Below are 51,883 nucleotides of genomic sequence, written 5' to 3'. Positions count from 1 at the left end.
CGCGGACACACCGCGCTGAAGGGCCAACCACCTGCCAGCCGCGTTCCCAACCTCACAGGGCAATACATCTAGAGCAGGGCCGGGCGCATCGACATCAGGAGGTGCCGGTGCGTGGAGTCCGTGGTCAGGAGGGCGCGTTGGCCCGGGCCCTGGAGGTGGAGGCGGACCGTGGGGGCTGTGAAGGTGGTCAGCGCGTCCAGGAGGTACGCCGGGTTGAAGCCCACCGTCAGGGACTCGGCGCCCTCCAGGGTGGACGGGACGTGCTGGGAGGCCAGGTCATTCTCGTATCCGGCCTGGAGGCGGACCGTGCCGCCGGTGAAGGCGAGCTCCACCGGGCTGTCCCGTTCCGCGACCACCGCCACGCGCTTGACCGCCTCCGTGAGGGCCGCCCGGTCGACGGTCGCCGTCGCATGGGTGCCGTCCAGGGCGAAGAGCTTGTCGGGGCGGGGGAGGCGGCCCTCCAGGAGGCGGGTCGTGGTGTGGCGGGCGGCGGACGAGAGGCCGAGCGTGTGGCTGTCCAGGGCGAGGCTCACCTCTCCTGGGCGGGTGGACAGGGCGCGGGAGATCTCCGTGAGGTGGCGGGACGGGACCAGGGCCTCCGTGGGGGTGTCCGCGGGCGCCTGCGGCTGCCAGGGGATCGTGCGGAGCGCGTACCGGTAGCGGTCCGTGGCCGCGAGGGTCATCGTCTCGCCTGTCAGGGTGAGGTGAATGCCGGTCAGGGCCGGGAGCGTGTCGTCCCGGCCCGCCGCCGGGGACACCTGTCCCACCGCCGCCGCGAAGGTCTCCGCGTCCACCCGCCCCCGCGCCTCCGGCAGCGCGGGCGGCGCCGGGTACTCCTCCGGCGGCAGCAGCGACAGGCCGAACCGAGCCCCGCCGCCGTTCAGCGTCAGTCGCGCCGCGTCCTCGACCGCGCAGTCCACCGGGCCGTCCGGCAGCACCTTGCACACGTCCAGCAGCCTGCGGCCCATCACCAGGGCCCGGCCGGGCCGCCGGGTCCGCGCCTCCGCCTCGGCGCAGGCGGAGGCCTCGTAGTCCTGGCCCGAGAGCCGCAGCCTGTCTCCCTCGGCCTCCAGCAGCAGACCGCCGAGGAGGGGGACCGGGGACCTCGCGGGCAGTGCCCGCGCCGCCCATGTCACGGCTTCCAGCAATTCCCGGCGTTCGATGCGGAGTTCCATGGGCCGGACGGTAGCCCCCGGCACTGACAGTGCCCCGCCGGGCGGCTACCAGCCGTGCCAGCCCTCAGGCCAGTCGTACCACTGGGCGAAGGTGGGGATGCGGCCGTCGGGACCGCGCAGCGGCACGATGTCGTCGCTGGTGACGCGGCGGTCGAACCACATCGTGTCCCGGTACGGGCCCGTGACCACGTACAGGGTGCGGAAGTTGTGGCCGTGCTCCACCAGGTGGACCGCGCCCGCCGTCTTGTGGTCCTCCAGCTCGCCGCACTCGTCGTCCCACGCCTGCCAGGCCACCTGGAAGGCGGCCGGGTCCGGGAAGTCCGACTCCTCCGGTTCGCGGTCGGTGAGCGCCTCGTCCTGCGCGCGGTACGAGTCCGGATGTGGGAACGGAGTGGCGAGCAGGGCCAGGTTCGTGTCCGTGTCGCCCTGCCAGCACCAGCCTGCGGGGCCGTGGTGGAGCGGCTTCATGGTGCCGCCCCCGCGCCGGCCATGGCCGCCCGCACTGACGTGGAGGAGGTGCTCGCGGTAGGCCGACGGGAAGGTGACACCCAGCGCGGCCTCCGCCGCCTGGAGTTCGCGCGGGGACAGGGGCGGGCGGGGGCCTGGAGCTGAGGCGTTCACATGTCGATCGTATGTACGGAATGAACGCGCAGGGTGGGGAGTTGGGATCTTCGACCGACCGAAGTCGATGATCGTCCTGCAAATGGGGAGTGTGCGGCATGACTGCTGCTGCGGAGCGGACCTTTCTCTTCGTCCTGGGGAGCACGCGTACGGACGGCAACACCGAACAGCTCGCACGGCGGGCGGCCGAGCAGTTGCCCGAGGGGTCGAGGCGGGAGTGGGTGCGGCTCACCGATTTGCCGCTGCCCGACTTCGAGGACCTGCGGCACACGGGTGACGGCCGCTTCCCCGAGCCCGCGGGCAACGCGCGGCGGCTGCTGGACGCCACCCTGGGTGCGACGGACGTCGTGATCGCCTCGCCGCTGTACTGGTACAGCCTCTCCACCCCCGCGAAGCTGTACCTCGACCACTGGTCGGCGTGGCTGGAGGCGCCCGAGCTCGCGTTCAAGGACCGCATGGGCGGCAAGACCCTGTGGGGTGTCACGGCGCTGGCCGAGGAGGACCGGACCGTGGCCGACCCGCTGGCCGGTGCGCTGCGCCACACCGCCGCGTACATGGACATGCGGTGGGGCGGGCTGCTGCTCGGCAACGGCAGCGCGCCCGGCCAGGTCCAGTCGGACCACCAGGCGCTGGCCGAGGCGAAGAGCTTCTTCGCCTGACGCGGCGCCCGGCGGGGCCATGCGGGCCGCTATCCGCGGGCCCCGCCTTCGTGGCGGGCGCGCCAGTCCCGTACGACCTCGTCCGCGTCGAACGGCTTCAGGTTCAGCGGCGGGCCCGGCGGTGGGCGGCGCAGGGTCGCGGCGATCTTCTCGTTGATCTCCGCGACGAGGCGGCGGACCTGGGGCTCGGAGGCTGCCCGGGCGATCCGGGCCAGCGTGTCCTCCGCCTCCTTGCGCAGGGCCAGCGCGGGCGGGAGGGAGGACAGGCCCTCGCGGTGCATCTTGTCCTTGATCCACCACAGTTCGTCGTACGGCGCCGAGTCGTCGGGCAGTGGGCGGCCGAAACCCGCGAGGCCCTTGAACTCGCCGCGTTCCGTGGCCTCGCGGATCTGCTTGTCGACCCATGACTCGAAGGTGATACCGGGAGGTTTCCGCTCGGTCATGGATCCAGCGTACGGCTTGCCGCGTGAGGTCCGGCACATCCCCGGTGGGTCGTGATCATCACGGTTTATCGTCGCGACACGTGTCCGTAGGGGAACACAGAGGAACACAGGGAGCGTGTGTGGTGGGGGAGACCGAGCGCCTGAGCGTCGCCGTGCTGGGACCCGGAGGGGTCGGCGGGCTGCTGGCGGGACTGCTGGCGCGGGCCGGGCACCGGGTCGTGTGTCTGGCGGGCGAGGACACCGCGCGTGCCCTGCGTGAGCAGGGGATACGTGTGCGGAGCGGGCAGCACGGGGACTTCCGGGTCGCCGTCGAGGCCGGTACGCGGCTGGAGGAGAGCGTCGACCTGGTGATCGTCGCCGTGAAGGAGACCTCCCTCGCGGAGGCGGTGCGCCGGGTACCGGGGGACGTGCTCGGCGGCGGCAGCCTCGTCGTGCCCCTGCTGAACGGGGTCGAGCACCTGGAGTTCCTGCGGGAGCGGTACGGCTCCCGGCGGGTCGCCGCCGGGGCCATCCGGGTCGAGGCGACCCGGGTCGCACCCGGGGTGATCGAGCACGGCACGGCGTTCACCGATGTCGAACTGGCCGGGCCCGACGCGTTGCGGGGGCGGCTCGAGCGGCTGGCCGGAGTGCTGGACGCGGCCGGGGTGACGGCGCGGGTCACCGGCGACGAGGGCGCCGCGCTCTGGTCCAAGCTCGCGCTGCTGGCGCCGTTCGCGCTGCTGACCACGCGGTACGGGCTCACCATCGGTGAGGTGCGGAGTCTGCGGCGGGACGAGCTGCGGGCCGCGGTGCGCGAGGTCGCGGCCGTCGGTGCCGCTGCGGGGGTGCCCACCGACGTGGAGGCGATCATGGGCCGGTACGAGGCGTTTCCGGCCGCCGCCAAGTCGTCCATGCAGCGGGACGCCGAGGCCGGGCGGCCGCTGGAGCTGGACGCGATCGGCGGGGCCGTGGTGCGGGCGGCCGGGCGGCACGGGGTGGCGGTGCCGGTGGTCGCGGGGCTGGTGGAGGCGCTGCGGTAGCTGTGCCCCGGGGCGTCCCGGCTGTGCCCGATGGCCGCAGCGTGGCGCGCCCCCTTTCCCGGGGCCGGGGGCTGTGCTGCCGGACGGGCCGGGACAAGGCAGGAGCCCCGTTTCCGCATGCGCGGGAACGGGGCTCCTTGGTACTGCTCAAGTCAAGGCGATCGTCGCCCGTCGAACGTCAGAAAGACGTCAGGCGGGGGTGACGTTCTCCGCCTGCGGGCCCTTCGGGCCCTGCGTGACGTCGAAGTTCACGACCTGGTTCTCCTCCAGGGAGCGGAAGCCAGACGCGTTGATCGCGGAGTAGTGGACGAAGACATCCGGGCCGCCGCCGTCCTGGGCGATGAAGCCGAAGCCCTTTTCAGCGTTGAACCACTTGACGGTTCCGGTAGCCATAAAGCCCTCCTTGGGCCAAAGGGTCGCCCTGCTCCAGAACCTGCACACAAGTCTGAAAACTACAAAAGCCTGCGGTCACATGCTCCGCAGGCTCTGTACTGCAAGGGAAACCAAACTGCAACTTGCGTTGAGCCTAGCACGCAGCGTACGGACTGCGGTAGAGGGAAAGATCACCCCTTCAGGACGTCACCCGGATGTTTGAACGGAGGGAGGGGTGAGTAAGGGAACGCGCGGGGGCGGCCACCCTGTGGGACGGGGACATCCCGGCCGGTCTAGCCTCCCAGTGTGGACACAGTGCACAGCTCTCGGCGGACCCGGCCCCGCGTCGGTCACATTCAGTTCCTGAACTGCCTGCCCCTCTACTGGGGGCTCGCCCGTACCGGGACCCTGCTGGATCTCGACCTCAGCAAGGACACGCCCGAGCGGCTCAGCGAGCAGCTCGTCGGCGGGGGGCTCGACATCGGGCCGATCACGCTGGTCGAGTACCTCCGGCACGCCGGTGAGCTGGTCGCCTTCCCCGACCTCGCCGTCGGCTGCGACGGGCCTGTCATGTCCTGCGTGATCGTCTCCCAGCGGCCCCTGGCCGAGCTGGACGGCGCCCGCGTCGCGCTCGGCTCCACCTCCCGCACGTCCGTACGGCTCGCGCGGCTGCTGCTCGCGGAGCGGTACGGAGTCGCACCCGACTACTACACCTGCCCGCCCGACCTGGGGGTGATGATGCAGGAGGCGGACGCGGCGGTGCTCATCGGGGACGCCGCGCTGCGGGCCTCGCTGCACGACGCGCCCCGCCTCGGGCTCCAGGTCCACGACCTGGGCTCGATGTGGAAGGAGTGGACCGGGCTGCCGTTCGTGTTCGCCGTGTGGGCGGTGCGGAGGGACTATCTGGCCGCCGCCCCCGGAGTCGTGCGGGACGTGCACCGGGCGTTTCTGGAGTCCCGGGACGTGTCGCTGGAGGAGGTCGGCAAGGTCGCCGAGCAGGCCGCGCGCTGGGAGACCTTCGACGCGGGCCTGCTGGAGCGCTACTTCACCACCCTCGACTTCCGGTTCGGGGCCGAACAGCTCGCGGGTGTGCGGGAGTTCGCCCGCCGGATCGGGCCCACGACCGGGTTTCCCGCGGATGTGCGGGTCGAGCTGCTCGGAGGCCGGGGGGCCTGAGGGCGCGGCTCACGACGACGGGACCGGGGCCTGCATGTGCTCGCTGATCCACTGGATCGAGCCGTCCTCCATGCCCTTCACATACGTCCTGGCGTTGTGGTCGCCGTCCCGGATGACCTCCAGCCGGGTCTTCACCGGTCCCTTGCCGTACTTCTTCATGAAGGAGCGGAGGTTGCCGAGGCCGGACTCGTTCGTACCGATCTGGAACGCGAGGTAGACGTCCCTGGCCGGACCGGCCGGCTGCTTCGACAGGGCCTCGGCCAGCTTTTCCGGGTTGTTCGCCTGCCTTTCCGCCTCGTGGCCCGACCACAGCGGGGAGTCCGGCACCGTGTCCGGGCCGGACGCGATGACCGCCTTGAACCGGTCCGGGTGCTGGAGAACGGACTTCAGCCCGACGAAGGCGCCCGACGACGACCCCATGAACGCCCAGCCGTCGCGGGACGCGAACGTACGGAAATTCGCCCTGACGAAATCGGGAACGTCCTCTGTCATCCAGGTGCCCATCTTCTGCTGCCCCGGGATGTCGCTGCCGTCGTAGTAGTACTTGTCGTCCGGGTTGAGGACCGGCATCACGACGATGAACGGAAGGCTCTTGCCCTCCCTGGACCACTTGCTGATGCTGCTCTGCAGCTTCAGGTCGGTGCCCATCCAGTAATTCTTCGGATAGCCGTTGCCGCCGGGCAGCGCGATCAGCACCGGGAAGCCGCTGTTCGCGTACTGCGGGTCGAAATACTGCTGCGGCGCCCACACCCACACCTTGCCCGTGAAGCCGGACTTCCTGCCCTTGAGCGTGGCCACGGCGATCTTCGTGCCGTCGTCGACCGTGTTGGCGGCGGTGAACTCCGCCTTGGGGCCGGTGGGCATGAGGGTCCTGGCCCCGCCCGCGGCCTCCCGCGGCCGGGCACCGGCCGCCGCCTTCCCCTCGTCCCCGGCCGGGCCGGCCGACTGGTTCTGCGCGCGCGGGGTGTCGAAGGAGACGGGTTCGCCCGAACAGCCCGTGGCCAGCGCGAGCGAACCGAGAGCGGCGGCGGCCACGAGTGCCTTCAGCGGTCGTTTCATGGGAGTACTCCGGGGCTTGGAGGGAGACCTGGGGCGGGGGCGTGGTCGATTACGGCCAGATAGATGACGGAATGCCCGGTCGGGTTGGCCGCCGGGACGGGGGGAATCGACGGGGGCGCGCTTCTGGCGGCCCTTACGCTGCTGTCGGTATCTGCGGTGGTACGCGCACGGATTCGGGGGAGCAGTGGCCATGCAGCCGTTGGACGCGGACGAACCACGGGCGATCGGCTCCTACCGGCTGCTCGGCAGGCTGGGCGCGGGAGGCATGGGCCGGGTCTACCTCGCCCGCAGCGCGGGCGGGCGGACCGTCGCCGTCAAGGTCGTCCATCCGCACTTCGCGCTCGACGAGGAGTTCCGGGAGCGGTTCCGGCGCGAGGTGGCGTCGGCCCGGCGGGTCGGCGCCGAGTGGACCGCGCCCGTGCTGGACGCCGACCCCGAGGCGCCCGTCCCGTGGGTCGCGACCGGGTACGTGGCCGGGCCCCCGCTGTCCCGGGCCGTCGCCGCGCACGGGCCCCTGCCGGAGCGGTCGGTACGGGTCCTCGGCGCGGGTCTGGCGGAGGCACTGGCCGCCGTGCACGGCCTCGGGCTCGTCCACCGGGACGTCAAGCCGTCCAACGTGCTGCTCGCGCTGGACGGGCCGCGGCTCATCGACTTCGGCATCGCGCGGGCCACGGACGGCACCGCGTCGCTCACCTCCACGGGGGTGTCGGTCGGCTCACCCGGCTACATGTCGCCCGAGCAGATCCTCGGCAAGGCGGGCGGGGCCGGGATCGGCGGGGCGACCGACGTCTTCTCGCTGGGCGCGGTCCTGGCCTTCGCGGCGACCGGCCGGGAACCCTTCTCAGGGGACTCGTCGGCGGCGCTGCTGTACAAGGTCGTCCACGAAGAGCCCGACCTGGCGCCGGAGCTGGCCGGGGAGCTGCGGGAGCTGGTGGCCGCGTGCCTGGCCAAGGACCCGGAGGCCAGGCCCGCCCCCGGGGAACTGGCGCGGGCGCTCGCGCCGGGCGGGGCGGCGGCGTCGGCGGCGGGCGGGTGGCTGCCGCCGGGCGTCGTCGAGGACGTCAGCCGGGCGGTGGTCCGGCTGCTGGACCTGGAGGCGGCGAGTCCGGTTGCGGGGGATGAGCCTGCGGCCTCGCCCGCGCCCGGCCCGGGGCCCGCGTCCGGTCCCGTGCCCTTCAGCAGCCCGGCCGTCGCACCCGGGGCGGAACGGAGCCCGACCGCCTCCGGCGGCTTCGGCCCGCCCGTCGCGCAGCTGCCGACCATGGACGCGGTGCCGCCGCCCCGCGCCCCGGTGTCCGTCTCCGTCTCCGCCGCCAGCGAGCCCGCCGGCCCCAGGGGCGGCCGTCGGGTCAGCTGCACGCTCGCCCTCGCGGTGGCGGGCGCGGTGGCCGCCGCCACGGTGGGCGCGGCCGTGCTCTTCGACCTGCTGCCGGGCAGCGGGGAGCACCGGGACGTGGCGGGGGAGGCGCCCGGCACCACGGCGAGCACCAGCGCCTCCGCCCCGGTGGCGGACGGCACCACCGCATCCGCGGTGCCGCAGGCGTTCGTCGGCACGTGGAAGGGTGCGGTCACGGTCGAGCACCCGGTCCTCGGCGAGTTCTCCGGCGGCACCTTCGAGGTCGTCGTCAAGGACGGGAAGCTCAAGGAGCGCATCGGCACGGTCGACCAGTGGGACCAACTGGGCCGCCACATCTGTCAGGACGTCCTCGCCCTGCGCAGCGCCACCGACGACACCCTCGTGACCGAGAGCTCCCCCGGCGAGAAGAGCGGCGGCCCCTGCACCGGGGGCACCCACACCGTCACCCTGCGCCTCAAGGACGGCAAGCTTCACTACACCTCCGACGACAAGGCGGCGGGCAGCCCCCGCGCCGTCCTGGACCGCCGGGACCAGGACTGAAACGACGAGAACGGCGGTGCTCCCGAGGACCGGCCGCGCGGCCGGCGGTACACCCGTCGTCGGCGCAACGTGACGGGAGGCGGGGCCGCGCGGGAGGCGCCCGCCCCCGCCGCGTCAGCCCGCGCGGGTCCAGCCCGGACCGGTGACCGCCGGGGCGCAGCCGTCCCGGTGGTCCTCGCCGGTGGGCGCTCGTCGCGTGGTGAGCCGGAGAAGGCACCCCACGGTCAGGAGCCGCCGCAGCCCCTGGCGTAGGCTGGGCCGTCCCTGTACAGACCCGCCGAAAGGTACGCACCCGGTGACCGAGAAGGCCGATCTCCAGTCCGTTCTCGACCGCGCCGCCGACGGTGGGCGGATCACGCCCGAGGAAGCGCTCGACCTGTACCGGTCCGCGCCCCTGCACGCGCTCGGCGCCGCCGCCGACGCGGTGCGGCGCCGCCGCTACGCCGGTACCGAGCACATCGCGACGTACATCATCGAGCGCAACATCAACTACACCAACGTGTGCGTCACCGCGTGCCGGTTCTGCGCCTTCTACGCCGCGCCCAAGGACACCGCGAAGGGCTGGACGCGGGACCTGGACGACATCCTGCGGCGCTGCGCCGAGACCGTCGAACTCGGCGGCACGCAGATCATGTTCCAGGGCGGCCACCACCCCGACTACGGCGTGGAGTACTACGAGAAGCACTTCTCCGCCATCAAGAAGGAGTTCCCGCAGCTCGTCATCCACTCCCTCGGCGCCAGCGAGGTCGAGCACATGGCGCGGATCTCGGGGGTCTCCGTCGAGGAGGCGATCACCCGCATCCACGCCGCCGGGCTCGACTCCTTCGCCGGAGCCGGTGCCGAACTGCTGCCCGAGCGGCCCCGCAAGGCCATCGCGCCGCTCAAGGAGTCCGGGGAGCGATGGCTGGAGATCATGGAGATCGCCCACGGGCTGGGTGTCGAGTCCACCTCCACCATGCTCATGGGCACCGGTGAGACCAACGCCGAGCGGATCGAGCACCTCCGCATGATCCGCGACGTGCAGGACCGGACGGGCGGCTTCCGCGCCTTCATCCCGTACACGTACCAGCCCGAGAACAACCACCTGAAGGGCCGCACCCAGGCGACCCTCTTCGAGTACCTGCGCATGATCGCCATCGCGCGGCTGTTCCTCGACAACGTCGCCCACATCCAGGGCTCCTGGCTCACCACGGGCAAGGAGGTCGGCCAGCTCTCCCTGCACTACGGCGCCGACGACCTGGGCTCCGTCATGCTGGAGGAGAACGTCGTCTCGTCCGCCGGGGCCAGGCACCGCTCCAACCGGCTGGAGCTGATCGACCTCATCCGCAAGGCCGGCCGGGTGCCCGCACAGCGCGCCACGACGTACGAGCACCTCGTCGTCCATGACGACCCGGCCGACGACCCGGCCGACGATCGTGTGGTGTCGCACATGTCGTCCACCGCCGTCGAGGGCGGAGGGGTGGCGCGTAGCGCCTCGGACAAGGGCGATGGCGGGCGACAGGGCGGCACCGCGCACCCCGAGCTGAAGCTGCTCGACGCGAACTGACGCGCGCGGATGCTGACCCTTCACCGGCCGCTGCGTGGCGTGCGGCTCACCTCCGGCGAGGACGCCCCGACCGAGGCCGGGTACGCCGTCGTCGTCGGCGGCGGGCGGATCGCGGCCCTCGGGCCGTACGAGGAGCTGCTCCGCTCGTACGTGACGGGAGTCCCCGCCGCGCGAGCCGCCCGGGTCCGGGAGTGGGACGGGGTGCTGACGCCCGGGCGCTGCGAGCCGGATGCCGCCGCCCTGCTGGAGGGCGCGTACTGGCCCGACCCGCGCGAGGCCGAAGAGCTCGGCACCGAGCCGCTGCGCGGTGACGCGCTGGCCGCGCTCTCCATGGGCGACACGCGCTGGGGGGCGAGCGCCCGGCGCGGTGTGCAGCGGCTGCTGGCACGCGGCACGACGGCGCTGACCGGGACGCTCACCCGCCCGGCGGTGCGGGCAGCCGTCGTACGCTCCGGTGTCCGGTACACCGAGCGGGGGGCGCCGCGCCGGGCGCTCGTGCCCTCCGGTGCCGCCGACTTCGCCGTCTTCGCCGAGGACGGCACGTGTGTCGCGACCGTGCTCGGCGGGCGGCTGGTGCACCGGCGGGCCTGACCGCGCGGGGGCGGGCCACGGCCGTGCGCGGTCAGGCCCGGCCGCCCTGCTTGAATGGGGCGCGTGACCCGAGCAAAGCTGGACAAGCAGCCGCACGAAGTCGCCTCGATGTTCGACGACGTCGCGGCGAACTACGACCTCACCAACGACGTGCTCTCCCTCTTCCAGGACCGCCGCTGGCGCAAGGAGACGGCGCGGGCCGTCGACGCCGGGCCGGGGCAGCGGGTGCTGGACCTGGCCGCCGGGACCGGGACGTCCTCGATGGCGTTCGTGGCGAGCGGCGCGTACGTCGTGCCGTGCGACTTCTCCCTCGGGATGCTGACGGAGGGCAAGAAGCGGCACCCGTGGCTGCCGCTCACCGCGGGCGACGCCATGCGACTGCCCTTCCAGGACGGGGTGTTCGACGCCGTCACCATCTCGTTCGGGCTGCGCAACGTCCAGGACACGGACGCGGCGCTGCGCGAGCTGTACCGGGTGACCAAGCCCGGCGGGCGGGTCGTGATCTGCGAGTTCTCGCACGCGACCTGGGGGCCTTTCCGCAAGGTGTACGAGGAGTACCTGATGCGCGCGCTGCCGTCGGTCGCGCGGACCGTCTCCTCCAACCCGGAGGCGTACGTGTATCTCGCGGAGTCCATCCAGAGCTGGCCGGAGCAGCGCGAGCTGGCCGGGATGCTTCAGAAGGCCGGCTGGTCGAAGGTGGCGTGGCGGAACCTGTCGGGCGGGATCGTCGCGCTGCACCGGGGTGTCAAGGAGACCGAGCCGGAAGGTGCTTGAGGCGAAGCGGCGCTGAGCGGAAGGAGTTTGACGCCGCGCGGCCGGTGGGGAGGATGGAGGGCCCGTTCCTCGCGGAACGTTCTTCGTCCCCTACTGCCGGGAGCAGCCCATGGCGTCGCCGCCGCCCCTTCCGCCCTGCCCGCACTGTGGAGCCCGGACACCGGGAGGACCGGCCCACTGCGTGAACTGCGGGCGGCCCGCGGCGATGCAGGGGATGCCTGCGGTGCCTCCGCCGGCCGCACCTCCTGTCATGCCTCCCGCGAGGATGCCCGCCGGGCCGCCTCCGCCGGGGGCCCCGCCCGTGGGCCCGCCCCCGCCGCCCGGGTTCGCGCCCGCCGCCGCGCCCTCCCCCGTGGGGGTGTTCTTCGGGCGGGCGTTCCGGGGCGACTGGGCGTCCGCCGCGAAGGCCGCCGCCTGGCCGGTCGGACTGCTGCTCGCGCTCGCGCTGGCCCTGTCGATCCCCTCGTACGGGCAGGACTCGGACGATGTGTTGGTCGGCTGGAGCGACCGGCTGCGGATCGCGCTCGCGGCGCTGCTCCAGGCCTTCGGCGGGGGCTTCGGGATGAGGGCGGCGGAGAACACGGACCCGTACGGAACCGGGTCGCCCTACGGCTCCGGCTCGTACGGCGGATTCGGCGGCGGCTCCGCGTACGCGCAGGCCGGCGCGGACCTGTCGCTGGTGCCGCTGACGGTGACGCTGCTGTGGATCGGCGCACTGTACCTGGGCGCGCGGGGACTGCGGCGGCGCGGGGCCGGGGTCGACGCGGCGGTGCGGGTCGCGCTGCCGGCGGGCGGTGCGGTGCTGCTGTTCGGGCTGTTCGCTCAGCCCGAGATCGCGGGCGTCGCCGTGGAGACCTCGCCGGTGGTGGCGGCGCTGGTGGCCCTGGTGCTGGCGGTGGCCGTCACGGTGGGCGTGCTCCAGCGCGACGACCTCGCACAGTGGCTGTCGGCCCGCCCGGCCGCGTACACCGCGGTGCGGGCGCTCGGCACGGCGGTGCGGGCGCTGGGCGTCCTCGTCGGGGTGGGTGCGCTGATCGGGTTCATCGGGTACGCGAGTGTGGACGAGGTGGACGGTTCGGCGCTGCTGGTGGCCCTGCCGGTCCTGCCCAACCTGGGCGTCGCGGCACTGGGGCTGTGCTGGGGCGTGCCGCTGGAGTACGACGTCCAGGGGCGGATCGGCCTCCTCGGCTCGGGCCGCGAGACGGGCACGCTGGGGCTGCCGGAGCTGGTCGACCTGTGGGGCGGCTGGGCCGTGACCGGCATGGTCGCGCTGGGTGTCGCGGGTGCGCTGACGCTCGGTGTGTGGGCCGCACGGCGCCACCCGGGCACGGGCGGCCGCATCCTGGCGGGGGCCCTCTTCCTGGGCCTGTTCCTGCTGCTGGCGGGCGTGAGCGGCATCTCCTGGCGGATGGCGGGGGGTGCGGGCTCCGGCGCGCTGTACGGAGTGGTGCGAGGCTTCTTCGAGGTGACGCCCGGCGCGGCGGACGCGCTGTTGTTCGGCCTGCTGTGGGCGGGCGCGGGGATCGCCGTGGGCCCGTACGTGCTGCGGCTCGTCGGCCGGGGCGGCGCGGCGGGGCCGGGCTTCGCGGTTCCCGGTGCTGCGGGGTCTGGCGCCGTTCCGCCGCAGGGTCACCCCCCGCAGCCCGGTGCCTACCCGGGCGGCCAGCCGGGCGTCTACCCGGGCGCCCAGCCGGGTGGCTACCCCGGCGCCCCGGGTGGCTACCCCGGCACCCCGGGTGGCTACCCCGGCGCCCCGACGGGGGGTGCCCCCTACCCGCCGCCGCACCAGATGCCGCCGCAGGGGCCCCCGCCGGGGCAGGGCGCCTGACTCCCGTCCCACCCCGCCCCTTCCCGTGACAGGGGTTCCGCTCCCGACGCGGGAAGGGACGCCCGCCGGGCGGCGGCCATCGGGCAGGGCGGGAACCACGGCTCCGGCTCGCACCGGTGGCTCCGTGCCCTTCCCCCGGGACCGGCACGGGAACTCCTCCCACCCGGGACCGGTACCGGGACCTCCCGACCCGTGCCGGGCGTCAGGCGTGAGGCCGGGGCCGGGTGCCGGTGAGGCCCCGCCCCTGCCGTCCGGGTCCAGCGGGGTTCCCGGGAGGAAGCCGTGCCCGGCGTCGTGGCGGCCGGGGCCGTCCCGCTCGGACGAAGCCGGGGGCCGTCGGAGTCACCCGGTGCCGGGCGCGGGCGTCCTCCTCCGCCGGGACGCGGAGGGTGAACACCCGGCCGGACGCCGTCGGGCGGGGTCCCGCGGAGCGGTCCGGGTACCGCGGGCGGCCCTTCGGGCCGGGGGACGGAGGCAGGGGAACCAGCCACCCATAGACTGCCTCTGTCCAGTGCATTCCGGCACGTGATTTCGAGTCTCGGGAGATCTGTTGTGACCGCCGTGAGCCAGACCCCTTCCGAACGCACCGCTGATGTGATCGTCGTCGGGGCGGGCCCGGCGGGCTCGGCGACCGCGTACCACCTCGCCAAGTCGGGGCTGGACGTGCTGCTGCTGGAGAAGACCGCGTTTCCGCGCGAGAAGGTGTGCGGGGACGGGCTCACGCCCCGCGCCGTGAAGCAGCTCGTCGCGATGGGCGTCGACATCTCCGAGGAGGCGGGCTGGCTCCGCAACAAGGGCCTGCGGATCATCGGCGGCGGGATGCGGCTCCAGCTCGACTGGCCCGACCTGGCCTCGTACCCGGACTACGGACTGGTGCGCAAGCGCGACGACTTCGACGAACAGCTGGCCCGGCAGGCGCAGAAGGCGGGCGCGCGGCTGTACGAGCGGTGCAACGTGGGCGCGCCCGTCGTGGACGACAGGACCGGGCGGATCGTCGGTGTGCACGCCAAGTCGGGCGAGGAGAAGACGGCCGTCACCTTCCACGCGCCGCTCGTCGTGGCCGCCGACGGCAACTCCACCCGGCTGTCGCTGGCCATGGGGCTGCACCGGCGTGAGGACCGGCCCATGGGTGTCGCCGTCCGGACCTACTTCACCACCCCGCGGCACGATGACGACTACCTGGAGTCGTGGCTGGAGCTGTGGGACCGGCGCGGGGCGCAGGACCGGCTCCTGCCGGGGTACGGGTGGATCTTCGGGATGGGGGACGGGACCTCCAACGTGGGGCTCGGGATCCTCAACTCCTCTTCGGCCTTCCGGGAGCTGGACTGGCGTGAGGTGCTGAAGGCCTGGTGCGCCTCGATGCCGGAGGACTGGGGCTTCACGCCCGACAACATGACCACGTCCATCCGGGGTGCCGCGCTGCCGATGGCGTTCAACCGGCAGCCGCACTACACGCGCGGTCTGTTGCTGGTCGGTGACGCCGGCGGGCTGGTCAACCCGTTCAACGGCGAGGGCATCGCGTACGCCATGGAGTCCGGGCAGCTGGCCGCCGACGTCATCGTGCAGGCGCACGCCCGTGCGACCCCGGCGCAGCGTGAACTGGCCCTGCGTGCCTACCCGCGCGTTCTGAAGGACACGTACGGCGGCTACTACACGCTCGGCCGGGCGTTCGTGAAGCTCATCGGCAACCCCAAGGTCATGCGGGTCGCGACCCAGCGCGGCCTGACACACCCGGTGCTGATGAAGTTCACGCTGAAGATGCTCGCCAACCTCACCGACCCGACGGGTGGGGACGCCATGGACCGGATCATCAACGGGCTTTCGAAGGTGGCGCCCAAGGCCTGAGGCCGTCACGGTCATGCCGAAGGGCCGGTGCTCCCTCCCCGAGCGGGGGAGCACCGGCCCTTCACACGACCGCGCAGGTCAGAGGATGCGCACCGCGCCCGACGGGCGGTCCCAGTCGAGGGAGCGCTCGACGACGCCCGTGCTGGGGTTCTGGGCGCCGACGAACTTGCCGCCGCCCACGTAGATCGCCACGTGGTACGAGCCGCTGCGGCTGCCCCAGTAGAGGATGTCGCCCGGCTGGAGGGCGTCCAGGGACACGGCGCGGCCCATGCTGGACTGGGAGCCGGACACGCGGGGCAGGTCGATGCCGGCCTGGCGGTAGGCGGCCTGGACGAGGCCGGAGCAGTCCCAGGCGTTGGGGCCGGTCGCGCCCATCACGTACGCGTCACCGACCTGGGCGCGGGCGAATGCCACGATCGCGGCGGCGGAGCCGGTGGCGGGCGCCGAGGCGGTGCTGGTGCTCGTGGAGCCCGAGGACGCCTTGGTGGAGGTGGGGGCGGAGGCCGACAGGGTGGTGCGCTCGGAGCTGCGGGAGGCGCGGGCCTCGGCCTGGGCGCGCTCCTCGGCCTCGCGGGCCTCCTGCGCCTTGCGCTCGGCCTCCTTGGCCTTGCGCTCGGCCTCGGCCTTGCGGTCAGCCTCCGCCTTGGCCTTCTTGGCGTCCTTGGCCGCCTTCTCGGCCGCCTTGTCCTCCTGCTCCCGCAGTTCCTGGACCAGAGCGTCCTGCTGGGTCGCCTCGGCGGAGGCGGCGACGGCGGTGGAGAGGGCATCGGAGAGGTCCACGCCCGTGAGCGTGGGCATCTCGATGGTCTCGGTCACCGGCTCGGCCTGGGCGGGCGAGGCGGCCACCGCGATGGTGCTGAGGACGCCACCGGCCACTCCGGCGCGCAGCGTCATCTTGGACGTGCTGCGGCGGGGCTTCCGGTGGCTGGGTATGTGAGCGGTGTGGGACATGGGTATTACCGCTACCAGGGGGTTACGGTTCCCATCAAGAAACGTGTGTTGCGCCACAGTTACGCATGGAAGGGTTGAATCCGCTTCCTGAGGGCCTTTATTGACGCCGTAACGGACATTTCAGGCCAGTGGTATCAGGCCTATGATCACGGGTTTTCGGTAAAACGTCCGAATTGCCGTGCACCTACCACTGGTTCAGGCGGTTGGCCAAGCCCTCTTTTCCTGACGGCTCGTCGGGCGTGGCGCAGGTCACAGAACGGCAACTGCCGCGAGCGGGTGCCGATCGTGAACGCGTGCACGCGTCCACCTCCGTCCCGCGGGAACCCTCGCGCGGGTGGGGTGAGTCCCTCTATCACCCGCAGGTGTCCGGAGCGAATTTGCGTGCGCTGGCCAGATCTTGATAGGGCACACCCCCTCTCACCAGCGTTGACCGGCGCTGATGTCACGTATCGTCGCTACTCGGCCACGCATGGTGTGAAGATCACCGTTCATCCGAATTCATGATCGTTCGCCAGGTGGCAGAGATCACAAAGACGTTGACGTACCCCGTGTCGCAGATCACAGATCGACGGGCATAGGATGCGTGGCAGACGGGCTTGTGAACTGCCTCACATGGGGGCGATCTTCCTGGATCGCCGGAAACGCGGAGGCGGCGGTACACGCGGGCCCGGCGCGGTCCAACGGTCAAGGACGACTGGAAGGAGCGAGGAGCGTGAACATCTACACGCCCATCCTCGTGCTCGGCGCCCTCGGCGCGGCGTTTGCGGTCTTCTCCGTGGTCATGGCCACGCTTATCGGCCCCAAGCGCTACAACCGGGCCAAGCTGGAGGCGTACGAGTGCGGCATCGAGCCGACGCCCACGCCGGCCGGAGGCGGCCGCTTTCCCATCAAGTACTACCTGACGGCGATGCTCTTCATCGTCTTCGACATCGAGATCGTCTTCCTCTATCCCTGGGCCGTCACCTTCGACGCGCTGGGGCTCTTCGGGCTCGTCGAGATGGTCCTCTTCGTGGCCACGGTCTTCGTCGCCTACGCGTACGTCTGGCGCCGCGGCGGCCTGGAGTGGGACTGAGGGGCTACCGGGAGCCACTGGGGACAACGAGGAGTTACTGAGGGGCTGAGGGCACACTCATGGGACTCGAAGAGAAGCTGCCGAGCGGTTTTCTGCTGACGACGGTCGAACAGGCCGCGGGATGGGTGCGCAAGGCGTCCGTCTTCCCCGCGACCTTCGGCCTCGCCTGCTGCGCCATCGAGATGATGACCACCGGTGCGGGGCGGTACGACATGGCCCGCTTCGGCATGGAGGTCTTCCGTGGCTCACCGCGCCAGGCCGACCTGATGATCGTGGCGGGCCGGGTGAGCCAGAAGATGGCCCCGGTGCTGCGCCAGGTCTACGACCAGATGCCCAACCCGAAATGGGTGATCTCCATGGGCGTCTGCGCCTCCTCCGGCGGCATGTTCAACAACTACGCCATCGTGCAGGGCGTCGACCACGTCGTCCCCGTCGACATCTATCTGCCCGGCTGCCCGCCGCGCCCCGAGATGCTGCTGGACGCGATCATCAAGCTCCACCAGAAGATCCAGACGTCCAAGCTCGGCGTCAACGCGCAGGAAGCGGCCCGTGAGGCTGAGGAAGCGGCGCTCAAGGCACTCCCGACGATCGAGATGAAGGGGCTGCTCCGGTGACCGACGAGCCCGACAGGACCGACAAGCCCGCGGGGTCCGAGCGCCGCACCGAGCCCGAGCGCTCACGTGAACCCGCCGAGGCCCACGCCCCCAACCCCGAGAAGGACCTGAGCACACAGAACCTTCCCGGCCAGCGCGGCGAGCACGGCGAGGAGATCCGCGTCCAGCGCGGCATGTTCGGCGCCGCCAACGGCGGCGACACCACCGGCTACGGCGGCCTCGTCCGCTCCGTCCGGCTCCCCGGCGCCGCCACCCGCCCGTACGGCGGGCCAGGCGGCGAAGCCGCGTACGGATCCTTCGACGAGGTCGCCGACGAACTCGAAGGCGCCCTGGAGGAGCAGGGGCTGCTCCCGGACAACGCCATCGAGAAGACCGTCGTCGACCGCGGTGAACTCACCTTCCACATCGCCCGCGAGCACCTCGTCCTCGTCGCCCGCACCCTGCGCGACGACCCGGCCCTCCGCTTCGAACTCTGCACCGGCGTCAGCGGGGTGCACTACCCGGGCGACAAGGGCCGCGAGCTGCACGCGGTCTACCACCTGCGCTCACTCACCCACGGGCGGCTCCTGCGCCTCGAGGTCAGCGCCCCGGACAGCGACCCGCACATCCCGTCGCTCGTCGCCGTCTACCCGACCAACGACTGGCACGAGCGCGAGACGTACGACTTCTTCGGCATCGTCTTCGACGGCCACCCGGCCCTCACCCGGATCATGATGCCGGACGACTGGCAGGGCTTCCCGCAGCGCAAGGACTACCCCCTCGGCGGCATCCCCGTCGAGTACAAGGGCGCCCAGATCCCGGCTCCGGACCAGCGGAGGTCCTACTCGTGAGCACCTACCACGCACCCCAGGCCCCGGAGGCCGAGTCGCGGGAAACCACCGAGGGCACGGTCTACACCGTCACCGGCGGGGACTGGGACGAGGTCGCGGAGACCGCGGCCAAGGCCGACGACGAGCGCATCGTCGTCAACATGGGCCCCCAGCACCCGTCCACCCACGGAGTGCTCCGGCTCATCCTGGAGATCGACGGCGAGACCGTCACCGAGGCCCGCGCCGGCATCGGCTACCTGCACACCGGCATCGAGAAGAACCTCGAATACCGGACCTGGACGCAGGGCACCACGTTCGTGACGCGCATGGACTACCTGACGTCGTTCTTCAACGAGACGGCCTACTGCCTCGGCGTGGAGAAGCTGCTCGGCGTCACCGAGCAGGTGCCCGACCGCGCCACGGTCATCCGGGTCATGCTCATGGAGCTGAACCGGCTCTCCTCCCACCTGGTGGCCATCGCCACCGGCGGTATGGAACTCGGCGCCACCACGATCATGATCTACGGCTTCCGGGACCGCGAGATGATCCTGGACCTGTACGAGCTGATCACCGGACTGCGGATGAACCACGCGTTCATCCGCCCCGGCGGCCTCGCCCAGGACCTGCCGCCCGGCGCGGTCGACCGGATCCGCGAGTGCGTCAAGCAGCTGAGGAAGAACCTGCCGGAGTACGACAAACTGGCCACCGGCAACCCGATCTTCAAGGCCCGGATGCAGGACATCGGCTACCTGGATCTCGCGGGCTGTATGGCCCTCGGCGCCACGGGGCCGATCCTGCGGGCCACCGGACTCCCGCACGACCTGCGCAAGTCGGAGCCGTACTGCGGCTACGAGGACTACGAGTTCGACATCCCGACCGCCGAGACCTGCGACTCCTACGGCCGCTTCCTCATCCGTCTGGAGGAGATGCACCAGTCGCTGCGGATCGTGGAGCAGTGCCTGGACCGGCTCCAGCCCGGCCCGGTCATGGTCGCGGACAGGAAGATCGCCTGGCCCGCCCAGCTCGCCCTCGGTCCCGACGGCCTGGGCAACTCCCTCGACCACATCAAGAAGATCATGGGCACCTCCATGGAGGCCCTGATCCACCACTTCAAGCTGGTCACCGAGGGCTTCCGGGTCCCCGCCGGACAGGTGTACGCCGCCGTCGAGTCCCCCAAGGGCGAACTCGGCGTCCATGTCGTGTCCGACGGCGGCACCCGCCCCTACCGGGTCCACTTCCGCGACCCGTCCTTCACCAACCTGCAGACCATGGCGGCGATGTGCGAAGGCGGCATGATCGCCGACGTCATCGTCGCCGTCGCGTCCATCGACCCCGTGATGGGAGGCGTCGACCGGTGACCGACGTGACAGCGACGAGTCTCGGCATGCCCGAACTCCCCGCCCCCGACTACCCCGCGGACGTACGCGCCAGGCTCGACGCGGACGCGAAGGAGATCATCGCCCGCTACCCCGACTCCCGGTCCGCGCTGCTGCCGCTCCTGCACCTGGTCCAGGCGGAGGAAGGACACGTCACCCGCACCGGAATGCGCTGGTGCGCCGAGACGCTCGGCCTGACCACCGCCGAGGTCACCGCCGTCGCCACCTTCTACACCATGTACCGGCGCAGGGCCTCCGGCGACTACCAGGTCGGCGTCTGCACCAACACCCTGTGCGCGGTCATGGGCGGCGACGCCATCTTCGAGGCGCTGAAGGAGCACCTCGGCGTCGGCAACCAGGGGTCCGATATGACTACAGCGGACGGCAAGGTCACCCTCGAACACATCGAGTGCAACGCCGCCTGCGACTTCGCCCCGGTCGTGATGGTCAACTGGGAGTTCTTCGACAACCAGACGCCCGAGACCGCCAAGCGGCTCGTCGACGACCTGCGCGACGGGCGGGCCGTCGAACCCACCCGCGGTGCCCGGCTGTGCACCTTCAAGGAGACCGCCCGCATCCTCGCGGGCTTCCCCGACCCCCGCCCCGACGCGGTCGAGGCCGGCGGCGGCGCGGGCCCCGCCTCCCTCATCGGACTGCGGCTCGCCAGGGGCGAGGCCCTCCCGCCCCGCGTCGTCCACCCGCGCGGCGCGATCCCGCCGGGCCAGAACACGACCGACAAGACACCGACCGACGAGAACACCGAGGGGGAGTGATGACCTTGGCACCCGAAATCGGGGAGACCAGCCCCGAGAAGCTGCTCTCGCCGGTCCTGTCCGCCTTCTGGGACGAACCCCGCTCCTGGACCCTGGACACCTACCTCCGCCACGACGGGTACGCGGGACTGCGCAAGGCCCTCGCCATGTCACCCGACGACGTCATCGCGTACGTCAAGGACTCCGGCCTGCGCGGCCGGGGCGGCGCGGGCTTCCCCACCGGCATGAAATGGCAGTTCATCCCGCAGGGCGACGGCAAGCCCCACTACCTCGTCGTCAACGCCGACGAGTCCGAACCCGGCACCTGCAAGGACATCCCCCTCCTCTACGCCAACCCGCACTCCCTCATCGAGGGCATCGTCATCGCCTGCCACGCGATCCGCTCCTCGCACGCCTTCATCTACCTGCGCGGCGAGGTCGTCCCCGTCCTGCGGCGGCTGCACGAGGCCGTCCGTGAGGCCTACGACGCGGGCTACCTCGGCCGGAACGTCCTCGGCAGCGGCCTCGACCTGGACCTCACCGTGCACGCGGGCGCCGGCGCGTACATCTGCGGCGAGGAGACCGCGCTGCTCGACTCGCTGGAGGGCCGCCGCGGCCAGCCCCGGCTGCGCCCCCCGTTCCCCGCCGTCGCCGGTCTGTACGCCTGCCCCACCGTGGTGAACAACGTCGAGTCCATCGCCTCGGTTCCCGCGATCCTCAACCGGGGCAAGGACTGGTTCCGTTCGATGGGGAGCGAGAAGTCCCCCGGCTTCACGCTGTACTCGCTCAGCGGCCATGTCGCGAGCCCCGGCCAGTACGAGGCACCGCTCGGCATCACCCTGCGCCAGCTGCTCGACATGAGCGGCGGCATGCGGCCCGGCCACCGCCTCAAGTTCTGGACCCCCGGCGGGTCGTCCACCCCGATGTTCACCGACGAGCACCTGGACGTGCCGCTCGACTACGAGGGCGTCGGCGCCGCGGGGTCCATGCTCGGCACCAAGGCCCTGCAGTGCTTCGACGAGACCACCTGCGTCGTCCGCGCCGTGACCCGGTGGACCGAGTTCTACGCCCACGAGTCCTGCGGCAAGTGCACCCCCTGCCGCGAGGGCACCTACTGGCTCGTCCAGTTGCTCCGGGACATCGAGGGCGGGAAGGGCACCCTCGAAGACCTCGACAAGATCGCGGACATCGCGGACAACATCAACGGCAAGTCCTTCTGCGCCCTCGGTGACGGCGCCGCCTCACCGATCTTCTCCTCCCTCGCGTACTTCCGCGGCGAGTACGAGGAACACATCACGGGCAGGGGCTGCCCCTTCGACCCGGCCAAGTCGACCGCCTGGGCGGACAACCACCTGGAGGTGAACGCATGACCGTCACCACGTCCTCCACCGCTGGAGGCGCGGGCCCGGCGGTGCCGCCGGAGGACCTCGTCACACTGACCATCGACGGCATCGAGATCTCCGTCCCCAAGGGGACCCTGGTGATTCGCGCCGCCGAACAGCTCGGCATCGAGATCCCCCGGTTCTGCGACCACCCCCTCCTGGATCCGGCCGGCGCCTGCCGCCAGTGCATCGTCGAGGTCGAGGGCCAGCGCAAGCCCATGGCCTCATGCACGATCACCTGTACGGACGGGATGGTGGTGAGGACTCAACTCACCTCCGAAGTCGCGGAGAAGGCCCAGGTCGGGGTGATGGAGCTGCTGCTCATCAACCACCCCCTGGACTGCCCCGTGTGCGACAAGGGCGGCGAGTGCCCCCTCCAGAACCAGGCCGTCTCCCACGGCCAGGCCGAGTCCCGCTTCGAGGGGAAGAAGCGCACCTACGAGAAGCCCGTCCCGATCTCCGCACAGGTGCTGCTGGACCGGGAACGGTGCGTGCTGTGCGCCCGCTGCACCCGGTTCTCCCAGCAGATCGCCGGCGACCCGATGATCGAACTGGTCGAGCGGGGCGCGCTCCAGCAGGTCGGCATCGGCAACCACGACCCCTTCGACTCGTACTTCTCCGGCAACACCATCCAGATCTGCCCGGTCGGCGCGCTCACCTCGGCGGCCTACCGGTTCCGCTCCCGCCCCTTCGACCTGGTCTCCAGCCCCTCCGTGTGCGAGCACTGCGCCGGGGGCTGCGCCACCCGCACCGACCACCGGCGCGGCAAGGTCATGAGGCGGCTCGCCGCCAACGACCCAGAGGTCAACGAGGAGTGGCTGTGCGACAAGGGACGCTTCGCGTTCCGGTACGCGCAGCAGCGGGACCGGCTCACCACGCCCCTGGTACGCGGCGCCGACGGCGCCCTGGCGCCCGCGTCCTGGCCGGAGGCGCTGGAGGCCGCCGCCCGGGGTCTGGTCCGGGGCCGGACCGGGGTCCTCACCGGCGGGCGGCTGACGGTGGAGGACGCCTACGCGTACGCCAAGTTCGCGCGCGTGGCCCTGGACACCAACGACATCGACTTCCGCGCACGTGTCCACAGCGGTGAGGAGGCCGACTTCCTGACCGCCCGGGTCGCCGGGCACGGCGTGGACCTCGGGGGAGGCGAGGGGGTCACGTACCGGGCGCTGGAGCAGGCACCGGCCGTGCTGCTCGCCGGGATCGAGGCCGAGGAGGAGGCGCCGGGCGTCTTCCTGCGCCTGCGCAAGGCCTGGCGGAAGCGCGGGCAGCGTACATACGGACTGGCGCCGTTCGCGACGCCCGGCCTGACGAAGGCGGGCGGCACCCTGCTCCCGGCCGCGCCCGGCACGGAGGCCGAGTGGCTGGACGCCCTCGCCGCCGGGACGGGACTCGACGAGACCGGGACGGCCGCTGCCGAGGCGCTCCGGGCCCGAGGCGCCGTCGTCGTGGCAGGTGAGCGGCTCGCGGGTGTGCCGGGTGCGCTGACGGCCGCCGTACGGCTCGCGAGCGCGACCGGGGCCCGGCTGGTGTGGATCCCGCGCCGGGCCGGTGAGCGCGGCGCGCTGTGGGCGGGAGCCCTGCCGTCGCTGCTGCCCGGCGGGCGGCCCGCCACGGACCCCCGCGCCCGGGAGGAGACGGCCACCGCCTGGGGCGTACGGGAGCTCCCGCACGGCTACGGGCGGGACACCGGGCAGATGCTGGAGGCCGCCGCGACCGGTGAGCTGGGCGCGCTGCTGGTCGCCGGGGTCGAGGTGGCGGACCTGCCGGACGCGGCACGCGCGCGTGAGGCCCTGGACGCGGCGTTCGTGGTGTCGCTGGAGCTGCGGCCCGGCGAGGTCACCGAACGGGCGGACGTGGTCCTTCCGGTCGCCGCGGTCGTGGAGAAGGCGGGCACGTTCCTCAACTGGGAGGGGCGGGTGCGGATGTTCGAGGCCGCGCTGAAGCCGGACCAGATGACACGGGCGCTGCCGCCGTCCGACGCGCGGGTCCTGTACATGCTGGCCGATGCGATGGACGTGCACTTCGGGCTGCCGGACCTCGCGTCCGTACGGCGGGAGATGGACCGGCTGGGAGCCTGGGACGGTGCCCAGGCGGGCGATCCGGCCGAGACGTCCCGGCCGCTGCCGCGTGCCGGTGAGGGCGAGGCCGTGCTGGCGGGGCACCGGATGCTGCTGGACCGGGGGCGACTCCAGGAGGGCGACGAGGCCCTGGCGGGCACCCGGCACCCGGCGGTCGCCCGGCTGTCGGCGGCCACGGCGGACGAGAGCGGCGTCAAGAACGGCGACCTGCTGGAGGTCGCCGGGCCCGCGGGGGCCGTACGGCTGCCGCTCCAGGTGACGGACGGGATGCCGGACCGGGTGGTGTGGCTGCCGCTGGACTCGACCGGGGGCGGGGTCCTCTCCGACACCGGGACGGTGCCCGGGCGGCTGGTCCGGATCGGGCCCGCGGCGGCCGGTTCAACGGAGCCGTCCGCCGGCTCCCCCGACTCACCCGACTCCTCGCACTCAACGGAGGTACGCGCGTGATCCCGGCGAGTGTGATCCCGGCGAGTGCGGACCCGGTCCTCCTCGCGGCCGAGGACCTTTCGATGTTCGGCCGCGACCCCTGGTGGCTCGTGCTGGTCAAGGCGGTGTTCTGCTTCGCCTTCCTCATGGTCACGGTGCTGATCTCCATCGTGATGGAGCGCAAGGTCGTCGGCTGGATGCAGCGGCGCATCGGCCCCAACCGGCACGGCCCCTGGGGCATGCTCCAGTCCCTCGCCGACGGCGTGAAGCTCATGCTGAAGGAAGACGTGATCGTCAAGCGCGCGGACAAGGTGATCTACGTCCTCGCGCCGGTCCTGGCCGCGATCCCCGCGTTCATGGCCGTCGCCGTCATCCCCTTCGGCCCGGCGGGCGACGAGGTCTCCGTCTTCGGCGTCCGCACCACCATGCAGCTCACCGACCTGCCGGTCGCGATGCTGTACGTCCTGGCGATCGGCTCGCTCGGTGTGTACGGCTTCGTCCTCGGCGGCTGGTCGTCGGGCTCCACGTACCCGCTGCTCGGCGGCATCCGGTCGGCGGCCCAGGTCATCTCGTACGAGATCGCCATGGGTGTGGCCTTCGCTTCGGTGTTCCTCTACTCGGGGTCGATGTCCACCTCGGCCATCGTCGACGCCCAGCAGGACCGCTGGTTCGCGATCCTGCTGCCGGTGTCGTTCCTGGTCTACATGGTGACGATGATCGGGGAGTCGAGCCGGGCCCCGTTCGACATGCCGGAGTCCGAGGGCGACCTGGTCGGCGGCTTCAACACCGAATACAGCTCGATCAAGTTCGCGATGTTCATGCTGGCCGAGTACATCCACATGGTCACCGTGTCGATGATCGCGGTGACGCTGTTCCTCGGCGGCTGGCGGGCCCCGTACCCGGTGTCGGCGTTCTGGGAGGGCGCCAACCACGGCTGGTGGCCGCTGCTCTGGTTCACCGCCAAGGTCGTGGTCTTCATCTTCGGGTTCGTGTGGCTGCGCGGCACGCTGCCCCGCGTCCGCTACGACCAGCTGATGAAGCTGGGCTGGAAGGTGCTCATCCCGATCGCCGTCACCTGGCTGATGCTCGTCGCGACCGTCCGCGCGCTGCGCAACGAGAACATCGCGTTCCAGCAGATCGTGCTGTACGTCGCCGGGGCGGTGCTCGCGGTGCTGCTGTTGTCCTTCGTCGTCGACATGTTCCGCGACCGGAAGGCCAAGGCCGAGGGCGAGGCCGCCGAGGCGGCACGGACCGGCGAGTTCGACCCGATGGCCGGCGGGTTCCCGGTGCCGCCGCTGCCGGGGCAGACCCTGCCGCCGGTACCGAGGCGCAGGCCGCGCGGGGACCGGGAGCTGATTGTCAGTGGCGGCCCCGACACTGCCAGTGACGGAAAGGAGACGGAGGGTGTCTGAGTTCCAGAACCCGGTGGCCGGCTTCGGCGTGACCTTCAAGGCCATGTTCAAGAAGCGGCTCACCGAGCAGTACCCGGAGCAGCAGAAGACCACGGCGCCCCGTTTCCACGGACGCCACCAGCTGAACCGGCACCCGGACGGGCTGGAGAAGTGCGTCGGCTGCGAGCTGTGCGCCTGGGCCTGCCCGGCCGACGCCATCTATGTGGAGGGCGCCGACAACACCGACGAGGAGCGCTACTCGCCGGGCGAGCGGTACGGCCGCGTGTACCAGATCAACTACGCCCGCTGCATCTTCTGCGGGTTGTGCATCGAGGCCTGCCCCACCCGGGCGCTGACCATGACCAACGAGTTCGAGCTGGCCGACAGCTCCCGGGCGAACCTGATCTTCACCAAGGAGCAGCTCCTCGCCGGACTGGAGGAGGGCATGGTCGACAGCCCGCACGCCATTCACCCGGGCATGACCGAACAGGACTACTACCGGGGCCTGGTGACGGAGGCCGCGCCCGGCACGGTCAGGCAGGCCGCCCACAGCAAGGGCGACCGGCCGCAGCGGGAGGCCCCGTCCGGCTCCGGTGAGAACGAGCCCGCCTCGGAGAAGGTGGTCGACGCATGACCGCGCAGACCCTGGCCGCCGCCTACAGCACCTCGACCGGTGAGGCCGTGCAGTTCTGGCTGCTCGGCACGGTCGCGGTGCTCGGCGCCCTCGGCACCATCCTGATGAAGAAGGCCGTGCACAGCGCGCTCTGCCTGGCCGGCACCATGATCGTCCTGGCGGTCTTCTACCTCGCCAACGGGGCGTACTTCCTCGGCATCGTGCAGATCGTCGTCTACACCGGCGCGATCATGATGCTGTTCCTGTTCGTGGTCATGCTGGTCGGAGTCACCGCCGCCGACTCGCTGAAGGAGACCATCAAGGGTCAGCGCTGGCTGGCCGGGCTGTGCGTCCTCGGCTTCGGCGTCCTGCTGACCGCCGGGATCGGCCGCGCCTCACTGGAGACCTTCAACGGGCTCGGCGCGGCCAACGCGGGCGGCAACGTCGAGGGACTCGCCGCGCTGATCTTCACCCGGTACGTCTTCGCCTTCGAGATCACCGGCGCGCTGCTCATCACCGCGGCCGTCGGCGCGATGGTGCTCACGCACCGGGAGCGCACCGAACGGGCCCGCACCCAGCGCGAACTGGCCGAGCAGCGGGTACGGGAGGGCACGCAGCTGCCGCCGCTCCCGGCGCCCGGCGTGTACGCCCGGCACAACGCGGTGGACATCGCCGGTCTGCTGCCGGACGGCACCCCGTCCGAGCTGACCGTCAACCGAACGCTGCGCGCGCGGGGCCAGGTCCGCGATGTGTCGACCCAGGCGCTGAACGAACTGAAGGCGCTGGAGCAGCGGTCCCAGGAGCGGCTCGGCCGCGGCCGAGCCGCCGAGCGTGGCCCGGAGCGCGCCGACGGCGCTTCGCGTGAGCGGGATGGAGAGGGGGCGGCCAAGTGAATCCCGTCAACTACATCTATCTCGCCGCACTGTTGTTCACCATCGGCGCCGCCGGGGTGCTGATCAGGCGGAACGCGATCATCGTGTTCATGAGCGTCGAGCTGATGCTCAACGCCTGCAACCTCACCCTGGTCGCGTTCTCCCGGCTGCACGGCAATCTGGACGGCCAGATCATCGCGTTCTTCACGATGGTCGTGGCCGCCGCGGAGGTCGTTGTCGGGCTGGCGATCATCGTGTCGCTGTTCCGTATCCGCCATTCGGCCTCGGTCGACGACGCCAGCCTGATGAAGCTGTAAGGGGTCGCTGAATCGTGGAGAACCTGATCGCGCTGCTCGTCGCGGCGCCTCTGCTCGGAGCAGCCGTGCTGCTCTGCGGCGGCCGGAGGCTGGACCGGGCCGGGCACTGGCTCGGCACCCTGCTCGCGGCCGTCTCCTTCGTCCTCGGCGTGGTGCTCTTCGCCGACATGCTCGGCAGGGCCGGGGACGACCGGACCCTGTACCAGCGGCTGTTCAGCTGGATTCCGGTGGAGGGCTTCCAGGCCGACATCGCCTTCCAGCTCGACCAGCTGTCGATGACGTTCGTGCTGCTCATCACCGGGGTCGGCACGCTCATCCACGTGTACTCGGTCGGGTACATGGAGCACGACGAGCGGCGCCGCCGCTTCTTCGGCTATCTGAACCTGTTCCTCGCGGCGATGCTGCTGCTGGTGCTGGCCGACAACTACCTGCTGCTGTACTTCGGCTGGGAGGGCGTGGGCCTCGCCTCGTACCTCCTCATCGGCTTCTGGCAGCACAAGCCGAGCGCGGCCACCGCCGCGAAGAAGGCCTTCCTGGTCAACCGGGTCGGTGACATCGGTCTGTCCATCGCGATCATGCTGATGTTCGCCACCTTCGGCACCTTCGCCTTCGGCCCGGTCTTCGGCGCCGTCGGGGAGACCTCCGAGGGCATGCTGACGGCGATGGGGCTGATGCTGCTCCTCGCCGCGTGCGGCAAGTCCGCGCAGGTGCCGCTGCAGTCCTGGCTCGGGGACGCCATGGAGGGTCCCACGCCGGTGTCGGCGCTCATCCACGCCGCCACCATGGTGACCGCGGGCGTCTACCTGATCACCCGTTCCGCCGCGATCTTCAACGCGGCGCCCACCGCGCAGCTCGCGGTCGTGGTGGTCGGCGCGGTCACGCTCCTCTTCGGTGCGATCGTCGGTTGCGCCAAGGACGACATCAAGAAGGCCCTGGCCGGTTCGACGATGTCGCAGATCGGCTACATGATCCTCGCCGCCGGTCTCGGGCCCATCGGATACGCCTTCGCGATCATGCACCTGGTGACCCACGGCTTCTTCAAGGCCGGGCTGTTCCTCGGTGCCGGATCGGTCATGCACGGCATGAACGACGAGGTCGACATGCGCAAGTACGGCGGCCTGCGGAAGTACATGCCCATCACGTTCGTCACGTTCGGGCTCGGCTACCTCGCCATCATCGGCTTCCCCGGGCTGTCCGGCTTCTGGTCCAAGGACAAGATCATCGAAGCCGCCTTCGCCAAGGGCGGCACCGAAGGCTGGATCCTCGGCGGCGTCGCCCTGCTGGGCGCCGGCATCACCGCGTACTACATGACCCGCGTGATGCTGCTGACCTTCTTCGGGGAGAAGCGCTGGCAGCCCGCCCCCGACCCGGACACCGCGCCCGGTGTGGAGCCCGGCGTCGAGGTGCAGCCCGGCGCGATGCCGCATCCGCACGAGTCGCCCAGGTCCATGACCGTCCCGATGATCCTGCTGGCCTTCGGCTCGGTCTTCGCGGGCGGACTGTTCTCGTACGGCGACGCCTTCGTGAACTGGCTGACGCCGGTGACCGACTTCGAGCACGGGCACCCGCCGGTCGGCGCCGCCGCCATCACCTCGGCCACCGTCGCCGTCCTGCTCGTCGGCGTCGCCGTCGCCTACGCCCAGTACGGGCGCAAGCCGGTGCCGGTGACCGCGCCGCGCGGCTCGCTGCTCACCCGGGCCGCCCGCCGTGACCTGCTCCAGGACGACTTCAACCACGTGGTCCTGGTCCGCGGCGGTGAGCACCTCACCCGCTCGCTCGTGTACGTCGACCACACCCTGGTCGACGGGGTCGTCAACGGCACGGCCGCGTCGATGGGCGGTCTCTCCGGCCGGATGCGCAAGCTGCAGAACGGCTTCGCCCGCTCCTACGCGGTCTCGATGTTCGGAGGTGCTGCGGTGCTGATCGCCGCGACCCTGCTGATGAGGGCGGTGTGACCGCGATGTCCTTCCCCCTGCTCACCCTGACGGCGGCCCTTCCGGCGGTCGGCGCGGTCGTCACGGCCGCGGTCCCCGCGGCCCGGCGCGCCGCCGCCAAGTGGATCGCCCTGCTGTTCTCCCTCGCCACGCTCGCGCTCGCCGCGACCGTGTTCGTCCGCTTCGACCCGGACGGCGCCCGCTACCAGCTCACCGAGTCGCACGCCTGGATCGCCGACTTCGGGGTGCGCTACGAGCTGGGCGTCGACGGCATCGGGGCGGCCCTGGTCGCCCTCACCGCGCTGCTCGTCCCGTTCGTCATCCTCGCCGGATGGCACGACGCGGACCCCCTGGAGACGCAGTCCAAGAGGTGGCGGCCGACGCAGGGATTCTTCGCCCTGATCCTGATGGTCGAGGCGATGGTGGTGCTCTCCTTCGAGGCCACCGACGTCTTCCTCTTCTACATCCTCTTCGAGGCCATGCTCATCCCGATGTACTTCCTCATCGGAGGATTCGGGGACCGGGCCCACACGGGCAGCGACGAGCACGCCGCCGCCCAGCGGTCGTACGCGGCCGTGAAGTTCCTGCTCTACAACCTGGTCGGCGGGCTCGTCATGCTGGCCGCCGTCATCGGCCTGTACGTGGTGACCGCCGGGCAGCTGGATGCGGGCGGCACCTTCTCGCTCACCCAGATCGTCGAGGCGCGGGCGAGCGGCGAGCTGACGATGGCCACCAACACCGAACGGCTGCTGTTCCTGGGATTCTTCTTCGCGTTCGCGGTGAAGGCCCCGCTGTGGCCGCTGCACACCTGGCTGCCCAACGCGATGGGCGAGTCCACGGCCCCGGTGGCGGTGCTCATCACGGCCGTCGTCGACAAGGTCGGCACGTTCGCGATGCTCCGCTTCTGCCTCGGGCTGTTCCCGGAGGCCTCGAAGTGGGCCACGCCGGTGATCATCGCACTGGCGCTGGTCAGCATCGTGTACGGGGCTCTGCTGGCGGTCGGCCAGCGGGACATCAAGCGGCTGATCGCGTACGCCTCGATCTCCCACTTCGGGTTCATCATCCTCGGCATCTTCGCGATGACCAGCCAGGGCCAGAGCGGCGCCACGCTCTACATGGTCAACCACGGCATCTCCACGGCCGCGCTGATGCTGGTCGCCGGGTTCCTGATCTCGCGGCGCGGCTCGCGGCTCATCGCGGACTACGGCGGGGTGCAGAAGGTCGCCCCGGTGCTGGCCGGGACGTTCCTGGTGGGCGGTCTGGCGACGCTGTCGCTGCCCGGACTGGCGCCGTTCGTCAGCGAGTTCCTGGTGCTGGTCGGCACCTACACCCGCTATCCCGTGGCGGGCATCGTGGCCACCACCGGCATCGTGCTGGCCGCGCTCTACACGCTGGTCCTGTACCAGCGGACCATGACGGGCCCGGTGAAGGACGAGGTCCGGGCCATGCCCGACCTGCGGGTCCGGGAACTGGTGGTGGTCGCTCCGCTGGTGGCGCTGCTGCTGTTCCTCGGCGTCTACCCGAAGCCCGTGACGGACGTCGTCAACCCGGCGGTACGGCACACCATGTCCGACGTACAGCAGACGGACCCCCGTCCTGAGGTGGAGGCGGCGAAGTGAGCACCACGGACTTCCAGGCCATGGACTTCCACAGCCTGTGGACGACGGCCGCCGGGCCGGTGTCCCAGCCGCTCGACGCCATCACGGCGCCGAAGATCGAGTACGCCCAGCTGGCGCCGATCCTCATCGTGGTCGGCGCCGCCGTCCTCGGCATCCTCGTCGAGGCGGTCGTGCCGCGCCGGGCCCGCTACCACAGTCAGCTCTTCCTGAGCGTGGTGGCGCTCGGTGCTGCCTTCGCGTCAGTTGTCGCGCTCGCGGTCACCGGGCACGGCACCACGAAGGCGGGGATCTCCGCGATGGGCGCCATCGCCGTCGACGGGCCGGCACTGTTCCTCCAGGGGACGATCCTGCTGGCCTCGCTCGTCTCGGTGTTCACCTTCGCGGAGCGGCGGCTCGACCCGGCGCGGCACGGCCACCCGGTCGACTCCTTCGCCGCCGAGGGGGCCGCCGTGCCGGGCAGCGACCACGAGCAGGCCGCCGTGAAGGCCGGGTTCACCACCACCGAGGTGTTCCCGCTGGTGCTGTTCGCCATCACCGGCATGCTGGTCTTCCCGGCCGCCAACGACCTGCTGACGCTGTTCGTCGGCCTGGAGGTGCTGTCGCTTCCGCTGTACCTGCTGTGCGCGCTGGCCCGCCGCAAGCGGCTCATGTCGCAGGAGGCCGCGGTCAAGTACTTCCTGCTGGGCGCCTTCGCCTCCGCGTTCCTGCTGTTCGGCATCGCCCTGCTGTACGGCTACGCGGGCTCCGTGTCGTACGCGCGCATCGCGGACGTGGTGGACGGCGCGGTCGGCACGGTCGACCCGGCGCTGGCCGCCACCATGGGCAGCGACGTGCTGCTGCTGATCGGGTTCGCGCTGGTGCTGATGGGCCTGCTGTTCAAGGTGGGCGCGGTGCCGTTCCACATGTGGACCCCGGACGTGTACCAGGGCGCGCCGACTCCGGTGACCGGCTTCATGGCCGCCGCCACGAAGGTCGCCGCGTTCGGCGCGATGCTGCGGCTGCTCTACGTGGTGCTGCCGGGGCTGCGCTGGGACTGGCGGCCCGTCATGTGGGGCGTCGCCATCGTCACCATGCTGGCCGGTGCCGTCGTGGCGATCACCCAGACCGACATCAAGCGGCTGCTGGCCTACTCGTCGATCGCGCACGCCGGGTTCATCCTGGCCGGTGTCATCGCGGCCACCCCGTCGGGCGTCTCGTCCGTGCTGTTCTACCTGGCGGCGTACTCGTTCGTGACGATCGGCGCGTTCGCGGTGGTCACGCTGGTACGGGACGCGGGCGGCGAGGCCACGCACCTGTCCAAGTGGGCCGGGCTCGGGCGGCGTTCGCCCTTGGTCGCGGCGGTGTTCGCGGTGTTCCTGCTGGCCTTCGCGGGCATCCCGCTGACCTCCGGGTTCGCCGGGAAGTTCGCCGTGTTCAAGGCGGCGGCCGAGGGCGGGGCGGGCGCGCTGGTGGTGGTCGGTGTGATCGCCTCCGCGATCGCGGCCTTCTTCTACATCCGGGTCATCGTGCTGATGTTCTTCAGCGAACCGGCCCCGGAGGGCCCGACGGTGGCGGTGCCGTCGGCGCTGACCATGACCGCGATCGGCGTGGGCATCGCGGTGACGCTGGTGCTGGGCGTGGCGCCGCAGTACTTCCTGGAACTGGCCAGCCAGGCAGGTGTGTTCGTGCGGTAGGCGCGCCGCACGGCTTTCCGGCGGGGTGCGGCGAGCGGGCCGCACCCCGCCGATCTGTATGGCCGGCTGGCCCAGACCATGAGGAAGGCGGTGCGGGGCGATGCGACGCGGGCACCCGTGCGGTACGGAACAGGGAGCGCTGCCGATGCACCGGCTGGACGTGCGGGAGCCCCAGGTACTGCCGTTCGCCGTCGGGAGCTTCGACAGCATCGGCCCGCTGTCCCGGGCCGCGTTCCCGCACCGGCACACGTTCTACGAGATCGTGCACGTCACCGCCGGGCGCGGCGTCCATGTCGTGGACCTCGCCCGGTGCGAGCTGCGCCCGCCGCACCTGGGAGTCATCGCCCCGGGCCAGGTGCACCACTGGGAGGGGGTGACGGGGCTGGACGGCTCGGTGGTGCTGTTCACCGAGGACTTCCTGCTGGACCACCCCGGGGACCGGGACCTGCTGCGCCGGCTGAGCGGGCGGCCCTGGCCGACGCTGGCCGGGACCGTGCGGGACGGGGTCGCGGGACTGGTGGAGCAGCTGCACGAGGAGTACCGGGAGGGCGCGGAGGGGTTCGCTTCGGTGCTGGGGGCGCTGCTGCACGTGCTGGTGGTGCGGGCGGCGCGGCTGGGGGCGGAGACGGACGCGGGGCCGCCGGGGCAGGGGCCGCCGGGCCGGGCGGGCCGCGCCGGATGGGTGGCAGAGGAGTTCGCGCGGCTCGTCGGGCGGGGGGATCCCGAGCTGTGGTCGGTGGGCGCCTGCGCCGGGCGGATCGGGGTCACCTCCGGCCATCTCACCGAGTCCGTCAAGGCGGCGACCGGCCGGACTCCGGGTGAGCTGGTTCGTGAGGCCCGCACCCAGGAGGCCAAACGGCTGCTGGCCAAGACCGACCTGACCGTACGGCAGGTGGGCGAGCGGCTCGGGTTCGGTGACCCGGCCTACTTCTGCCGCTTCTTCCGGCGCGAGACCGGACTGAGCCCGGGCGACTTCCGGGGTTATCACCATGACCGCCATGTCATGTCCATCGCCTGGCCCGGAGGCGCTGCGTAGGTTCGAGGGCGTTCCGTTCTCCCTGCCCCCCTCTCCCCACGAGGAGCCCCAGGCATGGACGCTCACGACGCACCCCGTCACCCCAGCCGCAAGACCGTGCTACGTGCCGCCTTCGCAGCCGGGCTCGCCGCGCCCGCCGCGCTCATGGGCGTCCCCGCGCTCGCCGGTACCGCCGCGGCCGACGGCGCCCCGAAGGCCCCGCCGCAGCTCACCCCCGCCTGTGACGACGGCGACGATCCGACGCCGCCGCAGATGGAGGGCCCGTACTTCAAGCCCGGTTCTCCGCGCCGCAGCTCTCTCCTGGAGCCGGGCGGCCAGGGCGTCCGGCTGGAGGTCCGGGGACAGGTGCTCGGGCTCGGCTGCCGCGGCGTCGGGGCCGTGCTGCTCGACTTCTGGCAGGCCGACGCGAACGGGGCGTACGACAACGTCACGTACCGGTACCGCGGCCATCAGTTCACCGATGCCGGGGGAGCGTTCCGGCTCACCACGATCGTGCCGGGCCTGTACCCGGGCCGTACCCGGCACCTGCATGTGAAGGTCCAGGCGCCGGGGCGTCCCGTCCTGACGACCCAGCTGTACTTCCCGGGCGAACCGCGGAACGCGACAGACGCGCTGTTCGACCCGCGGCTGCTGATGGCCGTCCGTGACGCGGACGGCGTCCGGTACGCCGCGTTCGACTTCGTCCTCGACGTCCCGCAGGCTCCGGGCGGTACGTGGGCGGTGGGCACCGAGTACCGGGCCGGTGACCGGGTCACGTACGGCGGGCGCGGCCATGTCTGCCTTCAGGGCCACACGTCCCAGCAGGGCTGGGAGCCGCCGAACGTGCCGGCGCTGTGGCGCGCCGGCTGATCGTTCCGAAAGCCCGTCCCTTCCCGGACCGGGGGCGCCGCCCGCCGTTCGGGAAGGGGGGTGCGCCGCGTAGCGGCGGTCGGGCACCTGGAGGAACACTCGGACCAACCCGGGGCGCGGCCGACTGTGGGGCCGCGAGGCCCGGCGTCCCTTGAGCCGGGGACGCCGGGCCGCTCACCTCACCGCCTGACGCCGGTCGCCTCAGGCGGCGGACACCACTCGCCCCGTGACCTCGCCCAGGCCCACCCGGACCCCGTCGGGGCCCGGCGCCCACGCCGTGAGCGTCACCTCGTCGCCGTCCTCCAGGAACGTCCGCTTCCCGCCGGGCAGTTCCAGCGCGTCCCGCCCGTTCCACGTCAGCTCCAGCAGCGAGCCCCGCTGATGCGTCTCCGGCCCGCTCACCGTTCCGGACCCGTACAGGTCGCCCGTACGCAGCGACGCGCCGTTGACCGTCATGTGCGCGAGCTGCTGCGCCGCCGTCCAGTACATCGTCGCGAACGGCGGTTCGGCCACCACGTCGCCGTTGATCCGTACCGTGATGTGCAGTTCGAACCCGCCGGGCCGCTCCTCGCCCGCGTCGTCCAGGTACGGCAGCAGCGGGAGGTCCCGCGCCGGCGGCGCCACCCGGGCCGCGTCCAGGGCCTCCAGGGGCGTCACCCACGCCGACACCGAGGTGGCGAACGACTTGCCGAGGAACGGGCCCAGCGGCACGTACTCCCAGGCCTGGATGTCCCGCGCCGACCAGTCGTTGAGCAGCGACAGTCCGAAGACGTGGTCGTCGAACCCGCCCAGCGGCACCGGCCGGCCCAGCTCCGAGGGCGTGCCGACGACGAACCCGACCTCCGCCTCGATGTCCAGCTTCACCGAGGGCCCGAAGACGGGCGCCGCGTCCGACGGGGCCTTGCGCTGCCCGGAGGGCCGTACGACGTCCGTTCCGGACACCACGACGGTGCCCGAGCGGCCGTGGTAACCGATCGGCAGGTGCTTCCAGTTGGGTGTCAGCGGCTCGCCGTCCGGGCGGAACATCCGTCCCACGTTGGAAGCGTGGTGCTCGCTCGCGTAGAAGTCGACGTAGTCGGCCACCTCGTACGGAAGGTGCAGCGTGACCGCGCCGGCCCCCTCCAGCGGGTGCAGCAGGGGCTCCACGGCGGCGCGGTGCGCGGGGGAGGTCACCCAGTCGGTGAGCGCCCGGCGCACGTCCCGCCAGGCCGTGCGTCCCGCCGCCATCAGCGGGTTCAGGCTCGGCCGGGCGAGCAGAGCGGCGTACGGGGAGCCCAGGGCGTGGGCTGCGGCGCCCGCGTCCAGTACATGGCCGCCGATCCGGACGCCGACCCGGCGGTGGCCGGGCTCGTCGGCGGTGGAGAACACGCCGTACGGGAGGTTGTGCGGGCCGAAGGGGTCGCCCTCGTCCAGGTCGAGCGGGCTACGCGGCCCCTGTACGGGCTGCTCGGGCTGCTCGGGCATCGGTGCTTGCCTCGCTTTCCACGTGTGTGGGGGACACGTTACGGCCGGGGCAGGTGCTTCTCCCAGGTGTGGTGGAAGAGGACCTCGTCACCTTCCACGGCCCTGTCGACGCAGACCAGCTCGGTCCGGGCGAGCAGCCCGGCGCCGTCGGGGACGATCTCGGAGCGGACGTCGACCGTCGCGTTCCAGGGCGGGTCGAGGTCCGGCCGGTGCAGCCGTACGTGCCACTCGGTGCGCACGCGGGCGGAGGACGGCCCGGAACTGTCGATCTCGTACGTCTCCAGGGCGCGCTCGGTCAGTTCCAGGCCGTCCGGGTACGTCCGGAGGCTGCCGTGCTCGCCTGCGCACGGGTCGGTCTCCATCCGCCAGGCCTCGCGCGCGACGTCCCGTACGACGAGAAGGGGCGGCCGGCCGCCGTCCAGCATGGCGGGCACCGCGACGCCGAGCGGAGGGGCCTGCTCGGGCCCGGGGAAGCCGACCGCGGCGTCATGGGGCGCGGGGGCGCGCACGGGAAGGCGCAGGGAGCTGTCCGCCGGGTCGAGCGTGCAGCCCCGGCCCGCGTCCGGGAGCGGCCAGAGCCGGGGCCAGTACGCGGAGGAGACGGCGAGCCGGACCCGGTGGCCGGGCGGGAAGGCGTGCCCGGCGGCGCCCAGCTCGATCTCGTGCGTCCCAGGGGCGAGGGTGGCGGTGCCGCGGGTGACGAGCGTGGACGTCCCGTCGGGCGCGACGTCGCAGAGCCGGGCGGTGAGCCGCACGGCGGGGACGTCCGCCCGCACCGCGAGCCGGGCGGCCGGCCGCCCGAGGATCTCGACGGGCGGGCCGTCCGCCGGGACGGGCACGTCGAAGCACACCGACCGGGCGTCCTCCGCGCGCTGGTCGGGCGGCAGGTCCGCGTCCCCGCCGGCCGGCACGGGCCGCCCGCCGTCGAGCCCCGTGTGGAGCGGGGAGGACACGGGAACGGGGGCGCCCTCCAGGCGGTACGTGACGGGCGCGACATGCGGGGGCGGCCACGCGTCGTCGCCGCGCCATCCCCGGGTCCAGGACCGCAGCAGGGGCTCGTCCATGGCCCCGTTCCCCGCACCCTTCAGGTGGTGGTCCCACCAGCGCAGCGTCTCCTGCAGGAACCCGATCGCGGGGCCCGGCGGCACGTCCCGGTCCGGGTAGCAGCGCGGCCAGGGCCCGAGGATCCCGCGGACCAGGCCGCGTGGAAGGTGCCCGACCAGGCGCAGAACGGTGTCCCGCTCCGGGTCGTACCAGCCGCCGGCCGCGAGCACGGGAACCCGGACGTCCTCGTACGCGAGTGGCTCGGGCCCGGGCGGCCCGTCGTCCGCGAGCCCCTCCAGCCGCCCGGCCCACATCGCGCGCCAGCCCTCCCCGACGTACCGCGGGTCCGGCGGCCGGGCCACCCGCGCCAGCCGCTCGGCGACGGCGGTGACGGGCGGACCGAAGCCGCCGGATCCGTGCCCGTCCGAGCCGGAGACGGCCACCACGGCGCCGAGCCCCGGCGCGGTCCCCGGGGGCAGGGCGGCGAGCCGCAGGGCGAGGTCCGCGCCCGGGCCCAGCCCCACGGCTCCGACCCGTCCGGTGCACCACTCCTGCCGGGCGAGCCAGGCGACGACGGCCGCCGCGTCCGCGACGTCGCCTTCCGGCCGGGGCCGGCCCCCGCTGTTGCCGTGGCCGCGGACGTCGACCCGTACCGAGGCGTAGCCGCGGTCCGCGTACCAGGGGTGGCGCTGGGCGTCGCGCGGCGCCGTGCCGTCGGTGAGCCGCCCCGGGTCGTACTCCAGCAGCGCGGGGACGGGCTCGTCCGTCCGTGGCCGCCAAACGCGTGCGTAGAGGGACGTGCCGTCGGGGAGCGGGACGAGGACATCGCGCGTGTCGTGTGTGGCGCGCCCCTCGGGCAGAGCGTCGCGCATGGGCGGAACCTCCACTTCCGTACCCTCCCGGAGGCAGGTGATTCCCGGCCAGCCGGGGTGGGCGCGGCGATACCCTCAAATCAGACTATTCCGTGTCAATACACTGATCACGAACATACCGGGGGTGGCGGGAAGGTGCCCACGGCGATCCGAACGGGACCGGATACGCTGACGTGAGTGAATCCAGCGACACATCGACAATCCGTGCGAACGGTGAACGTGTGATCGTCAGCAGACAGGAGACCCCCTCGTGACCGCAGTCGGGCCCTTCGGGCTGAGCGTGCGGGACCAGGCTCTCGAAGCCGATGTCCAGACCGGATTGGCGGCGGTCGAGGCCGGGCTCCTCGATGCCACCAAGAGCGACGTGCCCTTCATCACGGAGGCGGCGCAGCACCTGGTACTGGCGGGCGGCAAACGGTTCCGGCCGCTGCTGGTGATGCTCGCGGCGCAGTTCGGGGACCCGGACGCGCCGGGGATCGTGCCCTCGGCCGTGGTGGTCGAGCTGACGCACCTGGCGACGCTGTACCACGACGACGTCATGGACGAGGCGGTCGTCCGGCGCGGGGTGCCCAGCGCGAACGCCCGCTGGGACAACTCCGTCGCCGTCCTGACGGGTGACTACCTCTTCTCGCGTGCCTCCCACATACTGGCGGATCTCGGACCGGAGGCGGTCCGCGTCCAGGCGGAGGCGTTCGAGCGGCTGGTGACCGGGCAGATCCTGGAGACAGCCGGCCCGCGCGACGGGGACGACCCGGTCGCCCACTACCTGGACGTGATCGCGGGCAAGACCGGCTCGCTGATCGCCGTGTCGGGCCGCTTCGGCGCGATGATGGCAGGCGCCGACGAGCGGTCCGTGGACGTCCTCACGCAGTACGGTGAACGGCTGGGCGTGGCGTTCCAGCTGGCCGACGACGTGCTGGACATCGCCTCGGACTCCCACGAGTCGGGCAAGACGCCCGGCACCGACCTGCGCGAGGGCATCGCCACCCTGCCGGTGCTCCATCTGCGGGCCCGGGCCGAGCAGCACGGGCGGCCCGAGGACCGGGAGCTGGTGGAGCTGCTGGAGGGCGATCTCTCGGACGACGCCCGGCACGCCGAGGTGCTGCGGCGGCTGCGCGCCCACCCGGCGCTGGAGCTGGCCCGCAGGGACACGGTGCGGTACGCGCAGGAGGCGCGGGCGATGCTGGCCCCGCTGCCGGAGGGATACGCCCGGGCGGCGCTGGAGGAGCTGTGCGACCTGGTGGTGCACCGGGCGGGCTGACGTACCCGCGGGCTGACCCGTTCCCGGGGACGTGCCGCATGGGGGAGACCCTGAGAGGGCGTCATCCCTGAGAGGTACGGGGAGTTGATCCCGTGGACTGACGCTTCCGCGGTGTGGCTTTGGTCGAATCGATACCACCACACCACGGAGGTAGCGCAGATGGAAGCGAACGACATCGCCGGTACGGCCACGGCGTCGCCCGTGCGTAGGAAGGCGGCGCGTTACGCGGTCCCGGTCGCGGTGGCGGGAGTGGCGGCGGCGACCATCGGGCTGGTCCCGGCGCTGGCCGCGGCCGGTGACCCCGACCTGCCCGGCATCACGGCACAGGAGCTGATCGAGAAGATCGCCGCGTCGGACACCGAGCGGCTGTCCGGCACGGTCCAGGTCAGCACGGACCTCGGTCTCCCGTCGATCGCCGGGCTCGGGGACCTGATGGGCGACGCCGGGGCGGCGAAGGACGCGGACGCGAAGCTCATGGAGCTGGCGTCCGGCACACACACCCTGCGGGTCGCGGCCGACGGTCCGGACAGGGCGCGGCTGACGGTGCAGGACGGAGAGCAGGAGTACACGGTCGTCCGCAACGGCGGCGAGACCTGGACGTACGACAGCGGCTCCAACGAGGTCCTGCACGCGAAGGACGAGGACTACGAGGCGCCGGAGGGCGGCGCTGACGCGCCCCCGGTCACCCCCGGGGAGCTGGCCGAGCAGGCGCTGGAGCTGGCCGACGACACGTCGACGTCGGTGACCGTCGACGGCACCGCCCGGATCGCCGGCCGGGACGCGTACCAGCTGGTCATCAAGCCGAAGCAGAGCGGCTCGACGATCGGCTCGGTCAAGGTCGCGGTGGACGCGGAGAACGGCGTTCCGCTGAAGTTCACCCTCACCCCGAGCAGCGGCGGCAAGGCAGCGGTGGACGCGGGCTTCACGAAGGTCGACTTCGCGAAGCCGGCGGCGGAGAACTTCACCTTCACCCCGCCGAAGGGCGCGAAGGTGACGGAGGCGGACGAGGAGTTCACCGACGAGGACGTCAAGGACCTGGAGAAGAAGTTCGACGCCGGGAACCTGGAGGACATCAGGTCCGGGGAGGACTTCCCCGGCCCGAACGTCATCGGCGAGGGCTGGACGGCCGTCCTCGAACTGCCGGGCGGCGGCCCGGCCGCCGGGGAGTCCGACGGTGGAATCCCGCCGGAGGCCGAGCAGTTCCTCGGCGCCCTGGGCGACAAGGTGAGCGGCGGGTTCGGCTCGGGCACGGTCTTCAAGACCCGGCTGGTGAACGCCCTGATGACGGACGACGGCAGGGTCTACGTCGGCGCGGTCACCGAGAAGGCACTGATGGACGCGGCGGACAGGGCCGCGAAGTAGGAGCGAGGGGGCCGCGCCCCGTCAGGGCGCGGCCCCACCGGCCCACGCGGGCCCGGGACGCTCAGAAGGTCAGCTTGAAGCTGTTGATGTACCCGGTGTCGTAGCGGGCGGTGTCCTGGACGCGGAGCCGCCAGGTGCCGTTTGCGGTCTCGCCGGACGCGTCGACGGTGTACGTCTCGCGGACGTTGTCCGCGGAGTCGCCGCCGCTGGCGTTCTTGAGCCGGTACGTACGGCCGCTCGGGCCGACCAGGTCGACGACCAGGTCGCCGCGCCAGGTGTGGACGATGTCCACGCCGACCCGGAGGGCGGACGGGGCGTTGCCGGAACGCCCGGATACGGTGATGTCGGAGTGGACGGCGGCGCCGTTGTCCGGGACGGAGACGTCGTCGGTGTTCTCGTAGGTGTCGCCGGTGGGCGGCTCCGTGGTGTCCCCGGAGGACAGCTCCCAGACGGCGTACGCGAGGGCGTCGCTGTTCCGGTCGAGCGCGGTGTCGTTGATGTTGGACGTGGTGTCGCAGGACGAGTGGTAGCAGCGGTCGAAGGACTGCCCGGCCGTGCCGCCCCACTTCCGGGCCTGGGCGGTGGTCTTCGTACGCCCGGCGCCGGTGAAGAGCCCGCCGACGGGGATGCCGACGTTCTTGAACGAGGCGTGGTCGGAGCGCCCGTCTCCTTCGGTTTCGATCTCGGTGGGAACACCGAGCCCGGCGAAGTAGTCCTTGAACGTCTTCTCCAGGGTCGGGTCGTCGTCGTAGACGAAGTACCCGGCGTTGGGCGACCCGACCATGTCGAGGTTGAGGTACCCGGAGACCTTGGCGCGCTCGGCGCCCGACAGGTTGGCGACGTAGTAGCGGGACCCGACCAGTCCGAGTTCCTCGGCGCCCCACCAGGCGAACCGCAGGTGCTTGTCGGGCTTGAGGTCGGCGCGGGCGACGGCCAGCGCGGTTTCGAGCACGGCCGCCGAGCCGGACCCGTTGTCGTTGATCCCGGCGCCGGACGAGACCGAGTCCAGGTGAGCCCCGGCCATCAGCACCTGGTCGGAGTCGCCGCCGGGCCAGTCGGCGATCAGGTTGTAGCCGGTGGAACCGCTGCTGGTGAACTGCTGGATGCGGGTGGTGTACCCGGCGGCGTCCAGCTTGCCCTTCACGTAGTCGAGCGAGGCCCGGTAACCGGACCGGCCGTGGGCGCGGTTGCCGCCGTTGGCGTTGGCGATGGACTGCAGCTGGTTGAGATGCGCCTTGACGTTGGCGAGCGGGATGTCGGGCGCCGCGACGGTGCCCGCGGCGGGTGCCGCACTGACGGCGGGGGCCGTGCTGCCGAGCAGCGAGCCTACGGCGACGACGACGGCCGCGGCGGTGGCGGACCGGCGTCTGGGGGATATGGGGAACGCGAGGATCCTCATGTGGGGGGCTCCGATTCCGTACGGGGATTGGGACGGAACGTGCGAGCGCCCCGCTTCGGCGGTGGAGCGGGGCGTTGGAGCTGTTGTTGGTGCGCGTGCTGAATGTTCAGTGACGTCCTGATGAACCGTCAAGAGTAAAAACCGGACAGCCGTGTTCGGATAGCGAACCGGGGTCCTGCGGCTTCGCCTCGGTCGGCTGAGCGGGCAGGCCGGCGGCCATGCGGACGCCGGGCCGGGAGGGCATGGCCGAACTCGTCCCGGGCGGGGTCCACGGCGCCTTCCGCGGCTGCTGGACCGTCTGATCGCCTTCGCCCCGCATGTGCTGGCGGCGATGACCGGAGGGTTCGCGCTGTGGCAGCAGCTGAAGGGCACCGGGGCGGACGAGGCGGAGCCTGACGCGCGGACCGGCCGGGCGGCGCCCGGGCGGCCGGAGGAGGGGCGTGGCGGTGAGTGCGTCGGTCCGGGGCCCGGGTGTCACGGGCGGTGGTCCCCGGCGCTCAGTGCACGCAGTACTCGTTGCCCTCCGGGTCGGCCATGACGGCCCACGCGCCCCCGGGCCCCTTCACCTGCCGGAGCACCGTCGCGCCCAGGCCCTCCAGCCGCGCGACCTCGGCGTCCCGGTCGCGGTCGGGGGTGGCGTGGATGTCCAGGTGCAGGCGGTTCTTGCCGGTCCCGGGCTCGGGGACGCGCTGGAACAGCAGCCGTCGGCCGTGGCCCGTGCCGGTCTCCGGGTCGTACGGGTCATCCGGGTGCCGGACGGCGGCCAGGTCCCGGAACGCGGGCCCCCGCGAGGTCTGAACGGTCTGGTCGGGCTTCACGTGCCCGTGTGCCAGCAGTCGCTCGACGAGCGCGCTGTTGTCCTCGGCCTCATAGCCCAGCGCCGACGCCCAGAAGGCCGCCTGGGCGTGCGGATCGTTCGCGTCGAGCACAAGCTTCCAGTGGAGTGCGGTCATGTAACTGTTTATATTGGTTACATGACCGAGCCCGCAACAGGTCTGACCCTGAGCACGCCGGAAGGCCGTACCTACCGCTTCGACCCGGGCGCCCTGTGCCTGGAGCTGCTCACCACGGGCGGCCCCGGCCTCCTGGCCCGGTACGAGGTGCTCGACGAGGCGGCCGGGCTGCAAGCCTGGGTGGCCGCCAGCCGCCTCGACCCCGGGCTGCGGCTCACCGTCGGTCAGGCGGGCCTCGCCCCCGTACGGGAACTGCGCGACGCGCTGCACGGGATGGCCGCGGCGCGGGCGCACGCCAGGCCCCTGGACCCCGCCCAGGTGGCGGTGGTGAACGCGGCGGCCGACGCGCCGCCCCTGGCTGTGCGCATGACTCCCGGCGGGCACCGGGAGTGGGCGCCCGGGGCCACCGTCGCCCAGCTCGTCTCGACGGTCGCGCGTGACGCCGTGGACCTGTTCACCGGCCCGTACGCGCATCGCGTCCGCGAGTGCGGCGCCCACGACTGCTACCTGCTGTTCGTCGACACGTCCCGCCCGGGCCGCCGCCGCTGGTGCGCGATGGAGCGGTGCGGCAACCGGCACAAGGTGCGGACCCACCGGGCTCGTACGGACATGAAGGAGGAGGGGGTCTGATGCCCACCGGACTGACCAGGGACGCCGGGTGGCAGATCGGTGTCTCGCGGACCCTGCCGCTCCCCGTCGGCGCCGTATGGGCGTTCGTCGCCGGGCCTGAAGGCACCGCCCTCTGGCTCGGCACCGACCGGCCCCTCCCGGTCGAGCGGGGCGCGTCGTACGAGACGGCCGACGGGGTCCGCGGCGAGATCCGCAGCCATCGGCCCGGCGACCGTGTCCGGCTCACGTACGGCGACACGACCGTCCAGGTCGCCGTCTCCCCGGCCGCCGACCCCGGCAGGGCGGTCCTCCGCTTCCACCAGGAGCACCTCGCGAGCGCCGAGGAGCGTGAGCGGCGCCGCGACCACTGGCGCGCGGTCATGGACCGGGTGGAGGCGGCACTGCTTCCCGGGGGGACCCGTCAGTGACGCTCCGCCGCCGTGGCGGGAACCCGCTCTGACGGAGCCTCACGGCCGGAGGCGGCGGCCTCCGCCGCCAGCCGCAGTGCCTGGGCCCGGGTCCGCCGTGCCGTCCGCAACGCGTCCCAGGTCAGGACGGTCAGCGCCAGCCACACGAGCCCGAAGCCCGCCCACCGCTCCGGCGGCATCGCCTCACGGAAGTACACGACACCCAGCAGGAACTGGAACACCGGCGCCAGGTACTGCAGCAGCCCGAGCGTCGACAGCGGTACCCGGATCGCCGCCGCCCCGAAGCACACCAGCGGCAGGGCCGTGACCAGGCCCGCCGACGCCAGCAGCGCCATGTGCTCCGCCCCGTGCGCGCCGAACGCGAGCGACCCGCTCGACCCCAGCCACAGCAGATAGGCCAGGGCGGGAAGGAACTGGATCGCGGTCTCGGCGGCCAGCGACTCCAGTCCGCCCAGGTCCACCTTCTTCTTCACCAGCCCGTACACCGCGAAGGAGAACGCCAGCACCAGCGAGATCCACGGCGGGCGCCCGTACCCGAAGGCCAGCACCAGCACCGCCGTGAGGCCGATCCCGACCGCCGCCCACTGTGCGGGCCGCAGCCGTTCCTTCAGGAGCAGGACGCCCATGGCGATGGTGACCAGTGGGTTGATGAAGTAGCCGAGCGAGGCCTCGACGACATGGCCCGCGTTCACGGACCAGATGTAGAGGCCCCAGTTGACGGTGATCACGGCCGCCGCGACCGTGATCATGCCGAGCTTGCGGGGCTGCCGCAGCAGCCCGGGTATCCACCCCCAGCGGCGCAGCGCCAGCAGGGCCAGCGCGACGACCGCGAGGGACCAGACCATCCGGTGCGCGAGGATCTCCACCGCGGTCGCCGGTTGCAGCAGGGGCCAGTACAGCGGGACCAGGCCCCACATGCCGTACGCCCCGATCCCGTACAGGAACCCGGCCTTCCGGTCGAGCCTCTGCTGTGCGTCGAGCCCCGTCTGCCTCGCGTCGGGCCCTGTCGCCAGACCGCCCTCGCCGCCGCCCCTGCCCGCCACCCGGCACCTGCCTTTCCCGTCACGCCTGTTCGGACGAAGGTAGCGCCGCACGGGGCGGGATGTCATGCCCGTATCGCCATACGGTCATGACTGGCGAAGGGGTGTCACCGCGCGCGCAGCGCCTCCGTCACGCTCTGCGCCAGCGGCGTCGTCGGGCGGCCGATGAGTCGCGCCAGGTCACCGCCGGTCGCGGCCAGCCGCCCGCGCGCGATGGCGGCGTCGACGTCGACGAGGAGCGCCGCGAACGGCTCCGGCACGCCCGCGCCGGTGAGGATGTCCAGGTGCTTCTCGGCGGGAACCTCGCCGTAAGTGATGGACTCGCCGGTCTGCCGGGCCAGCTCGGCCGCGTACTCCGCGAACGACCATGCGGTGTCGCCGCTCAGCTCGTACGTCTTCCCGAGGTGCCCGTCCCGGGTCAGTACGGCGGCCGCCGCGGCGGCGTAGTCGGCGCGGGCGGCGGAGGCGACCCGGCCCTCTCCCGCGCTGCCGACGACCGTGCCGTGCGCCAGCACCGGTGCCAGGTTCTCGGTGTAGTTCTCCGTGTACCAGCCGTTGCGCAGCAGCGTGTAGGGCAGGCCCGAGGCGAGGATCGCCCGCTCCGTCTCCTGGTGCTCGGCTGCCAGGTCGAAGTCGGCCTCGGGGCCGCCGAGGATGCTCGTGTAGGCGAGCTGGGCGACGCCCGCGGCCTTCGCCGCCGCGATCACGGCCTGGTGCTGCGGCACCCGTCGGCCGACCTCGCTGCCCGAGACCAGCAGCACCCTGTCGCCCGCGGCGAAGGCGTCGGCCAGGGTCTCCGGCCGGCTGTAGTCGGCCACGCGCAGCTCGATCCCGCGCTCCGCGAGGTCCGCGGCCCTGGCCTTGTCGCGGACGACGGCGGCGACGGCCGCGGGCGGAGTGCCGCCGGCCAGCAGGGTGTCGATGACGAGGCGGCCGAGGCGGCCGGTGGCTCCGGTGACGACGATGCTCATGGGTTCTCCAGTGTGTGGGTGATCCGCCGGGACGGGGGTCTGCCGGGACAGGCGTTCGCCCGGACGGGGTTCTGCCGGGTGACACCCACGCTAAGCACAGCGCTAACTATTGGTAAGTACCCACTTTGAAGTAAGGTACTGGTATGTCGGTAAGTGCCACCGCCTCGGTCCGGCCCGATGTCAACGCCACCGGGTGCCCCTCCCGCCTCGTTCTGGAGCACGTCACCAGCCGCTGGGGTGTCCTCGTCCTCGCCGCGCTGCGGGAGCGCACCCACCGCTTCAGCGAGCTGCGCCGCACCATCGGCGGGGTCAGCGAGAAGATGCTGGCCCAGACCCTCCGGACCCTGGAGCGCGACGGCTTCGTCCACCGTGACGCCCACCCCGTGATCCCGCCCCGCGTCGACTACTCGCTCACGGGCCTCGGCCGCGAGGCCGCGGAACAGGTCTGGGCCCTGGCCCGCTGGTCCGAGCGCCGCCTGGACGCGGTGCAGGAGGCGCGCCGCGCATACGACGGGGCCCGGTCCTCCTGAGAGAACCGGGCCCCGCGCACACCGGGAGAACCGTCAGCCGACGACCGTCCACGTGTCGCCGCCCGCCAGCAGCGCCGCCAGGTCGCCCTTGCCGCGCTGTTCGACGGCCATGTCGAGCTGCTCGGCCATCATCGTGTCGTACACGGGCCGCTCGACGCTCCGGAAGACACCGATCGGCGTCTGGTGCAGCGTGTCCGGGTCCGCGAGCCGCGACAGTGCGAAGGCGTTGGTCGGGGACGCGGCGTGCGCGTCGTGCACCAGCACCCGGGCCTCGTTCTCGGGCGTGACGTCGACGACCTTCAGGTCGCCCGTCGCCTGGTCCCGCACGACTCCCTTGGCGCCGCCGACGCCGAAGCGGACCGGCTGCCCGTGCTCCAGCCGGATGACCGCCTGCTCGGCCTGCTCCCTGTCCTTGAGGACCTCGAAGGCGCCGTCGTTGAAGATGTTGCAGTTCTGGTAGATCTCCACCAGCGCGGTGCCCGGGTGGTCGGCGGCCTGCCTCAGCACCTCGGTGAGGTGCTTGCGGTCCGAGTCCACGGTCCGCGCGACGAACGTCGCCTCCGCGCCCAGCGCGAGCGAGACCGGGTTGAAGGGGGCGTCCAGCGAGCCCATCGGCGTCGACTTGGTGACCTTGCCGACCTCGGAGGTCGGGGAGTACTGGCCCTTGGTCAGCCCGTAGATCCGGTTGTTGAACAGAAGGATCTTGAGGTTGACGTTGCGTCGCAGTGCGTGGACGAGGTGGTTGCCGCCGATGGACAGCGCGTCGCCGTCACCGGTGACCACCCACACCGACAGATCGCGGCGCGAGGCGGCCAGGCCGGTCGCGATGGCCGGGGCACGGCCGTGGATGGAGTGCATCCCGTAGGTGTTCATGTAGTACGGGAAGCGGGAGGAGCAGCCGATGCCGGAGACGAAGACGATGTTCTCCTTCGCCAGGCCCAGCTCGGGCATGAAGCCCTGGACGGCGGCGAGGACCGCGTAGTCGCCGCAGCCGGGGCACCAGCGCACCTCCTGGTCGGACTTGAAGTCCTTCATGGACTGCTTGCCCTCGGCCTTGGGCACCAGGGTCAGGGCGTCACCGCGCATCGATGGTCTCCTTCAGGGCCGCTGCCAGCTGCTCCGCCTTGAACGGCATGCCGTTGATCTGGGTGTGGCTGTGTGCGTCGACCAGGTAGCGGGCGCGGATGAGCGTGGCGAGCTGGCCCATGTTCATCTCGGGCACGACGACCTTCTCGTACCGTCCCAGGACCTCGCCGAGATTCGCGGGGAACGGGTTGAGGTGGCGCAGGTGCGCCTGCGCGATCCTCTCGCCCGCGCGGCGCAGCCGGCGCACGGCGGCGGTGATCGGCCCGTACGTGGAGCCCCAGCCCAGGACCAGGGTGCTCGCCCCGTCCTCGTGGTCGACCTGAAGCTCCGGCACCGTGACACCGTCGACCTTGGCCTGCCGGGTGCGGACCATCAGGTCGTGGTTGGCCGGGTCGTAGGAGATGTTGCCCGTGCCGTCCTGCTTCTCGATGCCGCCGATCCGGTGTTCGAGCCCCGGAGTGCCGGGCAGCGCCCACGGGCGGGCCAGAGTCTCCGGGTCGCGCTTGTACGGCCAGAAGACCTCGGTGCCGTCATCGAGGGTGTGGTTCGGGCCGGTCGCGAAGGTGACCGACAGGTCCGGCAGCTCCTCCAGGTCCGGGATGCGCCACGGCTCGGAGCCGTTCGCCAGATAGCCGTCCGACAGGAGGAACACCGGCGTCCGGTGGGTGAGCGCAATCCGTGCCGCCTCCAGGGCCGCGTCGAAGCAGTCCGCGGGGGTCTTCGGTGCCACGATCGGCACCGGGGCCTCGCCGTTCCTGCCGTACATCGCCTGGAGCAGGTCGGCCTGCTCGGTCTTGGTCGGAAGGCCGGTCGACGGCCCTCCGCGCTGGATGTCCACGATCAGCAGCGGCAGCTCCAGGGACACGGCGAGCCCGATCGTCTCGCTCTTGAGCGCCACGCCCGGCCCGGAGGTCGTGGTCACGGCCAGCGAACCGCCGAAGGCCGCGCCCAGGGCGGCACCGATCCCGGCGATCTCGTCCTCCGCCTGGAAGGTCCGCACCCCGAAGTTCTTGTGCCTGCTCAGCTCGTGCAGGATGTCGGAGGCCGGGGTGATCGGATACGAGCCGAGGAACAGCGGCAGGTCCGCCTGGCGGGACGCGGCGATCAGCCCGTAGGACAGGGCCAGGTTGCCGGAGATGTTGCGGTACGTACCGGCCGGGAACGCGGAGGTCGCCGGGGCCACCTCGTAACTGACGGCGAAGTCCTCCGTCGTCTCCCCGAAGTTCCAGCCCGCCCGGAACGCCGCCACGTTCGCTTCGGCGATCTGCGGCTTCTTCGCGAACTTCTGCCGCAGGAACCGCTCGGTGCCCTCGGTCGGCCGGTGGTACATCCAGCTGAGCAGGCCCAGCGCGAACATGTTCTTGCTGCGCTCGGCCTCCTTGCGGGACAGGCCGAACTCCTTCAGCGCCTCGATCGTCAGCGTCGTCAGCGGCACCCGGTGGACGCGGTAGGCGTCCAGCGAGCCGTCCTCCAGCGGATCCGTGGCGTAGCCGACCTTCGCCATCGCCCGCTTGGCGAACTCGTCCGTGTTGACGATGATCTCGCCCCCGCGCGGAACATCACCGACGTTCGCCTTCAGGGCCGCCGGGTTCATCGCGACCAGCACGTTCGGAGCGTCGCCCGGAGTGAGGATGTCGTGGTCCGCGAAGTGCAGCTGGAACGACGACACGCCGGGGAGGGTGCCGGCGGGGGCCCGGATCTCGGCAGGGAAGTTCGGCAGCGTCGACAGGTCGTTGCCGAAGGACGCCGTCTCGGAGGTGAAACGGTCACCTGTGAGCTGCATACCGTCACCCGAGTCGCCCGCGAAACGGATGATCACGCGGTCGAGGTGGCGGATTTTCTTCTTGTCGGAGGCGATGCCGGACGCGGTCTCGGACGTGTCGTCCGGGGGCGCGGGCGCGGCGCGCTGCTCCCCGACGGCGCCGGCTGCCTCCTCGGCCGTCGTCGACTCGCTCTCACCTGTCTGCTCGGCCGGGCTACTGACCTGGCTGGTCACTGAACTGGACCTCCCTTGAGACAAGGGGTCTCTCCGCCGCCGGCGGGAGAAACCTCGGAAGACGGCCGGACGACCGGTCGCCCCAAGGCCCACCCTACGTCGGTAAGGGTCCCCTTCCTTAAGTGACTCATATGCTGGACGTCTGTCTGAGACGGCCCTTTGTCCTGAAACATCATGCTTCTCCACCCCCGTCATCCGGCCGGAACGGCACTCCCGGGACTGCCGGGACCTTCTCCGGCCACCCCGGAGCCGAGTACCCGCTCTTGATCTATTTCACGCGGCGGGCCGGGCCACCCGGTTTCCGGTCGGTGACACGGCTGGTCACGAGCGCTTTCCCAGGGCCTAGACTCCCTCCGGACAGCGGCAGCAGGGAAGAGAGGAATGGGACGTGCCGGAACGCGCGGAACACGCTGTGCTCGCGGCCGACTACTTCCAGAGCTACTCGGTCGTCGGACTCCTCGCCGTCATCGGCGTGCTCTTCGTCGCCGTCGCCTTCGCGGCCGGACGGCTGCTGCGCCCCGTCGTGCCCACGCGGGAGAAGATGCTCACGTACGAGTGCGGCGTCGACCCGGTCGGGGAGGGCTGGGCCCACACCCAGGTCCGCTACTACGTCTACGCGTTCCTGTACGTGATCTTCGCGGTCGACTCGATCTTCCTGTTCCCCTGGGCGACGGTGTTCGCCGTCGCCGGGTACGGCGCGACCACGCTCGTCGAGATGTTCATCTTCCTCGGCTTCCTGGCCGTCGGTCTGCTGTACGCGTACAAGAAGGGCGTCCTGACATGGACGTGACCCCCTCCGCCTCCGGGCCCTCCGCCCCCGGGACCGAACCGGTGCTGCTGCCCGAGCCGAAGAAGCTGGGCGTGCTGTCGCGGCTGGCGCCCGAGCCGATGAAGGTGATCCTCAACTGGGGACGCCGCTACAGCCTGTGGGTCTTCAACTTCGGGCTGGCCTGCTGCGCCATCGAGTTCATCGCCGCGTCGATGGCCCGGCACGACTTCATCCGGCTGGGCGTGATCCCCTTCGCGCCCGGGCCGCGCCAGGCCGACCTGATGGTGGTCTCCGGCACGGTCACCGACAAGATGGCACCCGCGGTGAAGCGGCTGTACGAGCAGATGCCGGAGCCCAAGTACGTCATCTCCTTCGGCGCCTGCTCGAACTGCGGCGGGCCGTACTGGGACTCGTACTCCGTCACCAAGGGCGTCGACCAGATCATCCCCGTCGACGTGTACGTGCCGGGGTGCCCGCCCCGGCCCGAGGCGCTGCTCCAGGGCATCCTGAAGCTCCAGGAGAAGATCGCCCGCGAGTCGCTGCACCAGCGGTACGGGCAGGAGGGCGCCGCACGGCCCTCGCCCGCCGCCCTGCGGAGCGGCCTGGTGACGCCGCCGCCCGCGGCCGCCGCCTCGGAGGAGACCCCGCCCCAGGGAGGCGACCGGGTATGAACACGCACCCCTACGACACCCTCCCCGAAGCGGTCACCGAGATCTTCGGTGCGGAGGCCACCGCCGGGCGCACCTACGACCTGCTGACCGTGGACGTCCCGGCCGGCGCCTGGATCTCCGCGCTCGAGATCGCCCGCGACAAGCTGGGCTGCACCTACTTCGACTGGCTGAGCGCGGTCGACGAGCCGGAGACCGGCTTCCGGGTCTGCGCCCACGTCGTGGCCCTGGAGGGCCGCCGGGTGCGGCGGCTGCTGCTCCGTACGACGGTCCCGCACGCCGCCCCCGCACTCCCCACGGCCGTGGAGGTGTACGCGGGCGCCGCCTGGCACGAGCGCGAGACCCACGAGATGTTCGGCGTGACCTTCGAGGGCCACCCGAACCCCGCGCACCTGTTGCTTCCCGAGACCTTCGAAGGACACCCCCTGCGCAAGGACTTCGTGCTGGCCGCGCGGGTGGCCAAGGCGTGGCCGGGTGCGAAGGAGCCGGGGGAGCCCGAGCACGGCGGGCCCAGGCGGCGCCAGATGCTGCCGCCCGGTGTGCCCGATCCCAACGAGTGGGGCCCCCTCAAGGGCCAGCTTCCGCCCGCCCCCGCCCGCCCGGCCCGGGGCGCCCGTGCGGCGGGCGCCGGTGCGGGTGCGGGTGCGGGTGCGGGTGCGGGG

General features: G+C 71.9%; 47 protein-coding genes. 33 read left to right on the top strand and 14 right to left on the bottom strand.

What is annotated here, in order from left to right; translation table 11 throughout:
* Positions 1-68: 68 nt before the first annotated feature.
* A complete protein-coding gene (dnaN, locus tag I3F58_RS20420; RefSeq protein WP_240110095.1) occupies positions 69-1,175 on the bottom strand; it encodes a DNA polymerase III subunit beta in 1,107 nt (368 codons plus the stop codon).
* A gap of 45 nt (positions 1,176-1,220) precedes the next feature.
* Positions 1,221-1,796 (bottom strand): SMI1/KNR4 family protein, encoded by a 576-nt coding sequence (locus I3F58_RS20415; protein ID WP_240110094.1) that lies wholly within the window; start codon positions 1,794-1,796, stop codon positions 1,221-1,223.
* Between the two features lie 98 nt (positions 1,797-1,894).
* Between I3F58_RS20415 and I3F58_RS20410 the strand changes: the two genes are divergently transcribed.
* The gene (locus I3F58_RS20410; protein ID WP_240110093.1) at positions 1,895-2,455 is read left to right on the top strand and encodes a flavodoxin family protein; all 561 of its coding nucleotides are present in this window, start codon (positions 1,895-1,897) and stop codon (positions 2,453-2,455) included.
* Positions 2,456-2,484: 29 nt separating this feature from the next.
* On the opposite strand, the gene I3F58_RS20405 is transcribed toward I3F58_RS20410, so the two are convergent.
* Positions 2,485-2,898 carry a DUF1992 domain-containing protein gene (locus I3F58_RS20405; RefSeq protein ID WP_240110092.1) on the bottom strand — a complete coding sequence of 138 codons (414 nt, stop codon included), beginning with the start codon at positions 2,896-2,898 and terminating at the stop codon, positions 2,485-2,487.
* A gap of 122 nt (positions 2,899-3,020) precedes the next feature.
* On the opposite strand from I3F58_RS20405, the gene I3F58_RS20400 reads away from it, so the two are divergent.
* Positions 3,021-3,917: a ketopantoate reductase family protein gene (locus I3F58_RS20400; RefSeq protein WP_240110091.1), complete on the top strand. Its 897-nt coding sequence runs from the start codon at positions 3,021-3,023 to the stop codon at positions 3,915-3,917.
* 189 nt (positions 3,918-4,106) lie between these two features.
* On the opposite strand, the gene I3F58_RS20395 is transcribed toward I3F58_RS20400, so the two are convergent.
* On the bottom strand, positions 4,107-4,310 hold the full coding sequence (locus tag I3F58_RS20395) for a cold-shock protein (RefSeq protein ID WP_003967102.1): 204 nt from the start codon (positions 4,308-4,310) through the stop codon (positions 4,107-4,109).
* A gap of 294 nt (positions 4,311-4,604) precedes the next feature.
* On the opposite strand from I3F58_RS20395, the gene I3F58_RS20390 reads away from it, so the two are divergent.
* Positions 4,605-5,465, top strand: a complete 861-nt coding sequence (locus tag I3F58_RS20390; protein WP_240110102.1) for a menaquinone biosynthetic enzyme MqnA/MqnD family protein — start codon at positions 4,605-4,607, stop codon at positions 5,463-5,465.
* A 9-nt stretch (positions 5,466-5,474) separates the two neighbouring features.
* Here the strand turns inward: I3F58_RS20390 and I3F58_RS20385 are convergent, their stop codons facing one another.
* Positions 5,475-6,524, bottom strand: coding sequence for an esterase family protein (locus tag I3F58_RS20385; protein WP_240110090.1), 1,050 nt, complete (start codon positions 6,522-6,524; stop codon positions 5,475-5,477).
* Positions 6,525-6,714: 190 nt separating this feature from the next.
* Between I3F58_RS20385 and I3F58_RS20380 the strand changes: the two genes are divergently transcribed.
* The 6 genes from I3F58_RS20380 to I3F58_RS20355 all read left to right on the top strand — a co-directional run bounded on the left by I3F58_RS20380 (position 6,715) and on the right by I3F58_RS20355 (position 15,005).
* Positions 6,715-8,421: a protein kinase gene (locus tag I3F58_RS20380; RefSeq protein ID WP_240110089.1), complete on the top strand. Its 1,707-nt coding sequence runs from the start codon at positions 6,715-6,717 to the stop codon at positions 8,419-8,421.
* A gap of 295 nt (positions 8,422-8,716) precedes the next feature.
* Positions 8,717-9,967 carry a cyclic dehypoxanthinyl futalosine synthase gene (mqnC, locus tag I3F58_RS20375; protein ID WP_240110088.1) on the top strand — a complete coding sequence of 417 codons (1,251 nt, stop codon included), beginning with the start codon at positions 8,717-8,719 and terminating at the stop codon, positions 9,965-9,967.
* A 9-nt stretch (positions 9,968-9,976) separates the two neighbouring features.
* Positions 9,977-10,558 carry a hypothetical protein gene (locus I3F58_RS20370; RefSeq protein WP_240110087.1) on the top strand — a complete coding sequence of 194 codons (582 nt, stop codon included), beginning with the start codon at positions 9,977-9,979 and terminating at the stop codon, positions 10,556-10,558.
* A 63-nt stretch (positions 10,559-10,621) separates the two neighbouring features.
* The gene (locus I3F58_RS20365) at positions 10,622-11,332 is read left to right on the top strand and encodes a demethylmenaquinone methyltransferase (RefSeq protein ID WP_240110086.1); all 711 of its coding nucleotides are present in this window, start codon (positions 10,622-10,624) and stop codon (positions 11,330-11,332) included.
* A gap of 301 nt (positions 11,333-11,633) precedes the next feature.
* Complete coding sequence (locus tag I3F58_RS20360; RefSeq protein WP_240110103.1) at positions 11,634-13,160, top strand: zinc ribbon domain-containing protein; 1,527 nt, start codon at positions 11,634-11,636, stop codon at positions 13,158-13,160.
* Between the two features lie 561 nt (positions 13,161-13,721).
* Positions 13,722-15,005, top strand: coding sequence for a geranylgeranyl reductase family protein (locus I3F58_RS20355; protein ID WP_374208008.1), 1,284 nt, complete (start codon positions 13,722-13,724; stop codon positions 15,003-15,005).
* 78 nt (positions 15,006-15,083) lie between these two features.
* Here I3F58_RS20355 and I3F58_RS20350 read toward each other — a convergent pair whose 3' ends face one another.
* Positions 15,084-15,956 (bottom strand): C40 family peptidase, encoded by an 873-nt coding sequence (locus I3F58_RS20350; protein WP_240110084.1) that lies wholly within the window; start codon positions 15,954-15,956, stop codon positions 15,084-15,086.
* 712 nt (positions 15,957-16,668) lie between these two features.
* Between I3F58_RS20350 and I3F58_RS20345 the strand changes: the two genes are divergently transcribed.
* From I3F58_RS20345 to I3F58_RS20270, 16 genes are all read left to right on the top strand, one after another.
* The gene (locus tag I3F58_RS20345) at positions 16,669-17,028 is read left to right on the top strand and encodes an NADH-quinone oxidoreductase subunit A (RefSeq protein ID WP_240110083.1); all 360 of its coding nucleotides are present in this window, start codon (positions 16,669-16,671) and stop codon (positions 17,026-17,028) included.
* 59 nt (positions 17,029-17,087) lie between these two features.
* Entirely contained in the window at positions 17,088-17,642 is a 555-nt protein-coding gene (locus tag I3F58_RS20340) for an NADH-quinone oxidoreductase subunit B family protein (protein ID WP_240110082.1), read from the top strand.
* Between the two features lie 107 nt (positions 17,643-17,749).
* Positions 17,750-18,472 (top strand): NADH-quinone oxidoreductase subunit C, encoded by a 723-nt coding sequence (locus I3F58_RS20335; protein WP_240110101.1) that lies wholly within the window; start codon positions 17,750-17,752, stop codon positions 18,470-18,472.
* Complete coding sequence (locus tag I3F58_RS20330) at positions 18,469-19,809, top strand: NADH-quinone oxidoreductase subunit D (protein WP_240110081.1); 1,341 nt, start codon at positions 18,469-18,471, stop codon at positions 19,807-19,809. The genes I3F58_RS20335 and I3F58_RS20330 overlap by 4 nt, the downstream gene beginning before the upstream one ends.
* Before the next feature lie 26 nt (positions 19,810-19,835).
* The gene (gene nuoE, locus I3F58_RS20325; RefSeq protein WP_240110100.1) at positions 19,836-20,600 is read left to right on the top strand and encodes an NADH-quinone oxidoreductase subunit NuoE; all 765 of its coding nucleotides are present in this window, start codon (positions 19,836-19,838) and stop codon (positions 20,598-20,600) included.
* A complete protein-coding gene (gene nuoF / locus I3F58_RS20320; protein ID WP_240110080.1) occupies positions 20,600-21,949 on the top strand; it encodes an NADH-quinone oxidoreductase subunit NuoF in 1,350 nt (449 codons plus the stop codon). Before nuoE ends, nuoF begins: the two co-directional genes overlap by 1 nt.
* Positions 21,946-24,486, top strand: coding sequence for an NADH-quinone oxidoreductase subunit G (locus tag I3F58_RS20315; RefSeq protein ID WP_240110079.1), 2,541 nt, complete (start codon positions 21,946-21,948; stop codon positions 24,484-24,486). Before nuoF ends, I3F58_RS20315 begins: the two co-directional genes overlap by 4 nt.
* 62 nt (positions 24,487-24,548) lie before the next feature.
* Entirely contained in the window at positions 24,549-25,877 is a 1,329-nt protein-coding gene (gene nuoH / locus I3F58_RS20310) for an NADH-quinone oxidoreductase subunit NuoH (protein WP_240110099.1), read from the top strand.
* Positions 25,870-26,490 (top strand): NADH-quinone oxidoreductase subunit NuoI, encoded by a 621-nt coding sequence (gene nuoI, locus I3F58_RS20305; protein WP_240110078.1) that lies wholly within the window; start codon positions 25,870-25,872, stop codon positions 26,488-26,490. Before nuoH ends, nuoI begins: the two co-directional genes overlap by 8 nt.
* Entirely contained in the window at positions 26,487-27,362 is an 876-nt protein-coding gene (locus I3F58_RS20300) for an NADH-quinone oxidoreductase subunit J (RefSeq protein WP_240110077.1), read from the top strand. The genes nuoI and I3F58_RS20300 overlap by 4 nt, the downstream gene beginning before the upstream one ends.
* Entirely contained in the window at positions 27,359-27,658 is a 300-nt protein-coding gene (gene nuoK, locus I3F58_RS20295; RefSeq protein ID WP_240110076.1) for an NADH-quinone oxidoreductase subunit NuoK, read from the top strand. Before I3F58_RS20300 ends, nuoK begins: the two co-directional genes overlap by 4 nt.
* Before the next feature lie 14 nt (positions 27,659-27,672).
* On the top strand, positions 27,673-29,613 hold the full coding sequence (gene nuoL / locus I3F58_RS20290; protein WP_240110075.1) for an NADH-quinone oxidoreductase subunit L: 1,941 nt from the start codon (positions 27,673-27,675) through the stop codon (positions 29,611-29,613).
* A 5-nt stretch (positions 29,614-29,618) separates the two neighbouring features.
* Positions 29,619-31,211: an NADH-quinone oxidoreductase subunit M gene (locus I3F58_RS20285; protein ID WP_240110098.1), complete on the top strand. Its 1,593-nt coding sequence runs from the start codon at positions 29,619-29,621 to the stop codon at positions 31,209-31,211.
* Positions 31,212-31,231: 20 nt separating this feature from the next.
* The gene (nuoN, locus tag I3F58_RS20280; protein ID WP_240110097.1) at positions 31,232-32,884 is read left to right on the top strand and encodes an NADH-quinone oxidoreductase subunit NuoN; all 1,653 of its coding nucleotides are present in this window, start codon (positions 31,232-31,234) and stop codon (positions 32,882-32,884) included.
* A 145-nt stretch (positions 32,885-33,029) separates the two neighbouring features.
* Positions 33,030-33,920, top strand: a complete 891-nt coding sequence (locus tag I3F58_RS20275; RefSeq protein WP_308355044.1) for an AraC family transcriptional regulator — start codon at positions 33,030-33,032, stop codon at positions 33,918-33,920.
* A 54-nt stretch (positions 33,921-33,974) separates the two neighbouring features.
* Positions 33,975-34,769 carry a carbohydrate-binding protein gene (locus I3F58_RS20270; protein ID WP_240110073.1) on the top strand — a complete coding sequence of 265 codons (795 nt, stop codon included), beginning with the start codon at positions 33,975-33,977 and terminating at the stop codon, positions 34,767-34,769.
* Between the two features lie 201 nt (positions 34,770-34,970).
* Here I3F58_RS20270 and fahA read toward each other — a convergent pair whose 3' ends face one another.
* Together fahA and I3F58_RS20260 are read right to left on the bottom strand one after the other, a co-directional pair.
* Positions 34,971-36,233: a fumarylacetoacetase gene (gene fahA, locus I3F58_RS20265; RefSeq protein WP_240110072.1), complete on the bottom strand. Its 1,263-nt coding sequence runs from the start codon at positions 36,231-36,233 to the stop codon at positions 34,971-34,973.
* A 38-nt stretch (positions 36,234-36,271) separates the two neighbouring features.
* Positions 36,272-38,149: a CocE/NonD family hydrolase gene (locus tag I3F58_RS20260; RefSeq protein ID WP_240110071.1), complete on the bottom strand. Its 1,878-nt coding sequence runs from the start codon at positions 38,147-38,149 to the stop codon at positions 36,272-36,274.
* A gap of 250 nt (positions 38,150-38,399) precedes the next feature.
* Between I3F58_RS20260 and I3F58_RS20255 the strand changes: the two genes are divergently transcribed.
* Both I3F58_RS20255 and I3F58_RS20250 read left to right on the top strand, forming a co-directional pair.
* Positions 38,400-39,410 carry a polyprenyl synthetase family protein gene (locus tag I3F58_RS20255; protein ID WP_240110070.1) on the top strand — a complete coding sequence of 337 codons (1,011 nt, stop codon included), beginning with the start codon at positions 38,400-38,402 and terminating at the stop codon, positions 39,408-39,410.
* 159 nt (positions 39,411-39,569) lie between these two features.
* On the top strand, positions 39,570-40,772 hold the full coding sequence (locus I3F58_RS20250; RefSeq protein ID WP_240110069.1) for a sigma-E factor regulatory protein RseB domain-containing protein: 1,203 nt from the start codon (positions 39,570-39,572) through the stop codon (positions 40,770-40,772).
* 61 nt (positions 40,773-40,833) lie between these two features.
* Here I3F58_RS20250 and I3F58_RS20245 read toward each other — a convergent pair whose 3' ends face one another.
* Positions 40,834-42,171, bottom strand: a complete 1,338-nt coding sequence (locus tag I3F58_RS20245) for a M28 family metallopeptidase (protein ID WP_240110068.1) — start codon at positions 42,169-42,171, stop codon at positions 40,834-40,836.
* Between the two features lie 497 nt (positions 42,172-42,668).
* Entirely contained in the window at positions 42,669-43,124 is a 456-nt protein-coding gene (locus I3F58_RS20240; protein WP_240110067.1) for a VOC family protein, read from the bottom strand.
* A 21-nt stretch (positions 43,125-43,145) separates the two neighbouring features.
* Here I3F58_RS20240 and I3F58_RS20235 point away from each other — a divergent pair, with 21 nt between their 5' ends.
* Both I3F58_RS20235 and I3F58_RS20230 read left to right on the top strand, forming a co-directional pair.
* Positions 43,146-43,754, top strand: a complete 609-nt coding sequence (locus I3F58_RS20235) for an ABATE domain-containing protein (protein WP_240110066.1) — start codon at positions 43,146-43,148, stop codon at positions 43,752-43,754.
* Positions 43,754-44,161: an SRPBCC domain-containing protein gene (locus I3F58_RS20230; protein ID WP_240110065.1), complete on the top strand. Its 408-nt coding sequence runs from the start codon at positions 43,754-43,756 to the stop codon at positions 44,159-44,161. Before I3F58_RS20235 ends, I3F58_RS20230 begins: the two co-directional genes overlap by 1 nt.
* Here I3F58_RS20230 and rarD read toward each other — a convergent pair.
* Both rarD and I3F58_RS20220 read right to left on the bottom strand, forming a co-directional pair.
* Positions 44,155-45,078 (bottom strand): EamA family transporter RarD, encoded by a 924-nt coding sequence (rarD, locus tag I3F58_RS20225; RefSeq protein ID WP_240110096.1) that lies wholly within the window; start codon positions 45,076-45,078, stop codon positions 44,155-44,157. The genes I3F58_RS20230 and rarD overlap by 7 nt on opposite strands.
* A 230-nt stretch (positions 45,079-45,308) precedes the next feature.
* A complete protein-coding gene (locus tag I3F58_RS20220) occupies positions 45,309-46,172 on the bottom strand; it encodes an NAD(P)H-binding protein (protein ID WP_240110064.1) in 864 nt (287 codons plus the stop codon).
* A 143-nt stretch (positions 46,173-46,315) separates the two neighbouring features.
* Here I3F58_RS20220 and I3F58_RS20215 point away from each other — a divergent pair, with 143 nt between their 5' ends.
* Entirely contained in the window at positions 46,316-46,702 is a 387-nt protein-coding gene (locus I3F58_RS20215; RefSeq protein ID WP_240110063.1) for a helix-turn-helix domain-containing protein, read from the top strand.
* 33 nt (positions 46,703-46,735) lie between these two features.
* Here the strand turns inward: I3F58_RS20215 and I3F58_RS20210 are convergent, their stop codons facing one another.
* A complete protein-coding gene (locus I3F58_RS20210) occupies positions 46,736-47,788 on the bottom strand; it encodes a 2-oxoacid:ferredoxin oxidoreductase subunit beta (RefSeq protein WP_240110062.1) in 1,053 nt (350 codons plus the stop codon).
* Entirely contained in the window at positions 47,778-49,784 is a 2,007-nt protein-coding gene (locus I3F58_RS20205) for a 2-oxoacid:acceptor oxidoreductase subunit alpha (RefSeq protein WP_240110061.1), read from the bottom strand. Before I3F58_RS20205 ends, I3F58_RS20210 begins: the two co-directional genes overlap by 11 nt.
* Positions 49,785-50,172: 388 nt before the next feature.
* Here I3F58_RS20205 and I3F58_RS20200 point away from each other — a divergent pair, with 388 nt between their 5' ends.
* The 3 genes from I3F58_RS20200 to I3F58_RS20190 all read left to right on the top strand — a co-directional run.
* The gene (locus I3F58_RS20200) at positions 50,173-50,574 is read left to right on the top strand and encodes an NADH-quinone oxidoreductase subunit A (protein ID WP_240110060.1); all 402 of its coding nucleotides are present in this window, start codon (positions 50,173-50,175) and stop codon (positions 50,572-50,574) included.
* Positions 50,565-51,224, top strand: a complete 660-nt coding sequence (locus tag I3F58_RS20195; protein WP_240110059.1) for an NADH-quinone oxidoreductase subunit B — start codon at positions 50,565-50,567, stop codon at positions 51,222-51,224. Before I3F58_RS20200 ends, I3F58_RS20195 begins: the two co-directional genes overlap by 10 nt.
* On the top strand, positions 51,221-51,883 hold a 663-nt coding region (locus I3F58_RS20190; protein WP_240110058.1), incomplete at its 3' end, for an NADH-quinone oxidoreductase subunit C. The genes I3F58_RS20195 and I3F58_RS20190, both read left to right, overlap by 4 nt.

It is taken from the genome of Streptomyces sp. MUM 203J, from assembly GCF_022414595.1.
Classification (GTDB): domain Bacteria; phylum Actinomycetota; class Actinomycetes; order Streptomycetales; family Streptomycetaceae; genus Streptomyces.
Note: the sequence above shows the minus strand (reverse complement) of the source record. Positions and strands in the feature narration are given on the sequence as shown.

Coding starts and splice junctions, on each gene's coding strand:
- dnaN (WP_240110095.1), bottom strand. CDS start 1,175: ATGGAACTCCGCATCGAACGCCGGGAATTGCTGGAAGCCGTGACATGG.
- I3F58_RS20410 (WP_240110093.1), top strand. CDS start 1,895: ATGACTGCTGCTGCGGAGCGGACCTTTCTCTTCGTCCTGGGGAGCACG.
- I3F58_RS20405 (WP_240110092.1), bottom strand. CDS start 2,898: ATGACCGAGCGGAAACCTCCCGGTATCACCTTCGAGTCATGGGTCGAC.
- I3F58_RS20395 (WP_003967102.1), bottom strand. CDS start 4,310: ATGGCTACCGGAACCGTCAAGTGGTTCAACGCTGAAAAGGGCTTCGGC.
- I3F58_RS20385 (WP_240110090.1), bottom strand. CDS start 6,524: ATGAAACGACCGCTGAAGGCACTCGTGGCCGCCGCCGCTCTCGGTTCG.
- I3F58_RS20380 (WP_240110089.1), top strand. CDS start 6,715: ATGCAGCCGTTGGACGCGGACGAACCACGGGCGATCGGCTCCTACCGG.
- I3F58_RS20370 (WP_240110087.1), top strand. CDS start 9,977: ATGCTGACCCTTCACCGGCCGCTGCGTGGCGTGCGGCTCACCTCCGGC.
- I3F58_RS20350 (WP_240110084.1), bottom strand. CDS start 15,956: ATGTCCCACACCGCTCACATACCCAGCCACCGGAAGCCCCGCCGCAGC.
- I3F58_RS20340 (WP_240110082.1), top strand. CDS start 17,088: ATGGGACTCGAAGAGAAGCTGCCGAGCGGTTTTCTGCTGACGACGGTC.
- nuoE (WP_240110100.1), top strand. CDS start 19,836: ATGCCCGAACTCCCCGCCCCCGACTACCCCGCGGACGTACGCGCCAGG.
- nuoF (WP_240110080.1), top strand. CDS start 20,600: ATGACCTTGGCACCCGAAATCGGGGAGACCAGCCCCGAGAAGCTGCTC.
- I3F58_RS20315 (WP_240110079.1), top strand. CDS start 21,946: ATGACCGTCACCACGTCCTCCACCGCTGGAGGCGCGGGCCCGGCGGTG.
- nuoH (WP_240110099.1), top strand. CDS start 24,549: ATGTTCGGCCGCGACCCCTGGTGGCTCGTGCTGGTCAAGGCGGTGTTC.
- I3F58_RS20300 (WP_240110077.1), top strand. CDS start 26,487: ATGACCGCGCAGACCCTGGCCGCCGCCTACAGCACCTCGACCGGTGAG.
- I3F58_RS20285 (WP_240110098.1), top strand. CDS start 29,619: ATGTCCTTCCCCCTGCTCACCCTGACGGCGGCCCTTCCGGCGGTCGGC.
- nuoN (WP_240110097.1), top strand. CDS start 31,232: ATGGACTTCCACAGCCTGTGGACGACGGCCGCCGGGCCGGTGTCCCAG.
- I3F58_RS20275 (WP_308355044.1), top strand. CDS start 33,030: ATGCACCGGCTGGACGTGCGGGAGCCCCAGGTACTGCCGTTCGCCGTC.
- I3F58_RS20270 (WP_240110073.1), top strand. CDS start 33,975: ATGGACGCTCACGACGCACCCCGTCACCCCAGCCGCAAGACCGTGCTA.
- fahA (WP_240110072.1), bottom strand. CDS start 36,233: ATGCCCGAGCAGCCCGAGCAGCCCGTACAGGGGCCGCGTAGCCCGCTC.
- I3F58_RS20260 (WP_240110071.1), bottom strand. CDS start 38,149: ATGCGCGACGCTCTGCCCGAGGGGCGCGCCACACACGACACGCGCGAT.
- I3F58_RS20250 (WP_240110069.1), top strand. CDS start 39,570: ATGGAAGCGAACGACATCGCCGGTACGGCCACGGCGTCGCCCGTGCGT.
- I3F58_RS20245 (WP_240110068.1), bottom strand. CDS start 42,171: ATGAGGATCCTCGCGTTCCCCATATCCCCCAGACGCCGGTCCGCCACC.
- I3F58_RS20240 (WP_240110067.1), bottom strand. CDS start 43,124: ATGACCGCACTCCACTGGAAGCTTGTGCTCGACGCGAACGATCCGCAC.
- I3F58_RS20235 (WP_240110066.1), top strand. CDS start 43,146: ATGACCGAGCCCGCAACAGGTCTGACCCTGAGCACGCCGGAAGGCCGT.
- I3F58_RS20230 (WP_240110065.1), top strand. CDS start 43,754: ATGCCCACCGGACTGACCAGGGACGCCGGGTGGCAGATCGGTGTCTCG.
- rarD (WP_240110096.1), bottom strand. CDS start 45,078: ATGTGGGGCCTGGTCCCGCTGTACTGGCCCCTGCTGCAACCGGCGACC.
- I3F58_RS20220 (WP_240110064.1), bottom strand. CDS start 46,172: ATGAGCATCGTCGTCACCGGAGCCACCGGCCGCCTCGGCCGCCTCGTC.
- I3F58_RS20215 (WP_240110063.1), top strand. CDS start 46,316: ATGTCGGTAAGTGCCACCGCCTCGGTCCGGCCCGATGTCAACGCCACC.
- I3F58_RS20210 (WP_240110062.1), bottom strand. CDS start 47,788: ATGCGCGGTGACGCCCTGACCCTGGTGCCCAAGGCCGAGGGCAAGCAG.
- I3F58_RS20195 (WP_240110059.1), top strand. CDS start 50,565: ATGGACGTGACCCCCTCCGCCTCCGGGCCCTCCGCCCCCGGGACCGAA.